51 protein-coding genes and 1 pseudogene (1 of these 52 only partly in view) are annotated in these 56073 nt (G+C 69.9%); 22 read left to right on the top strand and 30 right to left on the bottom strand.

Going from position 1 to position 56073, the window contains the following annotated elements:
- Positions 1-283, top strand: partial view of a serine/threonine-protein kinase gene (locus tag K8638_RS21875; RefSeq protein WP_223756521.1) — the final stretch only. Its footprint begins 1598 nt before the window's first position; the window shows 283 of its 1881 coding nt (coding positions 1599-1881); its start codon lies off the left edge, out of view; the stop codon is at positions 281-283.
- A 70-nt stretch (positions 284-353) separates the two neighbouring features.
- Here K8638_RS21875 and K8638_RS21870 read toward each other — a convergent pair whose 3' ends face one another.
- Positions 354-740 (bottom strand): helix-turn-helix domain-containing protein, encoded by a 387-nt coding sequence (locus K8638_RS21870; RefSeq protein ID WP_223756520.1) that lies wholly within the window; start codon positions 738-740, stop codon positions 354-356.
- A 172-nt stretch (positions 741-912) separates the two neighbouring features.
- Positions 913-1428, bottom strand: coding sequence for a hypothetical protein (locus tag K8638_RS21865; protein WP_223756519.1), 516 nt, complete (start codon positions 1426-1428; stop codon positions 913-915).
- 251 nt (positions 1429-1679) lie between these two features.
- On the opposite strand from K8638_RS21865, the gene K8638_RS21860 reads away from it, so the two are divergent.
- Both K8638_RS21860 and K8638_RS21855 read left to right on the top strand, forming a co-directional pair.
- On the top strand, positions 1680-2081 hold the full coding sequence (locus K8638_RS21860; protein WP_223756518.1) for a c-type cytochrome: 402 nt from the start codon (positions 1680-1682) through the stop codon (positions 2079-2081).
- 170 nt (positions 2082-2251) lie between these two features.
- Complete coding sequence (locus tag K8638_RS21855; protein WP_223756517.1) at positions 2252-2527, top strand: hypothetical protein; 276 nt, start codon at positions 2252-2254, stop codon at positions 2525-2527.
- 3 nt (positions 2528-2530) lie between these two features.
- Here K8638_RS21855 and K8638_RS21850 read toward each other — a convergent pair whose 3' ends face one another.
- On the bottom strand, positions 2531-2905 hold the full coding sequence (locus K8638_RS21850; protein ID WP_223756516.1) for a response regulator: 375 nt from the start codon (positions 2903-2905) through the stop codon (positions 2531-2533).
- Between the two features lie 296 nt (positions 2906-3201).
- On the opposite strand from K8638_RS21850, the gene egtB reads away from it, so the two are divergent.
- A complete protein-coding gene (gene egtB, locus K8638_RS21845) occupies positions 3202-4542 on the top strand; it encodes an ergothioneine biosynthesis protein EgtB (RefSeq protein WP_223756515.1) in 1341 nt (446 codons plus the stop codon).
- 25 nt (positions 4543-4567) lie between these two features.
- Complete coding sequence (gene egtD, locus K8638_RS21840) at positions 4568-5563, top strand: L-histidine N(alpha)-methyltransferase (protein WP_370644083.1); 996 nt, start codon at positions 4568-4570, stop codon at positions 5561-5563.
- A 321-nt stretch (positions 5564-5884) separates the two neighbouring features.
- Here the strand turns inward: egtD and K8638_RS21835 are convergent, their stop codons facing one another.
- The 6 genes from K8638_RS21835 to K8638_RS21810 all read right to left on the bottom strand — a co-directional run bounded on the left by K8638_RS21835 (position 5885) and on the right by K8638_RS21810 (position 15701).
- Complete coding sequence (locus tag K8638_RS21835) at positions 5885-6073, bottom strand: hypothetical protein (protein WP_223756513.1); 189 nt, start codon at positions 6071-6073, stop codon at positions 5885-5887.
- 291 nt (positions 6074-6364) lie between these two features.
- Positions 6365-6919: a hypothetical protein gene (locus tag K8638_RS21830; RefSeq protein WP_223756512.1), complete on the bottom strand. Its 555-nt coding sequence runs from the start codon at positions 6917-6919 to the stop codon at positions 6365-6367.
- A complete protein-coding gene (bacM, locus tag K8638_RS21825; protein WP_223756511.1) occupies positions 6919-7368 on the bottom strand; it encodes a bactofilin BacM in 450 nt (149 codons plus the stop codon). The genes K8638_RS21830 and bacM overlap by 1 nt, the downstream gene beginning before the upstream one ends.
- Before the next feature lie 3 nt (positions 7369-7371).
- Entirely contained in the window at positions 7372-8268 is an 897-nt protein-coding gene (locus K8638_RS21820) for a ParB/RepB/Spo0J family partition protein (protein ID WP_223756510.1), read from the bottom strand.
- A 101-nt stretch (positions 8269-8369) separates the two neighbouring features.
- Positions 8370-9161, bottom strand: coding sequence for an AAA family ATPase (locus K8638_RS21815; RefSeq protein WP_223756509.1), 792 nt, complete (start codon positions 9159-9161; stop codon positions 8370-8372).
- Between the two features lie 6144 nt (positions 9162-15305).
- Positions 15306-15701 (bottom strand): VOC family protein, encoded by a 396-nt coding sequence (locus tag K8638_RS21810; RefSeq protein WP_223756508.1) that lies wholly within the window; start codon positions 15699-15701, stop codon positions 15306-15308.
- A gap of 318 nt (positions 15702-16019) precedes the next feature.
- Here K8638_RS21810 and K8638_RS21805 point away from each other — a divergent pair, with 318 nt between their 5' ends.
- Both K8638_RS21805 and K8638_RS21800 read left to right on the top strand, forming a co-directional pair.
- A complete protein-coding gene (locus K8638_RS21805; protein ID WP_223756507.1) occupies positions 16020-16823 on the top strand; it encodes a hypothetical protein in 804 nt (267 codons plus the stop codon).
- Between the two features lie 9 nt (positions 16824-16832).
- Positions 16833-17438: a hypothetical protein gene (locus tag K8638_RS21800; RefSeq protein ID WP_223756506.1), complete on the top strand. Its 606-nt coding sequence runs from the start codon at positions 16833-16835 to the stop codon at positions 17436-17438.
- Here K8638_RS21800 and K8638_RS21795 read toward each other — a convergent pair.
- The 3 genes from K8638_RS21795 to mnmG all read right to left on the bottom strand — a co-directional run bounded on the left by K8638_RS21795 (position 17405) and on the right by mnmG (position 21049).
- The gene (locus K8638_RS21795; protein ID WP_223756505.1) at positions 17405-18028 is read right to left on the bottom strand and encodes a hypothetical protein; all 624 of its coding nucleotides are present in this window, start codon (positions 18026-18028) and stop codon (positions 17405-17407) included. The genes K8638_RS21800 and K8638_RS21795 overlap by 34 nt on opposite strands.
- A gap of 422 nt (positions 18029-18450) precedes the next feature.
- Positions 18451-19104 (bottom strand): 16S rRNA (guanine(527)-N(7))-methyltransferase RsmG, encoded by a 654-nt coding sequence (gene rsmG, locus K8638_RS21790; RefSeq protein ID WP_223756504.1) that lies wholly within the window; start codon positions 19102-19104, stop codon positions 18451-18453.
- Positions 19105-19201: 97 nt separating this feature from the next.
- Positions 19202-21049 carry a tRNA uridine-5-carboxymethylaminomethyl(34) synthesis enzyme MnmG gene (mnmG, locus tag K8638_RS21785; protein ID WP_223756503.1) on the bottom strand — a complete coding sequence of 616 codons (1848 nt, stop codon included), beginning with the start codon at positions 21047-21049 and terminating at the stop codon, positions 19202-19204.
- 816 nt (positions 21050-21865) lie between these two features.
- Between mnmG and K8638_RS21780 the strand changes: the two genes are divergently transcribed.
- Positions 21866-22027, top strand: a complete 162-nt coding sequence (locus K8638_RS21780) for a hypothetical protein (RefSeq protein ID WP_223756502.1) — start codon at positions 21866-21868, stop codon at positions 22025-22027.
- A 236-nt stretch (positions 22028-22263) separates the two neighbouring features.
- Entirely contained in the window at positions 22264-23043 is a 780-nt protein-coding gene (locus tag K8638_RS21775) for an alpha/beta fold hydrolase (RefSeq protein ID WP_223756501.1), read from the top strand.
- Between the two features lie 49 nt (positions 23044-23092).
- Here the strand turns inward: K8638_RS21775 and K8638_RS21770 are convergent, their stop codons facing one another.
- Together K8638_RS21770 and K8638_RS21765 are read right to left on the bottom strand one after the other, a co-directional pair.
- Positions 23093-24073 (bottom strand): mechanosensitive ion channel family protein, encoded by a 981-nt coding sequence (locus K8638_RS21770; RefSeq protein WP_223756500.1) that lies wholly within the window; start codon positions 24071-24073, stop codon positions 23093-23095.
- A gap of 1181 nt (positions 24074-25254) precedes the next feature.
- A complete protein-coding gene (locus K8638_RS21765; protein WP_223756499.1) occupies positions 25255-26382 on the bottom strand; it encodes a YhcG family protein in 1128 nt (375 codons plus the stop codon).
- Between the two features lie 120 nt (positions 26383-26502).
- On the opposite strand from K8638_RS21765, the gene K8638_RS21760 reads away from it, so the two are divergent.
- On the top strand, positions 26503-27042 hold the full coding sequence (locus tag K8638_RS21760) for a recombinase family protein (protein ID WP_223756498.1): 540 nt from the start codon (positions 26503-26505) through the stop codon (positions 27040-27042).
- Positions 27043-27067: 25 nt separating this feature from the next.
- A pseudogene (locus K8638_RS21755) lies at positions 27068-27733 on the top strand (immunity 52 family protein).
- A gap of 296 nt (positions 27734-28029) precedes the next feature.
- Here K8638_RS21755 and K8638_RS21745 read toward each other — a convergent pair.
- The 4 genes from K8638_RS21745 to K8638_RS21730 all read right to left on the bottom strand — a co-directional run bounded on the left by K8638_RS21745 (position 28030) and on the right by K8638_RS21730 (position 34901).
- Complete coding sequence (locus K8638_RS21745) at positions 28030-29043, bottom strand: hypothetical protein (protein WP_223756495.1); 1014 nt, start codon at positions 29041-29043, stop codon at positions 28030-28032.
- 175 nt (positions 29044-29218) lie between these two features.
- The gene (locus K8638_RS21740) at positions 29219-30601 is read right to left on the bottom strand and encodes a CotH kinase family protein (RefSeq protein WP_223756494.1); all 1383 of its coding nucleotides are present in this window, start codon (positions 30599-30601) and stop codon (positions 29219-29221) included.
- A 243-nt stretch (positions 30602-30844) separates the two neighbouring features.
- Positions 30845-33682 (bottom strand): pitrilysin family protein, encoded by a 2838-nt coding sequence (locus K8638_RS21735; RefSeq protein WP_223756493.1) that lies wholly within the window; start codon positions 33680-33682, stop codon positions 30845-30847.
- 235 nt (positions 33683-33917) lie between these two features.
- On the bottom strand, positions 33918-34901 hold the full coding sequence (locus tag K8638_RS21730; protein ID WP_223756492.1) for an aldo/keto reductase: 984 nt from the start codon (positions 34899-34901) through the stop codon (positions 33918-33920).
- A gap of 349 nt (positions 34902-35250) precedes the next feature.
- Here K8638_RS21730 and sppA point away from each other — a divergent pair, with 349 nt between their 5' ends.
- Complete coding sequence (gene sppA, locus K8638_RS21725; RefSeq protein WP_223756491.1) at positions 35251-37038, top strand: signal peptide peptidase SppA; 1788 nt, start codon at positions 35251-35253, stop codon at positions 37036-37038.
- Between the two features lie 57 nt (positions 37039-37095).
- Here sppA and K8638_RS21720 read toward each other — a convergent pair whose 3' ends face one another.
- Positions 37096-37659 carry a cysteine dioxygenase family protein gene (locus K8638_RS21720; RefSeq protein ID WP_223756490.1) on the bottom strand — a complete coding sequence of 188 codons (564 nt, stop codon included), beginning with the start codon at positions 37657-37659 and terminating at the stop codon, positions 37096-37098.
- A gap of 326 nt (positions 37660-37985) precedes the next feature.
- Here K8638_RS21720 and K8638_RS44915 point away from each other — a divergent pair, with 326 nt between their 5' ends.
- Positions 37986-39074: a hypothetical protein gene (locus K8638_RS44915; RefSeq protein ID WP_305071179.1), complete on the top strand. Its 1089-nt coding sequence runs from the start codon at positions 37986-37988 to the stop codon at positions 39072-39074.
- A gap of 12 nt (positions 39075-39086) precedes the next feature.
- Here the strand turns inward: K8638_RS44915 and K8638_RS21705 are convergent, their stop codons facing one another.
- On the bottom strand, positions 39087-39692 hold the full coding sequence (locus K8638_RS21705; protein WP_223756489.1) for a Uma2 family endonuclease: 606 nt from the start codon (positions 39690-39692) through the stop codon (positions 39087-39089).
- 80 nt (positions 39693-39772) lie between these two features.
- Positions 39773-40699 carry a transcriptional regulator GcvA gene (gcvA, locus tag K8638_RS21700; protein ID WP_223756488.1) on the bottom strand — a complete coding sequence of 309 codons (927 nt, stop codon included), beginning with the start codon at positions 40697-40699 and terminating at the stop codon, positions 39773-39775.
- Between the two features lie 184 nt (positions 40700-40883).
- Here gcvA and K8638_RS21695 point away from each other — a divergent pair, with 184 nt between their 5' ends.
- A complete protein-coding gene (locus tag K8638_RS21695; protein ID WP_223756487.1) occupies positions 40884-41606 on the top strand; it encodes an FMN-dependent NADH-azoreductase in 723 nt (240 codons plus the stop codon).
- A 17-nt stretch (positions 41607-41623) separates the two neighbouring features.
- Here the strand turns inward: K8638_RS21695 and K8638_RS21690 are convergent, their stop codons facing one another.
- Genes K8638_RS21690 through rpmH form a run of 7 tightly spaced genes read right to left on the bottom strand, consistent with a single transcriptional unit; the run spans position 41624 to position 46830 of the window.
- Positions 41624-43048: a tRNA modification GTPase gene (locus tag K8638_RS21690; protein WP_223756486.1), complete on the bottom strand. Its 1425-nt coding sequence runs from the start codon at positions 43046-43048 to the stop codon at positions 41624-41626.
- Between the two features lie 38 nt (positions 43049-43086).
- Positions 43087-43314, bottom strand: a complete 228-nt coding sequence (locus K8638_RS21685; protein ID WP_223756485.1) for a hypothetical protein — start codon at positions 43312-43314, stop codon at positions 43087-43089.
- Between the two features lie 46 nt (positions 43315-43360).
- On the bottom strand, positions 43361-44161 hold the full coding sequence (locus K8638_RS21680; RefSeq protein ID WP_223756484.1) for a hypothetical protein: 801 nt from the start codon (positions 44159-44161) through the stop codon (positions 43361-43363).
- Positions 44158-45978 carry a membrane protein insertase YidC gene (gene yidC, locus K8638_RS21675; RefSeq protein ID WP_223756483.1) on the bottom strand — a complete coding sequence of 607 codons (1821 nt, stop codon included), beginning with the start codon at positions 45976-45978 and terminating at the stop codon, positions 44158-44160. The genes K8638_RS21680 and yidC overlap by 4 nt, the downstream gene beginning before the upstream one ends.
- 49 nt (positions 45979-46027) lie before the next feature.
- The gene (gene yidD, locus K8638_RS21670) at positions 46028-46246 is read right to left on the bottom strand and encodes a membrane protein insertion efficiency factor YidD (RefSeq protein ID WP_223756482.1); all 219 of its coding nucleotides are present in this window, start codon (positions 46244-46246) and stop codon (positions 46028-46030) included.
- Positions 46243-46665 carry a ribonuclease P protein component gene (gene rnpA / locus K8638_RS21665; protein WP_223756481.1) on the bottom strand — a complete coding sequence of 141 codons (423 nt, stop codon included), beginning with the start codon at positions 46663-46665 and terminating at the stop codon, positions 46243-46245. Before rnpA ends, yidD begins: the two co-directional genes overlap by 4 nt.
- Before the next feature lie 12 nt (positions 46666-46677).
- A complete protein-coding gene (gene rpmH / locus K8638_RS21660; RefSeq protein WP_163993305.1) occupies positions 46678-46830 on the bottom strand; it encodes a 50S ribosomal protein L34 in 153 nt (50 codons plus the stop codon).
- A gap of 642 nt (positions 46831-47472) precedes the next feature.
- Between rpmH and K8638_RS21655 the strand changes: the two genes are divergently transcribed.
- The 8 genes from K8638_RS21655 to K8638_RS21620 all read left to right on the top strand — a co-directional run bounded on the left by K8638_RS21655 (position 47473) and on the right by K8638_RS21620 (position 53265).
- Positions 47473-47997 (top strand): hypothetical protein, encoded by a 525-nt coding sequence (locus tag K8638_RS21655; protein ID WP_223756480.1) that lies wholly within the window; start codon positions 47473-47475, stop codon positions 47995-47997.
- 93 nt (positions 47998-48090) lie between these two features.
- The gene (locus K8638_RS21650; RefSeq protein ID WP_223756671.1) at positions 48091-49401 is read left to right on the top strand and encodes a transposase; all 1311 of its coding nucleotides are present in this window, start codon (positions 48091-48093) and stop codon (positions 49399-49401) included.
- A gap of 73 nt (positions 49402-49474) precedes the next feature.
- Positions 49475-50185: a transposase gene (locus K8638_RS21645; protein WP_223756479.1), complete on the top strand. Its 711-nt coding sequence runs from the start codon at positions 49475-49477 to the stop codon at positions 50183-50185.
- A gap of 569 nt (positions 50186-50754) precedes the next feature.
- Positions 50755-51153 (top strand): helix-turn-helix domain-containing protein, encoded by a 399-nt coding sequence (locus tag K8638_RS21640; protein WP_223756478.1) that lies wholly within the window; start codon positions 50755-50757, stop codon positions 51151-51153.
- Complete coding sequence (locus K8638_RS21635) at positions 51153-51821, top strand: ImmA/IrrE family metallo-endopeptidase (protein ID WP_223756477.1); 669 nt, start codon at positions 51153-51155, stop codon at positions 51819-51821. Before K8638_RS21640 ends, K8638_RS21635 begins: the two co-directional genes overlap by 1 nt.
- Before the next feature lie 276 nt (positions 51822-52097).
- Positions 52098-52379, top strand: coding sequence for a hypothetical protein (locus K8638_RS21630; protein ID WP_223756476.1), 282 nt, complete (start codon positions 52098-52100; stop codon positions 52377-52379).
- Positions 52380-52534: 155 nt separating this feature from the next.
- Positions 52535-52786 carry a hypothetical protein gene (locus tag K8638_RS21625; RefSeq protein WP_223756475.1) on the top strand — a complete coding sequence of 84 codons (252 nt, stop codon included), beginning with the start codon at positions 52535-52537 and terminating at the stop codon, positions 52784-52786.
- A 71-nt stretch (positions 52787-52857) separates the two neighbouring features.
- The gene (locus K8638_RS21620) at positions 52858-53265 is read left to right on the top strand and encodes an HNH endonuclease signature motif containing protein (protein WP_223756474.1); all 408 of its coding nucleotides are present in this window, start codon (positions 52858-52860) and stop codon (positions 53263-53265) included.
- Between the two features lie 49 nt (positions 53266-53314).
- Here the strand turns inward: K8638_RS21620 and K8638_RS21615 are convergent, their stop codons facing one another.
- Both K8638_RS21615 and K8638_RS21610 read right to left on the bottom strand, forming a co-directional pair.
- Complete coding sequence (locus K8638_RS21615; RefSeq protein ID WP_223756473.1) at positions 53315-55090, bottom strand: serine/threonine-protein kinase; 1776 nt, start codon at positions 55088-55090, stop codon at positions 53315-53317.
- Positions 55091-55119: 29 nt separating this feature from the next.
- A complete protein-coding gene (locus K8638_RS21610; protein WP_223756472.1) occupies positions 55120-56010 on the bottom strand; it encodes a DUF2381 family protein in 891 nt (296 codons plus the stop codon).
- Positions 56011-56073: the final 63 nt, after the last annotated feature.

The following is a 56073-nucleotide window of genomic DNA, read 5'->3' as shown; positions in this document are numbered from 1 at the left end:
AGGCCTGAGAACGGGCGTCATCACGAGCATTACCCGCGATGACCGTGCCTTCCCGAACGGCACCATTCTGTATGGATGGGCGTGGGTGGACGGGGATGAAGCGGAAATCCAGTGGTTCGAGGCCGACATCCCACGCACCTGGAAGTCCTCGCCGAGCCGCATCCCCATCTGTGCCCGGGTGGGGAACGTGAAGCGGCGCAAGGTCCTCCATGCCCAGGGGTCCACCCCGAAGAAGCCCATCTGGTTGCGAGGTGACGAATATGTGCTGGTCGACCGGTGGTGACGCATGGGCCCGCGCGAGCCGCCACGGCGCGGGCCCCCACGCCATCACGGCGTCAGGGCCCGACCGGGCCTCACTTCTTCTTCTGCTGCATGGCCGAGGCGACCAGGTTCATCAGCTTGAGCTGCACGGGGGACAGCTTGCGCAGGTTGCGCATCAGCCGGCGCATCTCCGGCGTGTCGTCCTCGCGAACCTTCGCGGTGCCCACCGCCTTGTCCTTCGCGGGCGGCGGGGCCGACAGGTTCTCCCCGAGGCCGAGCAGCTCGTGCGGCGGCACGTTCAGCACCACGCACAGCCGGCGCAGGTTCTGCACGCTGGGCAGCATGTGCCCCCGCTCCAGCCGCCCGTACACCTCCGACGCCATGCCAATCCGCTCCGCGACATCCGCCTGCGTCAGTCCCATTCGCACCCGGGCGGCTCTCGATGCGGCTCCCAGCATGCTCGCCAGTTCTGTGTCCATGCGTGTTTCAGTCCACGAAAGGAGGGGCCCCGTTCCAGGCGCCTCGGAGGCCCATAGATAACCCTCAAGGTCGGGTACTTTCACCATACCTTCAGCGTTTTTTCAAACAGGCGCGCCGCACGCTCCACCCGGCCGCCGGCGCCTCCATTGCCGTGCGGCACACCCGCCGCACTCACGCCGCCGCTTCTCCCGCGTCCATCAGCGCGCGACGGCGCTCGGCGGCGGTGAAGAGCATCGCCAGCGGCAGGCCCAGGAAGACGGAGTGCAGGACAATCTGCGGAAACTGCGCCACCTCCAGGAACCACGGGTAGTAGCCGCGCCCGATGAACTGGAAGCTCACCAGCCAGACGGCGATGCCGTAGAGCATCCCCACCGCGGACTGGAACTCCCAGCGCCCCCGCCCGTCCGGCGGCAGCATGGCATCCAGGAACGAGTAGACGAGCCCGGCGACGGCGGACAACGCGAAGTGGACACCGAGCCCTGCCAGGAGCGCCGTGCCGTTGGACACCTGTGGAGTGAAGGCGGGCGGCCCCAGCGCCACCCCGGCGGACATGCGCACCGGGCGCAGCGGGCTGTCGCCCGTCGCCACGGCCAGCACCACCTCCGCCAGCGCCAGCACCACGCCCGCGGCCAGGCCGAAGAGCAGCCCGTTCGTGGCGGACCAGGGGGTGTACCTCCGCCGAGCCATCATTCCTCCTTGCCCGGGGCCGCCGCACTCGCGGGCCCCGGCGTCAACGTGGCCACGCGCGGCGCGGGCGGGCAGCCGGTGCATGGCGGGGGCCCGGGACTTCGCCTCCCCGGCGAGCACCCGTGCAGTCCTCTGCCCGACGTGGAAGCGACACCGCCGGTCAGTGACGCCGACAGGGCCCGCTCCGCTATCCGGGAGGCAGGCGAGCCACCGTGTTGCAAGAACCCCAGGCTCGCCGGAGGAGTCCCCACATGTCTCGCCTGCCTGGCTGGCTCGCCGTGCTCGCCTGCCTCACCCTCGTGTCCGGTTGTGATGACGATGACGATGACGAGACGCCGGATGACGGAGGCGCGGTGAGCTGCCCGCCCGGCGGCACACAACTCACGGAGCAGAACTTCGGCCGCGCCTTCCTGGACAGCTACTGCACGCGCTGCCACAGCTCCACGCGGACGGGAGCCGCCCGCAACGGCGCGCCCGAGGGACTCAACTGGGACCAGATAGACGTCGTGCGCGCCAACGCGGACGAGATGAACGAAGAGGCCGGAGCCAACGCGGACGGCAGCGTGAACAGCGACATGCCCCCCAGCGACCCGCGCCCCACGGACGATGAGCGCCGCCAGCTCGCCGAGTGGCTCGCGTGCGGCGCCCCCTGAAGCCGCGCGGCCCCGTTCCCTGTCGTTTCTTCCTCCTCCCGCCGCGGCGGCCTGTAACTCCTTCCCCCGGGTGGCGGCCTGCCAGTGCCGCTCCCCTGGAACCCGGAGTACGGGGGGGCAGGCACGCCGTTGGCATGGCTCGGAGGTGAAAGGGAACGACGAAGCCGGGTATGCCGAAGCTCCACCACCGCAGCCAGGGTCCCCACCGCGTGCACTATGCGCCCCAGGCCTGGCGCGAGGTGGGGCGGATGCCCGCGGAGGCCTTCGTGGCGCTGCAGGAGGTGCTGGAGCGGCTCGGCGATGCCGCCACGCGCGCCCCCGAGGCCTCCGGTGGACTCGCCCGGCACCCGGTGCCGCAGCATGGGCTGGAGCTGGAGTACACGTGGGACGAGCGCTCGCGCACCCTCACGCTGCTGGCGCTGGTCCGCGTGCCGCGCGGCCCGTGAGTCTCACGTGTCGGGGCCGCAGAACGTGTGCACCGCGTCCAGCAGCTCCTCGACGATGAAGGGCTTGCGCAGCAGCCCTCGCGCGCCCGGCGGCGCCTCCGTGGAGACGGCGGTGAGCACCAGCACGGGCACGCCCCGCATCCGCGGCATGTCCTGGATGCGCGCCAGGAACTCGTGGCCGTTCATCACCGGCATCATCAAGTCCAGCAGGATGAGGCAGGGACGGCGCAGGTGCTCCAGCTCGTCGAGCGCCTCGCCGCCGTTCGCGGCGATGGCGACCTCGTAGCCCTCCCCCTCCAGGATTTCCGCGATGGCGGCCCGGATGTCCTCGTCATCCTCCACGACGAGCACGGCCCTGCGCGGCGCAGCGGTGGACATGCGCGAAAGCATAGAAGCCCCGCGCCACTCACGGCGACCCGCACCCGTTCAATAGCCAGCATTAGTGGACAGAAAACCCCTCGCGCTCGCGAAGGCGCGCCCCAAATCTGGACAATTCCATTTGAGCTGCAACATAGTCACGAGATTTCCGGAGTCGGCGCGAAACGGAAGAATGGGTGGGCCGTACAGGAGGGCACGTCCGCGCGGGAGCAACGTGCAGTCCCACACGGGAGGCTCGGGCGGAGGTGGGCCCGGGCTTACCTCCGTGCGGGGAGCCTCCCTAGCTTGGAGGGGTGATGTCCCGTATCGCAGAGGGCCGGGGGGTCCAACGGCAGGGCGGTGAGATACGTCCGTGGAAGTCGCGGGCCTGGGCCGAGCTGGAGGCCTCCCGCGCCCGCGTGTTGAACATGCTCGCGGGGCTACCGGAAGCGGAGCTCCTGCGGCAGCACTCGCCACTCATGTCGCCGCTCATCTGGGACGTGGCGCACGTGGCCAACTACGAGGAGCAGTGGCTGCTGCGCGCGCTGGGCGCTCCGGCCTTCACCGACTCCGCGTTCGACGCCATCTACGACGCCTTCCGGCACCCCCGCGCCACGCGCGCGGAGCTGCCGTTGCTGCGCCCCGAGGCCGCCTTCACCTACGCCGCCCGCGTGCGCGAGGCGGTGCGCGAGCACCTGGACTCGCTGCCCGAGGACTCGCACGCGCCCCTGCTGGAGGGCGGCTTCGTCTTCGGCATGGTGGCGCAGCACGAGCAGCAGCACGCGGAGACGCTGGCCGCCACGCTGCAGTTGATGACGTCGGTGGAGTACCGCGTGCCCTCGCCCCGCGCGCGCCCCCGCCCCGGCGCGGTGCCGCTGGCGGAGGTGCTCATCCCGGGAGGCCCGGTGCGCCTGGGCAGTGACGGCGCCTGGGCCTACGACAACGAGCGGCCCGCGTTCATGACGGAAGTCCCCGCGTTCCTGCTGGACGCGCACCCGGTGACGAATGGCGACTACCTCGTCTTCGTCGAGTCGGGCGGCTACGAGGACGCGCGCTGGTGGCACCCGAAGGGCTGGGACTTCGTCCAGGCCGAGAGACTCGAGCACCCCCGGTTCTGGCTGCCCCAGGGCAACCATGTCTGGCTGAGGCGGCGCTTCGGCCGGGTGGAGCCGCTGCCCAGGGATGAGCCGGTGCAGCACGTGTGCTGGTACGAGGCGGACGCGTACGCGCGCTGGGCCGGCAAGCGGCTGCCCACCGAGGCCGAGTGGGAGAAGGCCGCGCGCGGCAGTGACGGCACGCCGCGCGAGCACCCGTGGGGAGACGCGGCGCCGACGGAGGCGCACGCCAACCTGGGCGGCGACACGTGGGGCCCGGCGCCGGTGGGCAGCTACGCGGCGGGCGTGAGTCACAACGGCGTCTGGGGCCTCCTGGGCGACGTGTGGGAATGGACGGCGAGCGACTTCCGCCCGTACGCCGGCTTCCGCGCGTTCCCCTACCGCGAGTACTCCGAGGTGTTCTTCGGCGAGGACTACAAGGTTCTTCGGGGAGGGGCGTGGGCCAGCGCGCCGGTGGCGGTGCGCAACGGCTTCCGCAACTGGGACTTCCCCATCCGGCGGCACATCTTCGCCGGCTTCCGCTGTGCACGGGACGTGAGGTGAGGCGATGCGGGTGAGGACTGCGCAGATGGTGGGGACGGGCACGCCGGGAGCCCCGGGCGTGCGAGTGGACGTATACGTGCGGCCGGGCGACGCGAAGCGCGCGCTGAGGGCCGAGGTGCTCGAGGGCCTCTGCGGCAGGCCCAAGGAGCTGTCTCCCAAGTGGCTCTATGACGAGCGGGGCAGCCAGCTCTTCGACGACATCACCCGGCTGCCGGAGTACTACCCCACGCGGCGCGAGCGCGAAATCCTGCTCGCCCACGCGGGGGACGTGGCGCGGCTGAGCGGCGCGGACACGATGATTGAGCTGGGCAGCGGCACCAGCGAGAAGACGCGCCTGCTGCTGGATGCCATGGAGGAGGCGGGCCAGCTGTCGCGCTTCGTGCCGTTCGACGTGAGCGAGGCCTTCCTCCGGCGCGCGGCGGCGGACCTGGCGCGCGAGTACCCCGGCATCACCGTGCACGCGGTGGTGGGCGACTTCGAGCGCCACCTGGGCCAGCTCCCCGGCGGAGGCCGGCGGCTGGTGGCGTTCCTCGGAGGCACCATCGGCAACTTCAAGCCGGCGCAGCGCGCGCTCTTCCTGCGCGAGCTGTCCGCGGGCCTGCGGCCGGGAGACGGACTGCTGCTGGGCACGGACCTCATCAAGGACCGCGAGCGGCTGCACGCCGCGTACAACGACCGCGCCGGCGTGACGGCCGAGTTCAACCGCAACGTGCTGCGCGTGCTCAACCGCGAGCTGGGCGGGGACTTCGACCCGGACGCCTTCGAGCACTTCGCGCCCTTCGACGAGGAGAACGCGTGGATTGAAATGCGCCTCGTGTCGCGGTGCGCGCAGACGGTGTGGCTGTCCACGCTGAGGCGGCGGGTGGACTTCGCCGAGGGCGAGGTGCTGCGCACCGAGGTGAGCTGCAAGTTCCGGCAGGCGCAGGTGGAGGCCGAGCTCGCGGAGGCCGGGCTGACGCTGACGGAGTGGTGGACGGACGCCGCGGGCGACTTCGCCCTGTCATTGGCGCTCAAACGTTGAAATTCGAGGGAAGTCGCCTGTCCGCCACGCAACTTCCGGGCGCGGCGCGCGAGAATGGTGCGACGCCGGTCGGGTGTGGCTGGCGGTCAGGTCCATCAGGGCCGGGGACCTTCCTGGCCCCTCCCTCAAGGTGGGTTCGCGCGACGGAGTGACTCGGGGTCTTCTCAGCCCCCTCTCGCGTCCACCCTGGGAGAGGTCGGCCAACACACCCCCGCCGGGGGGATTCATCGGGCGCGCGAAGGGGAAACACCCCTACCGCCGCGCCCGATGTCTTTGCGGGGGCCTCGAACTCACGCGCCCCGCCTGGAGGAACGGCCGCGCTCAGCGACGCGGCGGGTTGCGGCGCGCGGGCACGCGGACGGGAACGGGCTGTGCCTGCGGGCGGGTCCACGCGGCCCAGAGTCCCGCGACCACCGTGGCGATGACTCCGCCGGCGATAATCACCTGCTCCCCCAGAGGTCCAAGGTCCACGGTGGCGAAGTGGAGGGGGAGCATTCCGGAGAACGACATGCGGGAACTCCTGGCAAGGCACTGCGTGGGAGGTCCTGATGGGTCCGAGCGGGCGCCCACCGCGGGCCGGGGAGCTGCAAGGTTAAGAAACCGTGACGGATTACGGAAGCCCCGTTGCGACGATGGCGACGCGGCGTGCACGGAAGTGCACCCACGGTCCTGTCCTCCAGGGCATCCGCGGCCTCACGATGTTCATAACGGGTTGGACACACGACGCACGCCGGTTGTTCACGGGAGCGCCGCGGCTGCCTGGTTCCTCCCAGGGGTTGCGCGTGGAACGCCTCGCGCGGACTACTTCGGCGCGGACTGGACCTGGATGTTCCGGCAGGCCTCGGTGGCCAGCCGCACATCCTCCTGCGAGGCCCCGGGCAGACTGGCGCAGAGGAACAAGTCACTGCCCACGCGCCGCGCGCCGAAGAAGCCGGGCGCCTGGACACCCACGCCACCATCCGCCAGCTTCGGCGCGAAGGTGATGCGCAGCAGGGAGTAGCTGTTCGCCTCCTCCTCTTCCTGGTCCAGTGACAGCTCGTGGTTCTTCAGCTCCTCGCGGACGCGGCCGGCCAGGGCCTCCACGGAGGGCAGCTGCTCACCCTGCCCGCGCCGCAGGTCCACCCGGAGCACCGGGCGGCCGGGCGGGCCCGCCTGGAAGCTGTCATCGGGGGCCACCTGCGCGGACCAGCCGTCCGGCAGCGGCACCTTCACCCCCGAGCGCAGGGATGAAGGCCGGGCCCCGCTGTCCGAGGAGGAGGCGGACGGCATGGCCTCCTCCCGCTTGCAGCCCTCGCAGCCGGACAGCAGGGCGAGCGCCAGCAGGGTGGCCGGCGCGATGTGCTTCCGGAGGCGCACTACTTCTTTTCGCCACCGGGAGGCGGAGGCCGGGCACCGGTGCCCAGGTTCTCCATCTTCAGCGAGCCCTCGAAGATGACGCCGCGGTCCATGGACAGCGACGGCGTCTCGAGGTTGCCCTTCACGCGGCCGGGCGTCTTCAGCTCGATGATTTGGGTGGCCTTCACGTTGCCTTCGACCTGGCCGTTGATGATGACGGTGCCCGCCTGGATTTCGGCCTGGACCTTGGCGCCATCACCAATGACGAGCACGTCCTTGGTGATGATCTGGCCGTTGAACTTGCCGTCGATGCGGACCTGCCCTTCGAAGGTGAGCTTGCCTTCGAACTCGCTCCCCTTGCCCAGGAGCGTGTGGACTTCACCAGAGCGCTGCGACACGGATTCCTCCTCCCGCCTGAACAGGGGCTTGCTGCTGGGTGCTTCGTCTTTTTTCCCGCCAAGGAGCGCCACGTCCTACTCCTTCCTGAGAAGCTTCAAGAGCCGGTCGAGGTCATCGTACGAGAAGAAGTCCACCTCGATGGTGCCCTTTCCGGGGCTTCGTTCGGTGAGCCGAACCTTCGTCCCCAGCCGCCGCTGAAGCTCCTCCACCAGTGACTTCACCTGCGGGCTCTGCTTCGGCGCCGACTTGCCCGCATCCTTCTTGCCGTGGGAGCGACTCTGCTGGACGAGCCGCTCCGTGTCACGCACGGAGAGCTTCTTTTCCGTGACCTGCTTCGCCAGGTTCTGCAGCTCGGGCAGGCGGGGCACGCCCAGGAGGGCCCTCGCATGGCCCATGCTGAGCGAGCCGTCCGCCACCATGGCCTTCACGTCCGCGGGCAGCGCGAGCAGCCGCAGGGCGTTGGCCACCGTGGAGCGCTCCTTGCCCACCCGCAGGCTGACCTGCTCCTGCGTGAGCTTGAACTCCTCGACGAGGCGCTTGTAGCCCTCGGCCTCTTCGATGGGGTTGAGGTCCGCGCGCTGGAGGTTCTCCACGAGGGCCAGCTCGAAGGCCTGGACCTCCGTCACCTCCTTGACGATGGCCGGAACCTCCTTGAGGCCCGCGGCCTGGGAGGCGCGCCAGCGGCGCTCGCCCGCGATGATGCGGTAGCCGTCACCGTCCTTGCGGACGAGGATGGGCTGGAGCACGCCCTGCACCTTGATGGACTCGGTGAGCTCCTTGAGCTTCTCCTCGTCGAAGTGCTGGCGCGGCTGCTCCTTGTCGCGGTGGATGGACTCGATGGGGAGCTTGATGACGCCCGCCTTGTTGGCGGCCTGCTCGGCGGCCTTGCCGGCGGGGGCGGGGGCGGCCTGGGGGATGAGGGCGGAGAGCCCTCGGCCAAGCGCCCGCTTCTGCATGTCTGCTTTCACCACGTGGTGGACTCCAGCGCCGCGCGCACTGTCACGGCGGCCATGAACGGCAAGGGCCCCCCGGCAACCTCGGAGAGCCCACGCTGCTTCCAGATATCTTCAGCTCAGGCCACTCGCCGGCGGGGCGCCTTGGGGGTGTCCCGCTTCATGAGCTCCCGGCCGAGCGCCAGGTAGCTCTCACAGCCCTTCGACTTGATGTCATAGAGGATGATGGGCTTGCCGAAGGACGGGCACTCGGACAGGCGCACGTTGCGCGGCACGACGACCTCGAAGACCTGCTTCTTGAAGTAGCCGCGCACCTCCTCGACGACCTGGTGGGCGATGTTGGCCCGCGAGTCGAACATGGTGAGGAGGATGCCCTCCATCTGCAGGGCCGGGTTGAGGCCCTGCTTCACCAGGTCGATGGTGTGCGTGAGCTGCGAGAGACCCTCGAGCGCGTAGTACTCGCACTGCAGCGGGATGAGCACCGAGTCCGCGGCGGCCAGCGCGTTGAGCGTGAGCAGGCCGAGCGAGGGCGGGCAGTCGATGATGATGTAGTCGTACTCGGCGGCCAGCGGGCGGAGCGCATCGCGGAGACGGAACTCGCGGCGCTCCTGGCCGACCAGCTCCACCTCGGCGCCGGTGAGGTCCGGCGTGGCGGGGACGACCTGGAGGTAGCGCAGCTCCGTGGGGTGGAGCAGCTCCTTCATGGGGCGGCCGTTGAGGAGCGCGTCGTAGACGGTGCCGTGGAGGTCGTCGCGCTTGAGGCCGAGCCCGCTGCCCGCGTTGCCTTGCGGGTCCATGTCCACCAGGAGCGTGCGGCGCTCGGCGGAAGCCAGGCTCGCGGCAAGGTTGATGGCGGTGGTGGTCTTCCCCACGCCGCCCTTCTGGTTGGAGATGCAGATGATACGACCCACGTGGCCCATCCTCTCTCTCCCCGGCCGGTGCCAGGGCCCCGCGCGTGAAGCAGCGCACGGTTGCGCGCTGATCCACGCTGCTAGCACGCGGTTTGGGATCGGATCAAATTCACGGCGGCCCTTGCCTGGCCGCCTTCCGGGACCGGGATTCCCGGGGCCGGGAAGTGGATTTCCGGGCCGGTTGGAGGGGGGCCGGGGAGGCTTGGGGAGCCCCGCGTGTCAGCCCTCTATATAAGGATGCGGCCAGGAGCGGCTCCGCCCGCATTTCGGGCCTCGGTCCCCGGGGTTCCACGAGGAACCCAGGGGTGCGGCGGTCTCCGTCCGTTTGGGGCGGTCCTCGCGAGGTCTCCGGCGCCGCATGGCGCGCATGACCGGGGCGCCGTCGAGGTGGCGCACGCGTCACGTGAATGAATCCTCTCGGCCGGACTTCCTCACGGCGACTTCGGAGCGCACATGCGGCGCGCCGCGGAGAGGGAGCGCGGTGCCGCACGTGTCTGGTGGATGCACTCTCTCGGACGGGACTGCTCACCGCGGCGTCAGGCGCGCATCACAAGCCCGCATGAGAGAGGTCGCGGCTCCGTACGCGCAACGCGAGCGCGCCCTGACGGACCGGCGCCGCGCACAACCCCTCCCCGCGCGGCATGGGCCGCCTTGGATGTGGATGATGGTGGCCACGCTCACGCCATATCCGGGTTCGCGCCGCAGGTACCGCGCACGGCACGGACGCGATTTCGGGGCCGCCTCCGCCTGAGTGCACGAAGTGAGCAGCCCACCTGCCTGCTGACCGGGCGCACACGGCCAGGTGTCCGATGTGGAGCACCGCGCTTCCATCGACACCGGTGACTCATCCCCCGCGCGGGTGTCCCTCCGCTCATGAGCCAGGCTGCCATGCCTCCGAGTTCCACGGGGCTCGCGACCGGGACGGCATTCACGAGTGGGCCCCGCGTCCACCGGGCCATCGCGCGAGCGCCCGCGGTTCACGCGCGCTGGAACGGCTCGTGGGAGCCGCGCCCCTGATGGGCCGGTACACGAGAGCCCGTGATGAAGCCATGTGGCTCCAGCCTGCTGCGCATCCACTTCGACTCCGCCCACCAGGACTCCGACTCCGCGCCACGTGCATGAGGCGCTCTGGTCGCCGTGGCCACTGGCCCATGAGGGACTGTCTCTCCGCGCTCCACATCGAACGCCCCGGGCTCCCCTGCCCATCTGGTCGAGGCACGGGCCGGACCGCCCATGAGAACCACCGTGTTGGGAGTTCAGGGCGATGTGGCGCGCGCCTCTGGCTCACGAGTACCGCGACCGTGGCTGACCCGCGGTGTCCGGCGGGCCGCGCGTGAGCTCCCTGATGGAGCCTTGCTCCACGTGGAATGCGTGGCGGCGAGCCGAACGCGTCACCAGCCACCGCGCTCTCGCCGTTCCACGGCGCACGCCCGGCAGGTGAGCCCGCACGTCTTCGGAGGTCGCGCCACTTCGGGCATCACAGCCGGGTCTCTCAACCAGCATCCGCCCCCCGGTGGCTCGCGCCGCTTCGTGATGCCCACGCCACGACTCCGGAGTATCGGCCGCTCGCCCGGCTTCGCCCCCTCCCTGACCTCGCGTGCCTCACGGCCTGAAGTGCATGTGGCGTGGCGCATCCACGTCGTGCGGGTTCGGCTCCGTCGCGCTGGCGCTCACCTCATCCAGGAGCAGGTGCGGTGACGCGCATCACACCGGCGCTCATGCGCGACAACTCCTGAGCACCGCGCGTGGCGCATGAGGAACTCGACCTGACCCGCGCGGCGGGCTTCATCGGCCGCGCACCGGCACGGCCGCTCGTCATGGAGCACGCGGCTCATTCATCGCGCGGTTGGGAGTCGCACAAGGCGAGGCGCCGCCCGCGACTGACGCTGGCCTTGCACGCCCACTTGGAACGGAAGCTCCATTCCAGACCCGGGCGGCCCGGGGCAGACCTGACGGGAAGGCGGGACCTGGAGCGGGAGGGCCTGGCAGGTCTCCGGAATGGAAGCTCCATTCCATAGATGGGCGGCCCGAGGGCAGACCTGACGGGAAGGCGGGACCTGGAGCAGGAGGGCCTGTCAGGTCTCCGGAATGGAAGCTCCATTCCGGAGATGGGCGGCCCGAGGGCTGATGTGGCGAGAGGCCGTGGTCTGGGAGACAGAGGCCGGGGCCTGGACTGCCCTCATGCTCCGGGCAGTCCGAACACGCCGAGGTACCAGTCCCGCGACTGCGTGGCCGAGGGGGTTCCGCGGCAGGACTCATCCGCGTCCTGAATCAATCGCCGCCACGGGAGGCGGCGCGCGACCGTGCATCGAATTCGTGAAGCATCGAACGGCCCACCTCCAACACGTTCCACGTGGAACGCACGAGTGCCCGTCATCCTCCGCCGCGTCGGCCGCCATGCCGCCCCCGTGAGCACGCGGAGGCGCAACTCCATCGCGACTCCACATGGAACGGGCGGGGTGTCCGCGGCGTGCGCCGGCCGCCCCTGGTGCCATGTCGAGGCCGCGACGGCACCCACCGCTTCAGCTCCACCCGCGTTCCACGTGGAACGCAGAGCCCGAAGACTTAGCGCCAGCGGCCAGACCCGGGCACCGCGTGAGCACGCGGCCTCGCCACCTTCAGCCGTGTTCCACGTGGAACGGGGAGCCGGAGGCCCCCACCCCCGAGACCTGCTCCGGCCCATGCCAGGCACGTCGGCACGAGCCCTCTTCAGCGCCATCCGTGTTCCACGTGGAACGAGGGCGCATCCGCACCCGAGGCCAGCGTCCGCGCATGCCGGGCACATGGATGCGCAGACCCTCCGGTCTACACGCGAGGCGCGCAGCCGGCCTTCTTCAGCGGAGCGACCAGACCTCACGTGGCCGGCGCATGCGTGCGGGCCGTCCGCGTTCCACGTGGAACGTGCCGCCAGTCGTGCCCACCGGGTGAAGACACCCGGACTCGCGTCCCTTCCACGCGAGCCCCGCCCTCATCCGCGTTCCACGTGGAACGTGCCGACGACTCTCGCACCGGATGAAGGCACCCGGACTCGCGTCCCTTCCACGCGAGCCCCGCCCTCATCCGCGTTCCACGTGGAACGTGCCGACGACTCTCCGCACCGGATGAAGGCACCGCGAGCCTCGTCGGCTTCGCGAGCCACCTGACCTCATCCGCGTTCCACGTGGAACGTGCAGCCCGCCGCGTCGCCGGTGCAGGCACGAGGACTCCTGCCGCCTCGCGAGCGCGTGAGCCTCCCGCCGCATCCTCGTTTCACGTGGAACACGCCGTCAGCCGCGTGCACCAACCCGGGCACAGAGCCCATGTCGACCTCGCGAGCGCGCGAGCCTCCACCTGGAACGCGTGAACGCCCCCGAGCATTGGACGAACGCCGCGCACATCAACGAGCGCACGGGACGCGGAGCCATCAACGCCCGGAGCGCTCCGCGTGGCACGTGCGGACGAACGCCTTCTCCTCGCGGCATCAGTGCTCATTCCGGACCAGCGGACGCGGGACGCCATCACCGCCTCCACGTTCCACGTGGAACGCGCCGCCGGATGCCTTCACCTGCCGGTGCCGCGAAGCCTCATGCCGAACCGGTGCGCATGCGCCCCACGCCACCTCCACGTTCCACGTGGAACGCGCCGCCGGATGCCTTCACCTGCCGGTGTCGCGAAGCCCCATGCCGAACCGATGCGCATGCGCCCCACGCCACCTCCACGTTCCACGTGGAACGCGCCGGAGGTCCTCATCGAACTGGAGCACCGCGCCGCATGTTCAGCCGATGAACCTCGAGCCCGTCCGACACCAGCCACGTTCCACGTGGAACGCTCGCCAGCGGTCATCAGGGACTTGCCGCATCCATTGCGACTCCGGTCCCCGCGCATCTGAAGGACTCCCCACCGTTCGTGTTCCACGTGGAACGCGCGGCACGCGAACCGCTGATGGTGCAGCAAGAGGACACGCGCGAGGTCTGTCGCCGCATCCCGCCGCACGCTCCGCTTCGCGCACCCGGTGCCGGCGCGGACTTCACGTCAGCGGCGTGAGCACGGTGACGGTCGACCTCCATGCGCGTTCCACGTGGAACGCCCCCCGGTCCGAAGCCGCGCCGAACGGGGGCACTCGCATCCCTGCCCGCGACGCGAGAACCCATGGCTCCACTTCACGTGCACCACGTGGTGCTGAACCGGCTCCGCGAAGCTCCGAGCATCACGACCGCCATGAACGCGCGCTGCTCCTTCGCATCCACGTTTCACGTGGAACGCTGGCCGTGTCCGGCACCGCCATGCTCCGGCCGGCGTCCTTCACTTCCACCATGAACGTGACGCCTGCTCTCCATCCTCGTTCCACGTGGAACGCTGGCCGTGTCCGGCACCGCCATGCTCCGGCCAGCCCCCTTCGCCTTCCACCCTGGACCTGGCGCCGTCTCCCCATCCACGTTCCACGTGGAACGCGGCACCGGCCAACGCGCGGCAGTGCTCCGGCCAGCGCCCCTCGCCTTCCACCCTGAACGTGGCGCCGTCTCCCCATCCACGTTCCACGTGGAACGCGGCACCGGCCAACGCGCGGCAGTGCTCCAGCCAGCGCCCCTCGCCTTCCACCCTGAACGTGGCGCCGTCTCCCCATCCACGTTCCACGTGGAACGCGGCACCGGCCAACGCGCGGCAGTGCTCCAGCCAGCGCCCTTCGTCTTCCACCCTGAACGTGGCGCCGTCTCCCCATCCACGTTCCACGTGGAACGCGGCGCTGACCAGCGCCCTTCACTTCCACCACGAACACGGCGCCATCGCCCATCCGCGCTCCCCCCCGGAACGCGCGCACCCGTCAGTGCAGGTGGACCGCGGCACCGGCCAGCGCCCTTCACCTCCACCACGAGCACGGCGCCATCACCCATCCGAGCGTCACCTGGAACGCGCGCACCCGCCGCTGCGGCACTGCAGCGGTCGGCCCCCTCACCTCCACCAGGGGCGACCGCCTCTGCCTTGCGTCCACGTTCCACGTGGAACGCTCCGGCCTTCATCCCGCGGCTCCGCGTGAACACACCGCCATCCCGCCTCCTCGTTCCACGTGGAACGCCAGTTCCGCCCGACGCGGCCTGCGCCTCCGCGCCGCCGTGAACGCGCTGCCATCTCGCCGCCGCGTTCCACGTGGAACGGGCGCACCGCAGTGGCACCGCGAAGGAGCACACGTCCATTCGCATGCCCACGTCTTCGAGGTGTCCGCGCTCGCCGGGGCTCGGTCTCCACCGCGCTCGGGCACCGCCAAGGAGCACCCGTCCATTCGCATGCCCACGTCTTCGAGGTGTCCGCGCTCGCCGGGGCTCGGTCTCCACCGCGCTCGGGCACCGTGAAGCAGCGACCCGCGGCGCCATCAGGAGCGTGAAGCCGCAGGGCCATGCCTTCTCGTTCCACCTGGCACGCGCGTCAGCATCTCCAACGCTCAGCTCCATCCACGGCCCCGCCCCTTCCCGTGCCCCGACATCCCCGCCGTCGTGTTCCAGCTGGAGCCGAGGTCACACGTCGCCAGCTCGGAACCCGATGCGCATCACGCCGCTGCTCATGCTGACAGTCCCGACGCGTCCTCCCCTGCGCACCGACTGCCCTCCATCAGCGGCTCGCAGCAGCGCGAGCAGCACCCGCACCGCACCTGCGTGCTCGCGTCTCATCGAACAGCCCGGCACCGTGGAGCGGCGCGTCCCGCCTGCTCGCGCGCGACCGGCGCCATGCAGTCAGCTCCGGGTGGGGCAGACTCCGCGCGCGCTCCCGCACCACCACCACACCTCCACGCTCCCGCCGATACGCACCGCACTCCGTGGAGCGAGCTCCCGGAGCACCACACACCTCCACGGCCCCGCCGGTGCGCACCGCACTCCGTGGAGCCGGTGGACGAGCCCTGATGTGGAGGTCCCCCTGGTTGCGCACAGGCCCATGCCCGAACAGCCGTGCCACGCCTCCACGTTCCACGTGGAGCACGCTGGGGCATCACGCATCCGCGAGCGGAGAGACACCCATCCATCGACTCGGCCGTGCGTGCGCTCACGACTTGTGCGGACATGCGCCCCACCGCGATGCCAAGGAGCGCGCGGACCCCACCGACATCCGCGCGCGCTCCATCGTGTGCACGGACCGCTCGCCGCACAGGCTCGCCGCGGACTTGCCGCCGTCAGCTCACGCGCGCCACTCCGCTTGCTCGAGGACCACCCGATAGCCATCGGGGTCCTCGAAGGTCTTCCCACGCATGTCCCAGTACGGGTTGCGGGAAGGCACGGCCGAGAAGCCCGCGGCCACCATGCGCCGTACCCACGCCTCCCACTGCGCGCGGTCGGGCACATAGAAGACGAGGAGGTTGTCCTCCGAAGGCGAGCGCGGCGCTTCATGCCCATGCTCCACCGTGAACTCCAGGTGGTACGGCGCTCCGGGATGCCCAAGCATCACGCCATCGAATCCGTCGTGGTCCTCGAAGCCGCCCAGCACCGAGAAGCCCAGCCCATCCCGGTAGAAGCGGACCACCTGCTCGATGCTCCGCGTCGGCCGGGCCACCCGCAGCTTGAACGTGTCCATCATGAGCCTCCTCTATAAGGAGAGACCTGGCGCGCATTGCACTCGGGCACGCCAACGTCCTCTTCGTCCCGAGGACGTAACGCCTCGATGTGCTCCCGGCCATGTCGACACACCCGTCCCCGGCATGCGTCCCGCGATGCGTGAAGTGGACCGCGTCTTCCCGTGAGCGGCCGCGCCCCACCTGACGCTGACGCCAACAGCCCCCACCCCGCCCTCCCCTCTCCAGGTCTGTCGATTTGACGCAGCGGCAGAGCCGCGGGCACCCCGAGGGCCGAGTTCTTGCGCGCCGCTCCATGCGGGCCAAGGCTCGGAGCACCGCCCATGCTCAAGGCCGAGCTCCACAACAAGTTGCCTGACGACACGCGCATCGCACTCGACAGGCTCGAGGACCTGCTCACGTCCAATCTGCTCGGCTCACTGACGTATCTGCCCGCCGAGCACGTCCTGCTTCCGTGGCTCCGCCACGCTCGCGCTCATCCGTCTCACGTGACCGAGCCACTCGTGCCGGACGGAGTGCTCGGAGCGACGGTGCTGTTCTGGCCTCGCGCCGGAACCCGGGAGGCCGATGCGCTCGTGTTGCTCCAGCTGGAGTCACGGACCGAGGCCATCCTCGTCGAGTGCAAGTACGAGTCGGGCAAGAGCAACGCTGCCATCAGCGAGGACTCCGACGGCAAGGCCCACGGAGACCAACTCGTGGACTACTGGCGCGCACTGGCCGGGGATGGCATCAGACCCTCACGGTCCGACACCTCGGCCACCCGCGCTCCCATCCAGGGCGTGAAGCTCGTCTACGTCACCGCGCACGGCACGATGCCCGTCGAAGACATGGCCGAGAGCTGGAAGCAGCTCACGCCCGAAGAGCAATCACTCGCGAGGTTCTACTGGCTCTCGTGGCGCGACCTGCATGCACTCGTCACGCGGGAGCCACCACGGCAACCGGCCCCTGGAGACACGGCTCAGCGGAACCTGCGCCGCGACCTCGCCGCGTTGCTCGAGCGCAAGTCGCTGCTCCGGTTCCGGGGCTTCGACAGGCTCGCCTCCACGCTGCCGCCGGTGTCCAGCTCACCTGCATGGCGCGAACGATGGAGCCTGGGTCCCCCGCCCTTCCTTCAACACCTCAAATGAGGACGAACGATGAGCGCTGTTCCACGGACGGGTGTCGCCATCAAGCAGTGCACCGACTTCATGCGCGAGGTGTACCGCGAGGTCTCCGCGCTGTTCGGTGATGCCGACCTGGTGCTCGGAGATGCCGGGTGGAACACGGTCTGGTACGGGAACCTGTTCTTCGCTGGCATCTCGAACGCAATCGAGTCGCTCCCATCGCGCTTCCCGCGAAGCATGGGCAGGGTCTACGCGCACGCGAAGGCCGGCGAGCCGGCCCGGCATGCCGCCATCATCGAGGTGCACCTCAGTCCAGCATTCGATGCGGACGAGGCCGTGCTCGTGCTGGCGGTGGCCGGCCTGGAGAAGGAGCTGGTCCCCGATGCAATCCGCGCCCGCTATAGCGACAGCGATTTCGCGGGGAACCTGCTACTGCAACACGGATACACGCCGGGCGCGGCGAAGGACCTCACCCTCGCCGAGCACCCGCGTGTCTTCACGGGAGCGCCCCACTTCCGCATCGCCGCGTGGCCACTCACCCAGATGACCAGCCGCGAGGCGCTCAAGCAGACAGTGGTCGCCGAGCTCGCGCGAGCCGTGGCCGCTCAAACCCCTGGCGCCACCGGCACCACGAAATAGGTCTGCTTGTGCCGGGGCTCGGAGCCGTACGCGGCGGCGAGCTTGCGCGCGACTTCCTCGCTCGGGTGCACGAGCACTTCGGCGCGGTTGCCGTGCTCGTCCTGCCGGATGACGGCCCAGCCCTCGCGCGGCCGCGCGGACCATTGCGGCGGCGGTGTTCCACGCGCCTCGACGGCGTACCACTGCTTGTGCGCCCGCGCTTCAAGCAGACGCGCGAGGCACTCGGCGTGGCTCCGCACCGGCATCACGGTGACATCGTGACGGTTGCCCGTGTCGTCCTGGCGGTACACGGCCCAGCCGTTCTTCGCGAGAGGCCTCCCTTCATCCGCGCGCCACTCCACCTCTCGGCTCCACCACGCGAGGTGGGCGAGTGCGTGGTCGATCTCCTCCTCACCCGTGAAGACATGGAAGCGGCCGGTGCGCTCCCGATACAGCACGGCCACCGTCAGCCCGCAGTCCGCGCGCCAGGCCCACCAGTCCGTCGGCCCGAGTCCGTCCCCCTCCAGGTCCCTCCCGTGTGGCGGGCCCATGCGCCGCTCGAAGTCAGCGCGTGACACGTGTGCGAGCACGTCGTGGTCACGCTCGTACATCCAGACGAGCGGTCCCTCTACCGGAAGCGGCTTCATCCCTGGCACCCCCGCCAGGAAGACTAACGGGACACTCTGGCCGCGCCATGCAGCCGCGCCTCGGTCGTACGTTCCACTGAAGGGCGCCAGCAGTTCCATGCACGGGGCACAGGCCCTCACGTGCAAGGTGTCCGGAAGAACGCGCCCGGCATGTCCTCATGCGTGGTGGGGGCACCCCGCGGGCCAAGGCGTTCCCTGCATCACGCGCGCACCGGAGCTGCCCACGTCTCCGCTCATGAACAGCACAACCTGATGCGCTGTTCACCTCAAGGCGGCCTACCCACCGCGAGCAGCACGGCCTGCCGTTCCATGCCGGAGAGCCCGCTCTCGCCTACTCCTCCGCGAACGCCGCGACCTCACGTTCCACGCCGGGGCGCGGCCCTCCCCTACTCCTTCGCGAACACCGCGACCTGCCGCTCCGCTCCGGAGAACGGCAGCCGGTACGCACGCGCGGACACGACGCGCAGTTGCCGCTCCGCCGCGCGCGCCGCCAGCTCCGCGTCCGACTGCGCCTTGCCGAGCATCGCCACCACGCGCCCACCCGGCGCCACGTACCCCGGCGCCAGCGCGAGCCAGTCCGGCAGGTCCATGAACGCGCGCGCAATCAGCACCTCCGCGCGCGGAATCCCCTCCGCCTCCGGCTTGCCCTCCGCGCGCGCATGCAGCCCGCGCACGCCCTGCAACCCGAGGCTCGCCGCCGCCGCCTTGATGAACGCGACCTTCTTCCCCACCGCGTCCACCAACGTCACGCCCAACCCCGGCAGCGCCAGCTTCAACGGCAGTCCGGGGAACCCGGCGCCCGCGCCCAGGTCCAACAGCGTCGCCGCGCCCGTCACCTCCGGCAGCACCGCCAACGAGTCCAGGAAGTGCTTCTCCAGCACCTCCTCCGGCGCGGTAATCGCCGTGAGGTTCACCTTCGCGTTCCACTTCAACAACTCGCCCATCAGCCGGTGCAGCCGAGGCCCCACGTCCTCCGCCACCGACACCCCCAGCGCCCGGCAACCCTCCGCGAGCAGATCCAAGAACCGCGCGTTATCCACAACGCCTCCACATCCAACTGGCCCACAAACCCCTGGAATCACTCAGGCGACGGCTGTCCCCAAAGTTTCCCACACGTTATCCACAACCCGGTTCCGATCATTCCACGGGCTGTGCACAGCCTCCCGCCGCCCCACTCCCCCGCTTCAGCGCCACCAGCAACAGCGACACCGCGGCCGGCGTCAGCCCCGGAATCCGCCGCGCCTGACCCACTGTCCCAGGCCGGTGCGCCGTCAACTTTTCCACCGCCTCCGAGCTCAGCCCGCGCACCTCGTTGAAGCGGAAGCCCTCCGGAATCCGCCACCGGTCCGTCGACTCCGCCTCGCGCGCCGCCGCCCTCGCCGCCTGGGCGATGTAGCCCTCGTACTTCACCTCCACCTCCACCTCCTCCGCCACGTCCGGAGCCACCACCGGCCAGTCCTCGCGCCCCTCACCGAGCCGCGCGTACGTCTCCTCCGGCCGCTTCAGCCGCGTCGCCAGCCCGGAGCGCTTCAGCCGCGCCACCTCGTCCGCCACCGCGCGCGCCCGCGCCTCCGCCCGCTCGAGCGCCTCGCGTGGCAACAGCCCCACCCGGTGCCCGTGCCGCGCCAGCCGCAGGTCCGCGTTGCCCTCGCGCAGCTTCAGCCGGTGCTCCGAGCGGCTGGTGAACATGCGGAACGGCTCGTCCACGCCCTTCGTCACCAGGTCGTCCACCAGCACCGCGCCGTGCGCCTCGTCCCGGCCGGGCAGCAGCGGCGGCTCGCCCTTCACTTGCAGCGCCGCGTTGATGCCGGCCCAGAGTCCCTGGAACGCGGCCTCCTCGTAGCCCGAGGTGCCGTTGAGCTGCCCCGCGAAGTACAGGCCTGAAATCGCCTTCGTCTCCAGCGTGGGCTTGAGCTGCGTGGGCGGCGCGTAGTCGTACTCCACCGCGTAGCCGAAGCGGACGACCTCCACCTTCTCCAGGCCCGGAATGGTGCGCAGGAAGGTGAGCTGCACGTCCGCCGGGAGGCTCGTGGACAGGCCCGCCGGGTACACCAGCGGCGACGTGGGCCCCTCTGGCTCCAGGAAGACCTGGTGGCTCTCGCGCGCGGCGAAGCGCACCACCTTGTCCTCCAGCGACGGGCAGTAGCGAGGCCCCCGGCCGACAATCTCCCCCTGGTACAGCGGAGAGCGGTGCAGGTTCTCCCGCAGCACCCGGTGCGTCTCCACCGTCGTCGAGGTGATTCCACACGTCACCGCGGGCTGCCTCGGGAACGGCGCGCCCGAGCCCAGCTCCACCTTCGTGCGCCAGGAGAACGGACGCGGCGGGAAGTCTCCGGGCTGCGGCTCCACCGCGTCCCAGTCGATGCTCTCGCGCGCCAGCCGCGCCGGTGTGCCCGTCTTGAAGCGGCCCAGCGTGAAGCCCAGCGCGCGCAGCGAGTCGGACAGGCCGCGCGCGGCGTCGTCACCGAGGCGCCCGCCCACCTCCTTCTTCTCGCCCACGTGCATCAGCGCCTGGAGGAAGGTGCCCGTGGTGAGCAGCACCGCGGAGGCCTCGAGGTGCGTGCCGTCACCCAGCACCACGCCCGCCACCCGGCCGCCTTCGGCCACCACCTGGGACACCTCGCCCTCGCGCACCGTGAGGTTCGGCTGCGAGAAGAGGACGGCCCGCATCCCCGCCGAGTATTCCTCCCGGTCGCACAGCACGCGCGTGGCCTGCACCGCCGGGCCCTTCGACGCGTTCAGCGTCTTGAAGTGCGTGCCGGCCGCGTCCGCCGCGCGGCCCATCTCCCCGCCCAGTGCGTCCAGCTCGCGCACGAGGTGGCCCTTGGCGGTGCCACCCACGGCGGGGTTGCAGCTCATCACCGCCGCGCGGTCGCGCTTCAGCGTGAGGCCCAGCGTGGCCAGTCCCATCCGAGCGCAGGCGAGCGCCGCCTCGCAGCCCGCATGGCCCAGGCCCACCACGATGACGTCGTAACGGAGTCCCATTGCTCACGAGGGTCGCTGGTGGAGCCGGGAGCCTGACACGGCCCCGCTCCCCTCATGGCACCCGGGCACCCTGGCTCCGCGCGCCGCGACCTGTCCGTGCCTCGTATGGCTCCGGCGGGCGCCCTTGGCAAGCAAAGGGCCCAGGCCGGGAAGCACCCGGCGGGCCAGGCGCCCTGCCCTCCCCTCTCCTTCCAAGGTTTACGGGAGCGCGCGAGGCGGGCAGTGGGAGGGGTTGAGGATCTGCCTGCCTCGCGCGCACCGGCCAGCCCTCCGGAAGGTCGAGCCAGACGTGCTGGCTTCGCCCCCCGGCCTGGGTGGCGTCTTGAAGCCGCCGCGGCACGGAAGGTTCCGTCCCGCGTCCGGCGCTCCGGCCCCGGATTCCCCCCAGGGCCGGGACGTGCGCCGTCTTTCCACGCGAGGCAGCCCTGCCCGCGTGGTGAAGCTGGTGTCGCGCGACACGGAAGGCGGACCCATCCGTGCGGTGAGGGCGCATCGGTGGAATCAGGTTCGGGCCTCAGAGGGTCCGACGCCTCCGTGTGCGCGACGGGGATAGGAATAACCGAGGGGTCTGACATGCGGGCCGCCGCGGGGCCGGTGCCCGGCCTGGGTGTCGGACAGCCGCGGTGTTCCATTTCCGCAACAGGTGTATTCACGTTCCGCAATCGCCTCCGGCGCGCCCGGCCGCTATCCAGGAGGCGCAGGAACTCCACTCCACGGTCCGGGAGGTGCCCGGCACCGGGGACGGCCACCGAGGCCGGGAGCCCGGGCCGCCGGGCAGGCGTGGGAGCTGCTTCCTCGAGCGCCGGACGCGAGTGCATGAACACCGTTTCGAAAGAGTCCACCGCGCGGGGCGCGCTCGCGCTCGAGCTGCTGCTGGGGACGCTGACGGCGTTCGCGCCGCTGTCCATCAACATGTACCTGCCGGCGCGGTCGCGCGAAGCGGGGGCAGGGGAGGGGAGCGAGGTGACTCCGGCGTAGGAGGCGGAACGCGGTGCCGTATGAGCTTCGTGGGTGAGCGTTCCGTCGCGCGAGGTGGCACGAGAAGACCCGGCGTCGCTCGGGGAGCACCTCCGCCACTCCGCCGCTGGTGACTTCGACACCGCGCCCTCCGCTCACGCTTCGCGCGAGTCCGGATGCGCTGGAAGTGTCGAGGCGGGGGGCACTTCGCTCCAGAGGGTGACGCCACCCCCGGAAGCATCTGGCATGGTGCTCCCATGCCATCCACCTCCCGCAGCGTCCAGGGTCCCGCGGGCCGGCTCGCCGTCACCGACTCCGGTGCGGGCGGCCTGCCTGTCCTCTTCGTCAACAGCAACGCCGGCAACCGCGAGCAGTGGGCCGCGCAGCAGGCACACCTGAAGCAGCGCTCCGTGTCGTTCGATTGGCGCGGCATGGGCGAGTCCGACCTGGACCCTCAGGGCCGCTACGGCGCGAAGGACCTGGCCGAGGACATGAACGCGGTGGCGGACGCGCTGGGACTGGAGCGCTTCGTTCTCGTGGGGCACAGCTTCGGCGGCACCGTCGCGGGTGAGTATGCCATCCGCTGGCCCGAGCGGCTCGCCGGGCTCGTCTTCGTGGACACGGCGGGCACCCTGCCGCCGCTGCCTCCCGAGCAGGTCGCCTGGTTCCAGGACGGCCTGCGCCCGGAGAAGTACCGCGACTTCATGGACGCATGGTTCGCGCCCATCCTCCAGAACGCGAAGCCGCACACGCACGAGGCGGTGATGCGCTGGCTGCACGCCACCCCCCGCGAGGTGGTCCTCGGCGCGCTGCGGAGCATGCTCTCGTACAACTCGGACCCCGTCTTCGAGCGCTACAAGGGCCCCGTCCACACGCTCGTCGTGGACGCGTTCATCCAGCCCAATGCCTACCACCTGCTCTACCCGGGCATCCCGCACACGGTGTTCTCGGGCGTGAGCCACTGGCTGATGATGGACGCGCCGCAGGAGTTCAACGCCGCGCTCGACGCGTTCCTCGCCACGCTGCCCCGGCAGTGAGGAGCAGGGGAGGGCGGGACATGCGCGGAGAATCCATGCCCCGGGCGGGTCAGTGTGGCTGCGTGGGCGGCGCGTCCGCGTCCTGGCGCGCGCGGTCGTCCGTGGGGACCTCGCGCACCTCCACGCGGGGCACGCGCACCAGCTCCACGGTGGTGGAGGCCAGCTCGATGCCCTCGGCATGGAAGCGCTCGAGCACCCGCCGCGAGACGAAGTCCTTCACGTCGCGCACGCCGAAGTTCTTCACCAGGAAGCGCACACGCATCTCCACCCAGTTGTCCGTCAGCCGCAGGTACGCGCGCGGCTCCAGGTCGCTCGCGTGGATGAGGTAGCGCTCGCGCATGTCGGCGAGCTGGCGGTGCCCCGCGTCGATGATGTCGGCGGTGGCCTCGCACACGGCGGCCAGGACGATGGACTCCGCGAGCCGGAAGTCCGCGTCATAGCGTAGCGGCAGGCTCATCTCCTCCCAGAGGAAGTTGAAGTTGCGCGTGTAGTTGAAGGTTGGCTGCTTGAAGACCTCGGCGTTGGTGAGGGTCACCACCCGCCCGGTGTACTGCCGGGAGGCGACCCAGTGCGGGGAGGCGGATTGCAGCGGCCCGGGCACGCCCATCTCCATCACCGTCGTCTTCAGCAGGCCGATGTCCAGCACGTCCCCGCGGACCTCGCCAATCTGGATGCGGTCGCCAATGTCGAACGTCTTGCCGAAGACGATGACGAAGTAGCCCGCCACGGACAGCACCGCGTTCTGCGACGCGAAGGCGAGCCCCGCGGCCACCAGTCCCAGGAAGGTGGAGAGCCGGGCCGGGTTGTCGAACCAGATGGAGAGCAGCAGCAGCGTCGCGATGCAACCGAAGACGAGGCGGATGCTCTTGCGCACCCAGATGGTGTGCCGCGACACCCCGGTGCCGAAACCCACCACCACCGCCAGCAGCGCCCGGACGCCGAAGGCCACGGCCAGCACGGCGGCCGAGAGCACCACCTTGCGCAGCGTCTCGTCGTTGAAGCCGAGGATGCGGACGCCGAAGAACTCCATGCCCACAAGGTGGGCCGCCGCACGGGAGGCCACAAGGCGGCGTGCGCAGGAGCTGACGTGCCCTCTACACGACACCCCGAGCAGGCAGGCTGGCTGTACTGCCTTCCAGGCGTGCCTTCATGTCCCTGCCAGGCGCACTCCTCCACAGACCGCGACCGAGCACACGGCCCTCAGACGTGTGCTGCCCGAGTCCGGCTGGCTCGAACAGGAAGAGTCGATGTCCCCGCGCGCCCGCCGTTACCAGGAGCAGATTTCAGGGCGCTCCGCCGACGAGTCCTCCTGGGTCGGCGGGATGGACCCCCGAAACGGGGGCGTGAAGTTCGACGGCTTCGACAGCGCCCTGGCCCACGGGTTCCAGCAGGGCAGGTCCCGGAAGGACGCCCTCCGGCGCCCCCTCGACCTCACGCGCCCGTCCCTGGAAGAGCTCATCCGGCGAGGCAAGGACCGCCAGTTCGATGACCTGGGGTTCAGCATCGCGGGGTGGAATGGCGCGGATGACGACCACGAGGCCTGCGGCTTCAACTTCAGGACTGGCCCAAGGTGTTTCCCGACGCGCTCAACGCGCAGGTCATCACCGAGCGGGCCGAAGTCTTCGTCATGGACGGGAAGGGGTACCACACGGTCCGACCCTGACGCCCAGGGGGTGTCCTCGCGGCCCTCCACCGGGGAGACCCCTCCACCCGGCCCCGCCGTGCGCGCGCATGAGCGGACTGGCCCTGCGCGCCCCCTGCGCTGTCGGCTCGGACGGAGAACTGCCCTGAAATCACCAACCGGATCCCCGGGTACCGGTGATTTCGGTGGAACGGGGTCCCCAGCTCATCGGCGGCGACATCGGTGGGACAGGTTCTCTCCGCTCGCACCGTCCCAAAATTGCGAATCGTTGCGAATCCAGCAGGTTGCGCGCGGCGAGCCGGGACAGTCCTCAGAATTCGCACCGTCCCGCGACGAATGCGGGGGCCGTTCGTCGCCAGCGGTCGGTGCCGAGGGGGGACGAAGCCAACGTACGTCGGCGTGAGGGGCGGCAGGATGGACAGCTTCAGGTCTTCAACTTGTCGTTGAGGAAGTAGAGCGTGCGCCCGTCGGAGGTGAACACCTCGTCGCCGACCCCGCTCTCAAGTGTTTGAACATGGTCCCTCCTTACCGGGAAGCGCACTACGACGCGCGGGAGCGCGGGTGAGCAGTCACGGACGTTTCCGTGAGCGAGTCAGAGTTGGCTTCGATACGGGAGTCGTCTCGTCCGGCGAGAGCTGCGCGTACAACTCGTGGAGCTTCGCCCTCAGCAGCTCTTTCGGTGGTAGGAACGTCTGGTACTCCGCGACGAGCGTGGGCGATGTCGTGCGAGCGAGCGCGTACTCCACGACTTCGTCGTCCTTCGTCGCGCAGAGCAGCACGCCGATGGAGAGTCGCTCGTGGGGCTTCTTCACGTCACGGTCGAGCGCCTCGACGTAGAACGAAAGCTGCCCGAGGTCGGCGGGCTTGAACTTCTCGGTCTTCAGCTCGAAGGCCACGAGACACCGCAGGCCACGGTGGAAGAACACGAGGTCGATCGCGAAATCCTGGTTCCCTACCTGCACTGGGTACTGCGAGCCGACGAAGCAGAAGTCGCGGCCCAACTCGGTGAGGAAGCGGCCAAGGTGACGAAGCAGGGCGCCGTGGAGGTCGGCTTCAGAGTGGCCGTCGGGGAGCGCGAGGAACTCGAGGTTGTATGCGTTCTTCAGCTCGCCGAGCGCGTCGGGATGAGTTTGTCTCAGCGCTGGTGAGACTGCCTTCGTGGCCCGCGCATCACGCAACACGGCGCCGGAGCGGATCTGCCGTTCCAACTCGCGGGAGGACCAGCGTTCCTTGGTGGCGGCGAGGATGTAGAACTCGCGAGCCTCTGCCGACTTGGCCTGCCCGAGGATGAGGAGGTGGTGGGTCCACGGCAATTGTCTCAGCAGTGCTGAGACTTTTCGGTTCGACCGGTACGTCTCGTAGAACTGGCGCATCCGGAACAGGTTCGGGCGTGTGAAGCCCCGGAGGCCGGGAAAGCGCCTCGCGAGGGACGCCGCGAGCTCCTCGACCACGCCGTCGCCCCACTCGGCGCTCGCGATCTTCCGACTGATGTACTCGCCGAGCTGCCAGTAGAGCGAGACCAGCTCCGCGTTCACCGCTTGGTACGCGCGGCTGCGGGCGGCCGCGATGAGTTCGACGACCTCTGTGAAGCGGGCGTCGCTCTCGACCACGACTGCCCGCGTAGGTCGTGGCGCGAGCGCCTTCGCCGTGCGCGAGGCCTTTGTGGCCGCAGTCTTCGTGGAGGGCTTCTTCGGCATGTGGATGAGATGGACAGGCTCCGGCAAGGTCCGCGATCTCGCAAGAGATTCTCTGCGGTTGATTTCGTGTCCCCCGGTTCAAGGGTGGAGCGGCTTTGCCCCTCCCGAAAGGACTCGAACATGCCGAAACACCGCCAGATCGGCTTCCGCACGCGGAAGGGGAACCTATGGGACAAGGGCGCGGTGATTCAGACGCTCCGCCAATCGGCGGCGGGTGGCGTCGTGCGGTGGGGCGTACGCCATCACGGCAATCTGCGGCCACCGCGCGAGTGGATGACGCTGCCCATGGAGCCGACCGTCGACGCCAAGACGTACGCCCTCGTGAAGGAACTCCGCGCGCAGCGACGACCGACCGAGTTGCCTGGGCGCGCATCGGCCAAGCCGCGCGTGCTGACGGGCCTCGCGCGCTGCGGGCTGTGCGGGTCGCGCTACCAGCTCGAGGCGTTGGGCAAGTCGCTCGATGGCGCGACCTACGCGTACTGCTGCTACAACTGCCGCAAGACGCTGCGCGCGGGTAAAAAGGCCTGCCCCGGCTTTCGCGTGAGAGTGAGGACTTCGACGGTGCCGTGCTCGAGAAGATCGCCGATGTCGTGTGCACGCCCGAGCGTGCGGAGCATCTCGCACGTCGGCACAACTGGCCGCCGACCGCCGAGGTCGTGACTACCGTGGATTTGTGCTCGGCGGGATGGACCCCCGAAACGGGGGCGTGAAGCTCGACGGCTTCGACAGCGCCCTGGCCCACGGGTTCCAGCAGGGCAGGTCCCGGAAGGACGCCCTCCGGCGCCCCATCGACCTCACGCGCCCGTCCCTGGAGGAGCTCATCCGGCGAGGCAAGGACCGCCAGTTCGATGACCTGGGGTTCAGCATCGCGGGGTGGAATGGCGCGGATGACGACCACGAGGCCTGCGGCTTCAACTTCATGTGCGGCGGCTACTCCCAGTGGGTCCAGAACGCCTGCGTCTTCACGCTGCCGCGCCGGGGGCCGAGCTCGGAGCGGGTGCTGACCGCGCCCGTGCTCGGCGGCCTGCTGCGGAGCATGGCGAGCGCCTGGGAGCCGGACTGGGGCGTGGCGATGTCTGACCCGCTCCGGGACCTGCTGAAGCCTCGCTGCGCGAAGGGCGGTCCCTAATTCGGATGGGTCACCTACCTCGCCCGGCATCGCGGAACGGTGCCGCCGCTCCCCGCGCCCGTTCGGGTCGAACCCGTCGAGGACAAGGGCACCCTCATCGTGCTGACCTCCGAGCGCTTCACGGTCTCCAACCCGGCCCATGTCGCCCTGGCCGAGCAGGTCCGTGAGTTGCTGGACCGCGCGGGTCTGCTGGGCCCCCTCAAGGCGGTGCCCGCGACGTGAGCCACGGAGAGCCCCTCCTCGGAGGTGGGCGGCTGTCAAGGCGGGCTGCTATCGGCGCCATGGCAGGCCGGACGAGCTCGGGCAGTACTTCGTCGTTTCCGGCCTCCACAAGTACGGGTATCCGCCCCACAAGCAGGATGCCGCGACGAACACGGTGCTCATGCAGGCGGAGCTGCTGTCGAGCTACTGGACGGAAGCCAGGGCGTGATGCCCCCCGCCCGTGCTGGGCGCACAAGACGAAGGCCCGGAGCCGCGGTTCGCGGCCACCGGGCCTTCCTCATCACTTCAGGACGACGTCACTTGTTGGGGTCGTCCACGCCGTTGGCGGTCCACACGTACTCCTGGACCCAGTCGCCGCCGACGCCCAGGCCGGTCTCGCGCTTCTGGTCCGGGACGAGGTACTCGGGCAGGCCCTTCTGCTGGAAGCTCGCCGGCACGCGGGTACCGGACTCGAAGTGCGAGTTGTTGACCACCGTGTACTCGAGGTTCGGCTTGCCGGTCTTCTCGTCGATGCCGGTGCACTTCACCTGCGTGCGGTACGAGCCGATGAACCACTCGAGCGCCGTGTGCGGATCCTCCTTGTTGTACTCGGAGGTGTCCTCGCCCGCGAAGACATACAGGTCCTTGTTGTCCACCGCCTTGCTGTCGCCGTTGGGCGGGAACACGTCGCCCGGCTTCGGGTTCGGGTACATCTTGAAGAACTCTTCCGTCACCTTCTTCTGGTGCGGACGGCCGGCGAGGTCCTCCGTGTACGCGTTGTCCTTGATGGTGACGACCTCGGTGCCGTCGGGCTCCGTCCTCCACGTGCCCAGGTCCTTCGGCTTCTCCTCCAGGAGCCACGTCCCCCAGAGCTCCGTCCAGTCACCCTTCAGCTTCTGGCCGGTCACGGGGTCGGTGGTGCGGGTGATGCCATTGAGGTCCACCTCGCCCAGCTTCTTCAGGCTCTCCGTGAGCGACGACTTCTCGCCGGTGACCAGCTCGGAGGTCTTCGCCAGGGCGTCCACGCCGCCCTCGGCGACCTTCAGCAGCTGATTCGTCGCGCCGTCCGGCAGGAGCTTGTCCGCACCGTGGTACGCGAGCCGCAGGCCCCCCTGGAACGTGTCGCGGGCCAGGTCCGTCGGGTCGGTGACCGCCTTCTTGAGCGCGTCCGTCACCGGGTTGTGCTTCACGACCTCGAAGGTGTCCCTGGTCGTGTCGACGACCGTGTTCTTCACGTTCTTCGCCGTGTCGACGGCCGTGCTCTTCACGTCCTTCACGGTGTTGGTCACCGTCTTCTTCACATCGTTGAAGCTGGGAATCCTGAAACCCATGGGGGACCTCGGGGGGCGAATGGGGGCATGAGACCTACAAAGCAGTTATCGGACCCACATGTCGGTTGTTGCTGAAAAATGAGACTCGAGGAGCCGGTAGGGTCATCCAGACCCGTGCCTCCCGCGCCCCGCCGGACGCATTCCCCCCTGATATCGGGGGGTTGGACAGGGAGCCTCAGCGAAGCACCTGCTCCAGCGCCGTCCAGCGCAGCTCCACCCAGGCGCGCAGGTACGCCACCTCTCCGGCGAAGTCGTTCAGGTCCGTGCGCCAGCTCCAGCGTGGGAAGGCGCGGTACTCCGCTCCCCAGCGCGCCTCGTCCTTGAGCGCCGCTGCTTCCAGCTCGCGCGCGTACCCGTCGATGAGCCCGAGCACCACGTCCCGATGCAACGGCCCCTTCAGCAGCTCGCGAAAGCGTGCGTGCAGCGGGCCGGAGATGGCCGGGTCCTCCATCAACCGCGCGAAGAGGTGGTTCTCGTTCGTGAAGGAGTAGAGCTCGTTCGCGTCCAGCCGCTGCGTGTTCCAGTGCTGCCCGAAGCTGGCGTCCAAATCCCAGGGAATGAAGCGCCACCGCGCGCCATGTCCCCGCGCTCGGAAGTGGTACGCGTTCTTCGCCACCGAGTCCTTCGTGTACGCGAGGAGGGCGAAAATCCACCAGTCGTCGTAGTCCCGCGTGTCCATCCACGCGCCCCGCTCCGCGCGGAACTGCTCCGGGCTGGAGTCCGCCACGAAGGCGGTGAGCGCCTCGATGGCGCCGTAGGCCTCGTCACCGACCTCCGGCTCGCCCTCCTTCTTCTCGTAGCCCTGGCGCAGCCTCACCTTGGGCACACCCTCGGCGCTGATGCGCGAGAAGTTGGCGTCCAGTCCCACCGCCTTGAACAGCTCCCCGCCCGGGTCCATCCCCTGCCCGGCGAGGAAGTGCCGGTCGATGTGGTCCGCCACCGTGAAGAGGCCGTGGTACCGCCCGTTCAGATACACCACCACGCTGAACGCCTTCACCCGCACGTGGTCCGGCGACATGCGGTTCCACACCTCGAAGGCGAGCCGCGAGCGCATATAGGCGTTGTCGTTGAACGGGCTGATGAGCACCACCTTGCGCCGCCCCATGAAGCCGCCGGCGAGCACGGGCTCGTCGAAGGTCTGCCCCTCGTCGAAGTCGAGCGTCATGCTGCGCTTGGGGAACTTGAGCGACGTGTGCCCGCGGTAGCGCACCTCCGCCACGTAGCAGCGCCCGCGGTACACGAGCCGCGCCGGACGGTAGTCGTCATCGTCCGGCAGCGAGCCCGACATGTAGAGATGGAACACGGGCAGCCCGTCTTCCTCGGCCTGCGTCCGTGGGTCGTAATCCGGGCCGGCGCCCTCGCCCCACGCGTCGCGCCCGTCCTCCCCACCGGCACGGCTCCACGCCGCGAGCCCCTGGACGAAGGAGGCGCTGTTCACGTCCTCACAGTCCGGCGGGGGCACGCTCCAGCCGCTCTGCGGCGCACAGGCGGGAAGCACCACGTACAGGACGAGCAGCCACGGCAGCAGGCGCGCGAGGTGTCGGCTCCATCTCCGCATTCCCCCTCCTGTCCATGCAGGAAGGTAGCCACACCGTCACCCTCGGGCAGGACTCCCCGGACGTGTCAGCCCCTCACGCGGGAACGAGCCGGAGCCCTCCGGCGCTGTCGCCTCGCGGACACCGTGCCGGACTGCCTCCCGAGAGACACGGGGGCCAGGCACCCCCTGAGCACGAAAAGAGAGAGCCCCGCGGCGCCGGAGCGCATCGCGGGGCTCTCGAATCCTTCAGCGCGCGCTACCGCGTCACGGCGCGGCCGGAGCCTTCACCGGGGCCTTCGCCTTCTTCTCCGCGTTGGCGAAGTCGCCCGCCTTCACCTGCGTCACCTTCTCCCAGTCCAGGTGCCGCTCCATCGCCTTGCGCACGTCATCGGGCTTGAGCTTCGCCAGCCTCTCCTCCAGCGCCGCGTCGAAGGCCAGCGTGCGCCCCAGGTACAGGTACCCGGCGAGCTGCCGCGCCAGGCCGCCGTCCTGCGAGCGAGCCGCCTGCCGGTACTCCAGCAGGCCCGCGCGCGCCTTCTCCAGCTCCTCGGCCTTGTAGCCCTCCCGCACCGCGCGCGACACCTCCTCGCGCATCGCCGCCTCCAGCCGCGCCGCGTTCTCCGGCGCGTAGATGGCGTAGGTGATGAAGTTGCCCACCGGGTCGATATCACTCGCGTCCAGGCTGCTGCCCACGCCGTAGGACAGCCCGTCCTGCTGACGGATGCGCGTGGCCAGCCGCGAGTTCAGGAAGCCGCCCCCCAGCACGAAGTTGCCGAGCAGCAGCGCCGGATAGTCCGCGTCGTCCCTGCGCAGCTTCAGCGAGTGGCCCGCCAGGTAGTACGCGTTCGCCTTGTCCGGCGTCTCCAGCGCCACCACCTGCGCCCCGCCGGCCGCGAACATCTGCGACACCCGCTTGAACGGCGCCGGGCTCTTCCAGCCGCCGAGCAACTCTCCCGCGAGCGGCACCAGCTCCTTCGGCTCGAAGTCACCCACCACCGCCAGCTCGCCGTGGGACGCGCCGTAGAAGGCCTTGTGGAAGGCGCGTGCGTCCTCCAGCGACGTGTCGCGGATGCCGGCGAGCCGCTCGTCGTACGTGGGCACGTAGTAGGGGTGCCCCTTCGGGTAGTGGCCCGACAGCGCCCGCCAGAAGGCGATGCTGCCCTGCGTCTCCGGCTCGCTGCGCTGTGACTCCAGCGCCGCCAGGCGCTCCTGCTTCAGCAGCGCGAACTCCTTCGCGTCGAAGGCCGGCTCGCGCAGCACCTCGGCCACCAGCTTCAGGGCCTCGGGCAGGCTGGCGCGGGGGCACTCGATGGAAATCGTCGCGCCCGTGAGGCCGCCGTCCACTCCGACGCGGGCCTTCAGCTTGTCGAACGCATCCTGGAGCTGCTGCCGGCCGCGCTTCGTGGTGCCGCGCATCAGCATGCGGCCCGCGTACTGCGCCACGTCCGACTTCCCGCGCAGCGACTCCTCCGTGCCCCAGCGCAGGTTGAGGGCCACGTTCACCATCTCCCCGCGCGTCTTCTTGGGCAGCAGCGCGTACTTCACGCCGCCCGGCAGCTCGCCGCGCCGCACGCGCGCCTCCACGTTGGCGGGCGACGGGTCGAACACCTCGCCCTGCGCCACCGCCTCGCGGCCCTTGTAGCCGTCCACCATCTTCGCCACGTCCACCGGCGGCGGCAGCTCCGCGCGGTCCGGCTTCGGCGTGGGGATGAAGGTGCCCAGCGTGCGGTTGGAGGACTTGAGGTACGTGGCCGCCACGCGCGTCACGTCCGCGGGCTTCACCGCCTCGATGCGGTCGCGGTGCATGAAGAGCAGACGCCAGTCACCGGAGGCGGCCCACTCGGACAGCTCGATGGCGGCGCGCTCGGAGTTGTTGAGCATCAGGTCGATGGACTTGAGGAGCTGTGTCTTCGCCCGCGTCACCTCTTCCTCGGTGAAGGGCGTGCGGTGGGAGTCCTCCACCGTCTTCAGGAACACCTCGCGCGCGTCCGCCAGCGACTGGTCCTGGCGCAGCTCCACGGAGAAGACGAGCACGCCCGGGTCGCGGAGTTGCAGGTTGGAGGCGCCCGCGCGCGACGCCTTCTTCGTCTCCACCAAGGCCTTGTAGAGCCGGCCGGACGGGTTGTTGCCCATGATGAGCGTCAGCACGTCCACGGCGGCGAAGTCCGGGTGCGCGCCCTCGGGCACGTGGTAGAGGCTGGTGAGCAGCGAGGTGTCACCCACGCGGCGCAGCGTCACCTCGCGCTCGCCGTCCTGCACGGGCTCCGCGGTGTACGTGGCGGGCACCGGCGTGGCGGGCTTCTTCAGCTTGCCGAAGGTGTCCTGAATCATGGACAGCGCCCTGGCCTCGTCGAAGCGGCCGGCGACGACGAGCAGGGCGTTATCCGGCCGGTAGTACTTCCGGTAGAACGCCTGCAGCCGGTCGATGGGCACGTTCTCCAGGTCCGAGCGCGCGCCGATGGTGGCCTTGCCGTAGCTGTGCCAGATGTACGCGGCGGACATGACGCGCTCGAAGAGGATGCCGCGCGGGTCGTTCTCGCCGGACTCGAACTCGTTGCGGACCACGGTCATCTCGCTGTCGAGGTCCTTCTTCGCGATGAAGCTGTTGACCATGCGGTCCGCTTCGAAGGCGAGGGCCCAGCGCAGGTTGTCGTCCGAGGCGGGGAGCGTCTCGTAGTAGTTGGTGCGGTCCAGCCAGGTGGTGCCGTTGGGACGGGCGCCGCGCTCGGTGAGGGCCTGGGGGATGTTCTTCGTGGTGGGCGTGCCCTTGAACATCAGGTGCTCGAGCAGGTGGGCCATGCCCGTCTCGCCGTAGCCCTCGTGCTTGCTGCCCACGAAGTACGTCACGTTGACCGTCACGTTGGGCTTGGTGGGGTCGGGGAAGAGGAGCACGCGCAGCCCGTTGGGCAGGCGGTACTCGGTGATGCCCTCCACGCTCGCCACGGGGGCGAGCGCCTGCCCCTTCGCCTTGCCCTTCGCGGGGATGGCCTTGCTGACGGCGGCCGGCGCGGCCTTCGGAGAGGGGGCGGGGGCCTGGGCCCATACCGGGCTGGCGGCCACCAGCAGGGCGGCCAGGAGGGAGAGCGGGGTACGACGCTTCATGCGGTCCTCGCGGGTCTTCTGGGAGTGCACGGGCCTTCTAACCCGGCAGGGGCCTCCCGCCATCCCGAACGGCGCCAGGACGGCCGGCCGGGCGTTCCGGGCGTGACGGCCGGGGACCGGGCACCGCGGCCCCGGCTCCACGTCTTCGGCCACATCCACGAGGCCCACGGCGAGCGCTCACTGCCCGGCCCCGCCACCCGCATCCTCAAGGTCTCCAACTCTTTCGGCGTCCGCCCTACGCGTACATCTCCCCGTGCGGAGACTGCGCGCCCCGAACGAAGTCCTCTATCTCCTTCACCTCGTCCGCCGTGAGGCGGAAGTCCCCGGCGGCGATGAAGCCCTCCACCTGCGCGGCGCTGCGGGCGCCGACAATCGCGCCGGTGACCACGGGCGTGCGCAGCGTCCACGCAATGGCCACCTCCGCGGGCGAGCGCCCATGCCGCCCTCCAATCACTCTCATCCGATCCACCAGCTCCAGGTTGCGCGACAACTGAGGCTCCTGGAAGTCCTGGCTGTGGCGCCGCCAGTCGTCTTGAGGGAAGGCCGCCACGCGCTCGCGGGTCATCGCCCCCGACAGCAGCCCCGAGGCCATGGGCGAGTAGGTGATGACGCCAATGCCGTTGCGCGAGCAGTAGGGGAGGATGTTCGTCTCGATGTCGCGATGGATGAGCGAGTAGGGCGGCTGCAGGCTCGTCACGGGCGCGATGCGCTGGATGCGCTCCAGCTGGTCCGTGTTGAAGTTGGACACGCCAATCCACCGCACCTTGCCCTGGCGCCGCAGCTCCGCCATGGCCGTCCAGCCCTCTTCAATCTCCGTCAGCGACTCCACGGGCCAGTGGATTTGATACAGGTCGATGGCGTCCACCTTCAGCCGGCGCAAGGAGGCCTCGCACTCGCGGCGGATGGAGTCGCCATCGAGCACGCGGTGGATGTCCCCCTTCGTGTCCCAGACCATGCCGCACTTGGTGAAGATGTACGGCCTTCGCGAGCGGCCCTCCAGCGCGCGGGCGACCACCTCCTCGGAGTGGCCCAGCCCGTACGCCGCCGCCGTGTCTATCCAGTTGATGCCCGAATCCAACGCCCGATGGATGGCCTCGATGGACTTCGGGTCCTCCTGCGGGCCCCACGCGAACCGCCAGCCTCCACCGCCAATGGCCCAGGCTCCGAAGCCCAGCGCTGTGATGTGAAGGTCGGAATCTCCCAGCCGCCGCTTCTCCATGATTCCCTCCTGTCGTGCGAGCGCCTGCCTGCCATGGCACCACCCGCACCGGCAACGCACCCGGCGCCAGGGCCCACCGCCCGTGGACATCACCCCTCCACCCGGCAGCGGGCACCGTCGCCTCGTGAACCCTGAGAGGATGGGGACGCTCGCGCCTGGAGCAGCCCGCACGGCACGCACGCCCCTCCACCCGGCGAGGAGCCGGGGCCTCCGAGTCCGGGGGATGTCCTCCATCGCGAGCTTCCCGTCCCTCACGGACGCGCAAGCATCCTCACCGGAGCTCGTTAAGTAGTAAGGACCCGCCTGCCAGGGCCGTTCCCTGCCTCGCGGCCCTCAGGAGTCCCTTCGGATGAAACGATTCATCGTCGGCATGCTGGCCTTCATCGGCGCCATGTCCGTCCTCTTCGTGGTGGGCCTCATCGGCCTGATGGTGCTCGCGTCGGCGAGCGGCCCCACCGTGCCGTCCAACATCGTGCTGGAGCTGGACCTGGACCGGCCCCTGCCGGAGCACGTGTCGGGGGACTCGCTGGCGAGCGCCTTCGGCGAGGACCCGCCCACGGTGCGCGACGTGGTGGACGCGCTGGAGAAGGCGGGACAGGACCCGCGCGTGAAGTCGCTGGTGGCGCGCATCGAAAACCCCGGCAGCCCCGCCGCGGCGCAGGAGCTGCGTGACGCGGTGAAGGCCTTCCGCGCCACCGGAAAGAAGGCGGTGGCCTACACGGACACCTTCGGAGCGGACAACACCACCATCGCCTACTACGTCGCGTCCGCCTTCGACGAAATCTACATCCAGCCGTCCGGAGACCTGAGCATCACCGGCCTGGCCTTCGAGACGCCCTTCGCCCGCGACGCCTTCGAGAAGCTGGGCGTGAAGCCGCGCTTCCACAAGCGCGCCGAGTACAAGAACGCCATCAACACCTATACGGAGCAGGGCTACAACGCGCCGCACCGCGAGGCCACCGAGCGCTTCACGCAGAGCCTCTTCGGCCAGGTGGTGCGGGGCATCGCCGAGGACCGCGGGCTGACCGAGGACGCGGTGCGCGCCCTCATCGACAAGGCGCCGCTCTTCGGGCCCGAGGCGGTGGAGGCGAAGCTGCTGGACGGACTGCGCTACCGCGACGAGGTCCTGGGCGAGCTGAAGAAGGAGGCCGGCGACGGCGCCGAGCTGCTCTACGTGCACAAGTACCTGGAGCGCGCCGGCAGGCCGCACGTCTCCGGCGACACCATCGCGCTCGTCTACGGCGTGGGCGGCGTGACGCGGGGCAAGAGCCAGTCCAATCCGCTCTCCAGCGAGGAGGCCATGGGCGCTGACAGCGTGGCGGCGGCCCTGCGCAAGGCCGCCGAGGACTCGCGGGTGAAGGCCATCCTCTTCCGCGTGGACAGCCCCGGCGGCAGCTACGTGGCCAGCGACACCGTGCGCCGCGAGGTGCAGCGCGCGAGGGAGGCGGGCAAGCCCGTCATCGTCACCATGGGCACCTACGCCGCGAGCGGCGGCTACTTCGTCGCCATGGACGCGGACCGCATCGTCGCACAGCCGGGCACCATCACCGGCAGCATCGGCGTGTACGACGGCAAGTTCGTGACCGAGGGCTTCTGGGAGAAGCTCGGTGTGAATTTCGACACGGTGGCGGCGGGGAAGAACGCCACCATGAACGGCTCGGACGCGGACTACACGCCGGAGCAGGAGGCGCGCGCGGAGGCGGCGGTGGAGCGCATCTACGCGGACTTCACGAAGCGCGCGGCGGCCGGACGGAAGATGCCGCTGGAGAAGCTCCAGGAAGTGGCGAAGGGCCGCGCGTGGACGGGCGAGGACGCGCTGGCGCACGGGCTGGTGGACGCGCTGGGCGGCTACCCGAAGGCGCTCGCGCTGGCGAAGGAGCTGGCGAAGCTGCCCGCCGACGCGCGGGTGCGCGTGGAGGAGTACCCGCGCAGGAAGCGCGGCTCGGAGGTGCTGTCCGAGCTGCTGGGCCAGACAGGTGACAACAGCGAGGACGACGCCGCCTCCGTGAGCGCCCTGGCCCCGTGGGCTCCGCTGATGGAGGCCACGCGCGGGGTGTACATGCTCGGAGCGCGGCTCGGCGTGTTCGAGCGCCAGCGCGGCGCCCTCTACGCCCCCATGCCGGAGCCGAGCTGGTAACAACGGTCCGGGCGCGTGCCGCCGGAACGCACGGGCGTGCCGCCCGGACGCCGGGACTCAGCCGCGCGTCACCGGCGGGAGCGCGTCCATGCGGGACAGGGGGCGGCCGAAGATGGAGTGGTAGCGGAGCTGCCGCGCGGTACAGCGCTGCCGCCTCACGTCGTACACGAGACAGCGCTCCACCGGCCCCGCGTAGACGTGCAGGGAGATGGCCGGCCCCTGCCGGACCATGACGCGGTGGATGGGCGCCTCGGGACAGCGGAAGTCCACGTGGCCCGCGCCCACCGGGCCCACCACCACCGGAGGCCCCAGCCGCGCCGGCCCGGGGCCCAGCCCTCCGGAGAGCAGCGCGTAGTTCTCCAGGACGAAGGTGCCGGACTGGATGCTGAACCAGCACTCCTGCCCGTCATGGTCATGCACGGGCGAGACGGCGCCCGAGTCCCAGCAGTTGATCAACACCTCCAGCCGCGCGTCCCGGTACACGAGGTTGCGCGTGTAGCCGCCGCGGCTGAAATGCAGATACGGCCGGAGGCTGCCCGGCTCCACCACCCGCCCCGCGAGCCGCTCCCCCACGCCCACCAGGCCCGGCTCCCGGCCGGCCTCCTCCCGAAGGAGTCCCACCCACGCATCGAGGCACATACCGCCCATGAGGGGGAAGCTAGGTAAGGCACCGACACGGTGCCTATCAGCGTGTTGAATGGGGGACGACCGGCCGCCCGGAGCGCACTTGAGGACGGGCGGTGTATCCACTAGAGGACGCCCTCCACCGGCGGTGTGGCCCATCTGGCGCCCGGCACCGGGCTTGCAGACTGGCGCCGAAGCGGAACCATCTGGCGTCCGCGAGGAAGCCATACGCCGGGTGAAAGCGTACACAGCACATGACTTTCCTGGACCAAGGCCACGCCCCTGAGGGCGGGGGGCCGCGGTGGGGGGCGAGGGAACCGACCATGAAGAAGCGACTGGGTGACATCCTCCTGGAGCAGGGCGCGATTGACGCGCTGCAGCTCCACTCCGCGCTGGCGTACCAGCGCAAGTGGGGTGTGCCGCTGGGACAGGTGGTGGTGGATCAGCGCTTCTGCACCGCGGAGCAGGTCCTGGAGGCGCTGGCGACGCAGGTGGGGATGCAGACGGTGGACCTGGATGCCCAGGCGCCGGACGCGAACCTGACGTACCTGATTCCGGAGAAGGTGGCGGAGGCGCACCGGGTGGTGCCGCTGCGGCTGGAGAGCAAGAGCCCGCGGGACTCGGTGCTGGTGGTGGCCATCGCCGCGCCGGCCAGCCTGGCGTCCCTGGACGCGGTGATGAGCGTGTCCGGCAAGTCGCGCGTGGTGGCGAAGCTGGCCACGGACGCGGCCATCCGCCGCGCCATCGGCCGCATGTACCGGGGCGAGACGGGTGAGGCGGCGCCGCGGCGTCCCGGCATGGAGAGCTTCTCCCTGCCCGAGGCGGACGAGAGCATGCCCATGCTGCTGGGCGGCAGCATGGCCGAGCTGACCAACATGGAGGCCCCCGCCGAGGACGGCGTCACGGCGGACGGACTGCCGCTGATGACCTCGCTGGAGGAGGCCACCCGGCCGGCGCCCGTGCAGTCGGCGGTGCCCGTGAAGCCCACGCCTCCGCCGGTGCCGAGGCCCACGCCCGCTCCGGTGAAGCTGCCGGCGCTGACGGCGGCGCGGCCCGAGCAGGTGGCGCAGGTGCTGGTGTACGGCTGGGGCGCGGAGGCCGCGGCGGGACTGGTGCGCGTGCTCCAGGCCCACGGCGGACTGACGGCGCGGGTGGCCAGCACGGAGGAGCTGCTGGCGGCGAGCGAGACGCAGGTGGTGGTGGCGCCGCTGCCCTCCATGGAGGCGCTGGGCCGCAAGGTGCTCGCACAGGTGGTGGTGGCCGGCAAGGTGCCGGAGCTGGACCTGCCCCGGGCCCAGGCGGTGGGCGCGCGGGGTTTCCTGGCCGCGCCGGTGGACCCGGACCTGCTGCTGCGGGCGGTGCGCCGGCTGGCGAAGCCCGCCGACGGCACGTTTCTCAAGCGCGCCGGCTGACCGGCGCGACCCTCAGGGTACCGCTGCCAGCAACGAGGGCTTCTCCGAGCCCTCCGGCAGCCAGAGCGACGCGAGCTCCAGCGACGAGGACGGGAAGGGCTCGGCGCGCACCACGCAGTCCGACTCGTAGCAACCGGTGAGGAGCCAGCCGCGCTTGACGCGCTGGTATGCCTCCAGCGTGCGCGCGACGGGGTCCACCAGCCAGACGTGGGAGACACCCGCGCGCGCGTAGAGGGGCAGCTTGCGCGTGCGGTCCAACGCGGCGGTGGAGGGCGCGAGCACCTCGCACACCCAGTCCGGCGACAGCGTGAGGAAGGGCACGTCCGGGTCGAGCGGAGCGGCCACGCGCTCGCGGCGCCAGCCGGCCAGGTCCGGCACGAGCATGTCGTCGCCGAGGTGCAGCTCGGGCGCGCGCAGGAAGCACCAGCGGCCGCTGCCACCCCGGCGCCGGTCGAGCTGCTCGCCGAGCTCCACGCCCAGCATGAAGGCCGCGCGCGTCTGCGCGGGAGTGGGGCGCGGCGAGGCCACCAGTTCATCGTCCAGAATCTCCCCCACCCAACCCGAGGGCAGGGCCGAGAGCATGGAGTACCGCGCCAGGGAGATGGTGCCTTCCGTCACAACGCCTCCGAAAATTACCGGGTGAGGGCGGGCATTCTAGGGAGCGGTCTGACATGCCCCTGGCGGGTGGCCGGAGGAGCTCAGGACGTGGCGGGGCGCCTCCGAGACGGGGGGACGCGGGACGTGTAGGCCTTCGCCTCGCGCAACAGCCAGCGGCGGACCGCGGTGATGCGCTCCGCGTCGCGCGCCGGCTCCCGGTGGACGACGTGGTACGCGAAGCCGTCCAGCTCCGGCCCGAAGGGTTGCACCAGGGCTCCGCTCGCCAGCTCCTCCGCGACGAGCACGAGGCTCGCGAGCGCGACACCCTGTCCGGCGATGGCGGCCTGGATGGCGTGGGACTCGTCGGAGAAGACCAGCGTCCCGCCCGGGGCCCGGTAGGGCCGGCCCGCCGCGGCGAACCAGCGGGGCCACGTGGGCGTGTCGTCCTCGACGCGGCGCCACTCGAAGCGGAGCAGGGGGTGTTTCCCCAGGTCGGCGGGAGCGCGCACGCCGAGCCGGGGACTGCACACGGGCGCGAAGCGGTCCTGGAGCAGCAGCTCGGAGCGCAGCCCCGGGTAGACGCCCCGGCCATAGCGGATGGCGAGGTCCACGCCGCCGTCCCGCAGGTCCACGGTGTCGTCCGAGGCATGGAGGCTCAGGTCGAGCCCCGGACACGCCGCGCGGAACGCGGCGACGCGCGGCACCAGCCACTTCGAGGTGAAGGCGACGGTGGCGGAGAGCGTGACGGTGGCGCGCTCGGGGGGCTTCCTCAGTGCGTCGACACCGCGGGCCAGGGCGTCGAAGCCCTCCCGTAGCGCGGGGTAGAGGGACTGTCCGGCGGGGGTCAGCACCACGCGGCGGACGCGGCGCTCGAAGAGGGGCGTGCCGAGCCATTCCTCGAGCTGGCGGATTTGATGGCTGATGGCCGTGGGCGTCACGGCCAGCTCGTCCGCGGCCCGCTTGAAGCTGAGGTGCCGCGCGGCGGCCTCGAAGGCGCGCAGGGACGTGAGCGGGGGCAGGTCTCTCATGGGTGGCGGATGGGTGAATGCGGCTCAGCCATCGGCTGAGGATTACGCGTTTGTCGCCGGGGTGGCCAGTCCCTATCTCTCCTGTTGCCAGCCGCGAGGGCTCACTCCTTCGCGGCATGGCGTGGGCCCTGGGTGCGGGATGAACAGGGCTCATCTTGAAGCCTGGAACCTGGAGGAATGCGAGATGGCCAAGGTCCTGCACATCGATTCGAGCGCCCGTGCTGGCGGCTCGGAGCAACACCGTCATGGCTCACACACGCGCCGCCTGTCGGCTCGCTTCGTCGCACGGTGGAGGGCGGCTCGCCCCGGAGATGAGGTCCTCTACCGGGACGTCGGGCAGCGTCCGCCCGCTCCCGTGACGGGCCGGTGGATTCATGCGGCGTGCACCCCGCCGGGCGCACGCGAGCCGTGGATGAAGGAGACGCTCGCGGAGAGCGATGCGCTCGTGGACGAGTTGCTCGCCGCGGACCTCATCGTGGCCGGCGTGCCCATGTACAACTTCAACGTGCCGGCGCAGTTCAAGGCGTACATCGACAACATCGTCCGCGTGGGCCGCACCTTCGGGTTCGACCGCTTGCGAGTGGGGGAGCCCTACTGGCCACTGCTGGCCGAATCGGGGAAGAAGCTCGTCATCCTGAGCTCGCGTGGCGACCATGGGTACGCCAGGGGCGAGCGCTTGGAGCACATGAACCACGTCGAGCCGAGCATCCGGACCGCGTTCGGCTACATCGGCATCACCGACGTGGAGTCGGTCGCCATCGAGTACGACGAGTTCGCCGACGAGCGGCTGAAGACCTCGATTGCCATGGCGGAGCGCCAGGTCGATGTCTTCGTGGACCGGCTGCTGCGGGAGTGGAGCACGCGCGAGCCCGGAGCGCCCGAGCCCTCGCTGGCCATGGCACGGTGAGCGCGGGCGCTACCGTGTCACTTGCCGATGCAGAAGCGCTGGAAGATGGCGTCGAGAAGGGCCTCGGAGACGGAGGTGCCGGACACCTCGCCGAGGGCCTCGAGCGCGAGGCCGACCTCGCCGGAGACGACCTCCAGCGTGGAGGCGCGCGAGGCGGCCTCGGCACGGGAGAGCGCCTCGGAGGCGCGACGCAGGGCATCGGCATGGCGCTCGGAGACGAGGGCCACCGCGGAGGGCGTGCCACCGCCCCACAGGTGTCCGAGCATCGAGGCACGCAGGGCCTCCACGCCCTCACCGGTGAGCCCACTCACGCGCGGGCGCGGTGAAGGCACGCCCTCCGCTGGAGCCCGAGCAGGTGATTCCGAGGAGCGCGCCGTGACATCCACGGCTCGAGCCGTGCCTCCGGGCACGACCGCCTCGCGCCCGCGCGCGCCCGCCACATCGCACTTCCCATCCACCACCAGCACGGGAGTGGCGCCGGCCTCGCGACTCCACGCCTCGGCCTCCGCCGTCCCGGCCTCCGGCGGCAGCACGAGCACCGCCAGGTCCACTCCCGCGAGCAATTCGCGCGTCCGCGCGATGCCGAGCGCCTCCACGCGCCCCGGCGTCTCTCGCAGGCCGGCGGTGTCGAACAGGGTGACGCCCAGCCCGTCCCACTCGACGCGGGCCTCCAGCGCATCACGCGTCGTCCCGGGCTCATCGTCCACGAGCGCGCGCGCCTCGCCCACCAGCCGGTTGAACAGCGTGGACTTGCCCGCGTTCACCGGGCCGTACAGCGCCACGCGCGCACCCCGGCGGACCAACCGTCCACGCCCTGCTTCCGAGAGCAGCGCCTCCGCCTGGGCCCGCATCGCGGCGACACGCTCGCCCGCCTCCGCGTCGGCGCCCTCGGCTTCATCCGGGAAGTTGAGCACGCCCTCCAGGTCCGCGTGGAGCTCGCGCAGCGGCTCCTCCAGCCCCCGCACCCGCGAGGCCAGCACCCCGGACAGGCCCGCCGCCGCCGCGCGCACCGCGGCCTCCGAGTCCGCGGCCACCAGGTCCGCCACCGCCTCCGCCCGGGTGAGGTCCATGCGCCCATTCAGGAAGGCGCGGCGTGTGAACTCCCCGGGCGCCGCGGGGCGCACGCGCTCATCCTCCAGCGCACGCGCCAGCAAGAGGCGCAGCAGCCGGGGACTACCATGCGCCTGCAGTTCCACCACGTCCTCTCCCGTGAAGGAGTACGGCGCGCGGAAGTAGAGGAACAGGCCCTCGTCCAGTGCACGGCCCCGCGCGTCCACGAACGTCGCGAGGTACGCGTGGCGCGGCGACGGCTCCGCGGGCACGCCGGGCGCCAGCAGGCGGCCCACGTCCAGCGCGGCGGGGCCGGACAACCGGAGGATGCCCACGGCCCCGGCGGTGGGCGCGGTGGCCAGGGCGGCGATGGTGGGGGATGCGGACGTCATGTCTGAGGCTCGACGGAGGAGCAGGAATGCTGCCCGCCTCAGCGGGTCCCCAGCGGAGGCGTGGAGCCGCGGGCGGCCTTCTCCACGGCCTCGCGGTTCTCCTCGATGTACCGCTCCACCGCGTCGTCCTCGAGCTCCAAATCCCGAAGCACGCCCGGGTAGACGAAACGGAAGGCGGGAGACTCCTCGTCTCCGCGCAGGCGGAAGCTCATCTTCAGCACCGCCGCGCCGTACAGCTTGTCCTTGAGAGCTTTCGCCTTGCCCATCCCTCTTCTCTCTTCCGGTGACCCGGCGCGTGCGGCGCGAGCGCGCTCACGCGTCGAAGTCGTCCTCGTCATCGTCCGGCAGCAGGCTCCGCTTGGGCAGCGGGGCCGGCTTCTCCGGAGTGAATACCACCCGGCGGTTGCGGCCTTCGCCTTCCGCCGTCACCTTCACCCCCGCCACGCCCTCCACCGCCTTGAGGACGCGAGCGCGGTCCTCCAACTTCATAGCGGCCAGCGCGTAGAACCGCCCAAGTCCGCCTGACTTCTCCGCGAGCCGGCGGGCCGCCTCTCGCAGGGCCGCATCCTCTTCCACCGTCACCGAGCGTTCGTCGGCATCCACCCGGGCCACGGGAGCAGGCTTCGCGGCGGGCGCCTGCGCGGCCCGGGGATTCGCCTTCGCGGGGGCCTGCGCGGCCGCCTGCGGAGCAGGGCGGGGAGCCGCAGCAGCCTGGGCCACCGCCCCGGCGGGCGCGGGAGCAGCCGCCTGGGCCTGCGCGGCCTGGGGCTCGCGACGCTGGCGGGGCTCCGGGTGGACACCCGCGCCGAGCACCACCCAGCGCCGCTCCACGCCGGGCCGGTGCATCATCTTGTTGAGCAGGAACTGGAGCGAGTCCACCACCTGGCTGCGCCGCCCGTTCTCCACGCCGGGAGGAGGGCCCGCCTCGAAGTGGAGCGCCACGGAGAGGCTGCCGTCGGCGGCATCCTGCATGTCCAGCCGGGCCGGGAAGCCCATCAGCCCGAGGATGTCGCCGAGGAGCTTCTCCACGCGCGCGCGGAATTCCGCGGACGCCGCGCCGCCGGCGGCAGGGGCCGCCGGCGTCTGCTGGGGTACCTGCTGCTGCTCGCTCACTTGCGTCTGCCTCCCGCCGCCGCCACCGCCGGCGTCCCACCGCCCGTCTGGGGCTTGTTCCGGTCCAGCCACTTCCGCAGCCCGTACTGCTGCGCGATGGAGAGGATGTTGTTGGTGAAGATGTAGAGCGACAGACCGGCCGGGTACTGCAGCAGCGTCGCCGTGAAGACGATGGGCAGGAACCAGGTCATGATTCTGGCCTGGGCCGCATCCATCATCTGCGGCTGCATCTTCTGGGTGATGACCATGGACACGCCCAGCGCCAGCGGCAGCAGGTACGTGGGGTCCTTGTAGGTCAGGTCGCGCCAGATGGGGCCGATGAAGGGCTCGCCGTAGATGTCGAAGCTGTTGCGCAGCGCCGTGAAGAGCGCAATCCACACGGGCATCTGGATGAGCAGCGGGAGGCACCCGCCCAGCGGGTTCACCTTGGCCTCCTGGTACAGCTTCATGATTTCGAGGTTCTGCTGCTCGCGGTTGTCCGCGTGCTTCTTGCGAATCTCCTCCATGCGCGGCTGGAGCTTCTTCACCTCTTCCATGCTGACCATGGAGCGGTAGGTGAGCGGCAGCAGCACCAGCTTCACCACCACGGTGAGCAGGATGATGGCCACGCCCCAGTTGCCGGTGAGGCCGTAGAAGAACTTCATGACGGCCAGCAGCACCTTGCAGATGACGGCCCAGATGCCGAAGTCCACCGAGTTCTCGAGCTTCGGGTGGAACGCGGCGTCGCCCAGGCCCGCGGCCTGACGCACGGCCGGGCCGGGCACCACGGCGAGCAGGTCCGGGTCCTTGGGGCCCAGGTAGCCGCCGAAGCGCAGCGTCACCGTCTCACCGGCGGCCACGCTGAGCGGGAAGGCCGCCGTAATCTGGCGCGCGGTCGGCGTGGCGGTGAAGGTGCAGGAGCCGGCGCGGGGGCCCTCCAGCGGGTAGAGCGCGGACACGAAGTACTGCTGGTCGATGCCGAAGTAGTGAATCTGGCCGCGCGAGTCCTCGGCCTCGGGCGCGTCGCCGCCCGGGCTCATGGTGTGCAGTTCGTCATCCACCCAGCACGCGGAGCGGCTCAGGTTGCCCACGCCGCCGAAGAAGGACGGCGCGTGCTCGAAGTTGGGGTCGATGGCGCGGCTGTAGTGCACCTGCAGCTCGCCGTTCTGCGGCTGGCCGGAGGTGTTGCGCACCTGGAGCGTGTACGTCAGCTCGAAGCCCTCGCGGGGCCACTGCAGCGTCTTCACCACCTCCCACGGCCCGCTGCGGCCGGTGAAGGTGACGCCGTCGGCGGACCCGGCGGCGCCCTCGGTGACGGCGTAGCGCAGGTTCGCGGGCAGGGGGCTGGCGCCCTCGATGGAGACGGCCAGCGGCAGCGGCTGGCCCGCCACCGGCTGCGCCACGTTCATCTGCGGCGCGGGCGGGATGTCCTCGCCGAACAGCTTCTTGTAGCCCTGCGCGAGGCTGAGCTCCTGCTGCTCGCGCATCTTCGAGCCCTGGAGCACGGCGGCGGCGAGGCCGGCGCCCTCGGACGAGAAGGCGTAGTGGACCTCCTGGCGCTGCAGCTCCACCTTGCGCTCGGGGAGCGCCTGGGCGGCCTCGGCGGTGACGGCAGGGGTGCCCGCGCCCGCGGTCCCCTCGGGGGAGACGGCGGGGGCGGTGCCAGCGTCGGCGGGGGCGGCGGCCACGACGCCCGCGTCGGCGCCCTCCGCTCCGGGAGGAGTCGGCTGGGGCGCGAAGAAGAAGGTGTAGACGGCGGTGGCCGCGAACGAGAGGGCCAGAGCGAAGAGCAGTCGCTTCTGCGAATCGTTCGACTGGGGCGAGAGCGGATCGTTCATAGACTCCCCCCTCCGCGAGGGAAGGGGCGGCAGTGGGTGGAAAACCCCGTCACGGCACCGGGTCGATGCCGCCGGGGTGGAAGGGCTGGCAGCGGAGCAGCCGCCAGAGGGTGAGCCAGGAGCCCTTGAGGCCGCCGTGCTTCTCCAGCGCCTCCATGGCGTAGGTGGAGCACGAGGGGTGGAAGCGGCACACCTTCGGGAGGAAGGGCCCGAGGAACTTCCGGTAGAAGCGGATGGGCAGGGAGATGACGAAGGCGAGCGGGCTCATCTGGGTGGCTCCTTCGGCTTCGTCTCCGCGACCGGCTGGAGCCGCTGCAGCTTACGGGTGACACCGTCGAAGGCACGCGAGAGCTCCGAGAAGGACGCTTCCTTCGCAGAGGAGCGCACCACCAGCACCACGTCCAGGCCGGGGGGCCATTGCGTGCGGCGCTTGCGGAACAGCTCGCGCAGCACACGCCTCAAGCGCGCCCGAACCACCGCGTTGCCCACCTTGCTCGACACGGTGAGTCCAACACGGGAGTACGTCCGGCCATTGCGCTTGAAAAGCGCCAGGAGGCAGTCCGAGGGCACCTTCTGCCCACCTTCCTGGACCTCCAGGAATTCGCGCCGTTGAAGCAGGCGCAGGGCCTTGGGGAAGCGCTGATCTGCCGGGCCCTGCTGGCCCGGCGTCGCACCCTCGGCCCTCACACGCAGGCTCGCTTACTTCTTCGCGGCCGACACGACGAGCCGCTTACGGCCCTTGGCGCGGCGGCGCTTGAGGACGTCACGGCCGCCCTTGGTGGCGTTCCGCTTGCGGAACCCGTGGGCGCGATTGCGGCGGACCTTCGACGGCTGGTACGTGCGCTTGGACACGGCTCTACTCCTTCGGTGATGACGGCGGCGCCTCCTTACCGCTCCGGCGCGACCTGAACTGGGGAAAGGGGCGGGTCCGTAACCCCATTTCCAGGGTAAGTCAACGCTGGATCACCTTTCCCCCTACCCGGAGGCCCTTCCGGAGCCGTGGGAGGCCCGGGGGATGTGGGTGGATGGAGGTGCTGGCGACCCGGCGGGTTCAGCGGGCCCCCGTACCCGGAGTGGCCGCCGCCGGAGCAACGCGCGATGCGGGAAGTTTAATCGCTCGCGTTGCAAGTGTCTGTTTGCTGGGCACTTTTTCCGTCCGGGGAGGTGTCCACCAGCGAGCGACTGATCACCACCCGGCATTGACGCTCCCGGACGCGTCCCCAGGTTCGCAGCCAGACCGCGCGCCATGTGCGCTGACGGTCCACGCCAGGCGTGGGCGGCACGCCGAGCAACCAAGGAGGCGACGAGAAGCGAAGCGAGGGTGAGGGGAGTCGGCCCGCCAAGGCCGGCAGGGAAAGAAGAATGGGGGTGCCGGCTGCGCCAACAGCCTGCACCCCCGAGACAACTGGAACGAGGCCGTGGGGCCGCGCTCATCCTGGGTGGACGAGCGCAGGGTAGGCACCACAAACCGGCCCGTCCAGTGCCGGAAGAGGTGTGCCTCGGGAGAAGTCCATTGCCGAGCGCTTCGAGGCGTACGTAGAGGCGGTGGGTGGGCGGCTGCACAAGCCCAACCGCCGCTTCCTGCGCGACGCCCTCTTCGGCCTGCTGGAGGGCCGGAGCACCCTCCTGTCCCAAATCGCCCGGGCGCTGGAGGAGCCCCGCCGCCTCATCCACACCGAGAAGCGCCTCTCCCGGGGCCTGGCCTCCCGGCGCTACAACGACGCGGCGGTGGAGGCTGACTACCTGAAGCTGGTGGCGCCGGCCCTCCATGACGGGCGCTTCCCCCAGCCCGTCATCGCCGTGGACGTGACGGACATCACCAAGCCGCGGGCGAAGAAGATGCCGTACCTGGCCACCGTGCGCGACGGCAGCACCGGCGAGCTGGGCCGCGGCTACGACGTCGTCTCGGTGGAGGCCGTCGGTGCGCGGGGCCGGCGCCTTCCATTGCTGGCCCGTCTCTTCTCCGGGGAGTCCCCTGAGTTCAAGTTTCGCAGATTTCAGAGGGGGGGGGCGAGGTGACGAGCCCTTGAGGAGGGAAGCGGGACCTTCGCGTGGCTGCTAGCGGCTGGTGTGGCGCATCAGCTCTCGCGGTCAAAACGGAGGCCCGCCCCCATGCCTTTGGTAAGCAGCTTCGTGGTGCTGGTCCAGCAGATGGGGGCGAGCATGACAGCCCCCACGCTCGCCTCGTTGGTCACGGTGGTGACGGGCTGGCTGTACGCCGGCCGGCGCACCATCACCGGAATCATCGTCGCGGCGGGTGCTGTCGGGCTGAAGCATCACTCGGCCTACCACCGGGTGTTTGCGTCGGCGGCGTGGAGCCTGGACGGCGTGGGCCTGGCACTCTTCGGGCTCCTGCGGCCGCTGCTGGCCCCCGGCGGGGTGGCCCTCTCGCTGGATGACACGTTGGCCAGGAAGCGAGGCCGCAAGGTGTACGGCGCGGGCATGCACCATGACCCGCTCATCAGCAGCCGGCGCATGAAGGTGACCAATTGGGGCCACGCTTGGGTGGTGCTGGCCGTCCGCCTCCGCGTGCCCCTGTGCCCGAACCGAGTCTTCAGCCTGCCCGTCCTCTTCCGCCTCTACCTCAACCGGAAGGCCGCCGCGCGCTGGCGCGTCGCCTACCGCACGCGAACCGAGTTGGCCGCCCAACTGCTGGCGACCCTCTGCCAGGCTCACCCCGGAGTGCACTTCCACGTGCACGCCGACTCCACCTATGGCTGCCAGCAAGTCCTCAAGGCCCTGCCCGCCAACTGCGACATGACGGCGCGCCTGCACCTGAAAGCCACCCTGTGTGAACCCCTGCCGCCGCGAGCGATGGGCAAAAACGGCAGGCCGCGCATCCACGGTCCGCGCCGGCCCTCGCCCGAGCAGATGCTCCAGCAGCGAGGACGGCGCTTGACGCTCCACCTTTACGGCCGCAGAGACCGGGTGCGCCTCATCGAGGCGACGGCCTGCTGGTACAACGTGCCCGGACGCCTGTTGAAAATCGTCGTCGTCGAGCCACTGACCGGAGGCCGCCGGCCTCAGGCCTTCTTCTGCACGGTCGCGACCACCTCGGCAGAGCAGGTGCTCACCGGATACTCCGGCCGCTGGTCCATCGAAGAGGCCTTCTTGGGAGCCAAGCAGCACCTGGGCTTCGAAGAGCCCCAGGGCTGGAGTCGCAAGGCCGTCCTGCGCACCGCCCCCATGGCCATGCTTCTCTACAGCCTGGTGGTGGTGTGGTTTGCCCGCGAAGGCCACGCCCTCTTTCTGCCCGCCTGGCGCCCCTGGAACCGCCACAAGGTGAGCCCTTCCTTCGCGGACATGCTCGCCACTCTGAAGCAGGCCAGCCTCCAGGAGGGGTTTTCGCAAGCCGCACTCCCTTCTCAGGCTCGCGAAAACCTCCTCTCCGCCCTCTTCATCACAGCGCAGGCAGCGGCCTGATGGCCGCAGAACCTGCGAAACTTGAGCTGAGTACACGAGCCACAACACCTTCAGCCTGGCGGCCATCGCCTCCATGGCGCCGCACGTCCCCAAGGACGCCTTCTGGGTTTTCGACTCGGGCTTCGACTCCCACAACTTCTTCGACCGCTTCGAAGAGATGGGCCTGCGATTCGTCGTCCGCCTCCGTCTCGGCGGCAAGCGGACGCTCTTCACGCCCTTGGGCAACATGAACCCGGCTTCGCTGATGCAGAACTGCCCGCGCCCCCACCGCCACCGCACGCGAGTACAGGGCCGCTCGTCCTCCATCCTCGTGAACGTGGGCTGGGTGTCCGACGTCCACCTGCAGCACTACAAGGCCAGCGGCAACGCCACCTCTCGGCCGGGGACGACGCGCTACTCCGTGGTGTTCGCCAGCAGCGACAAGCTGGGCCAGGAGCCCATGGCCCTGCTCACCAGCGAGGACATCCGCACCGCGGAGGACGCCGCCCGCATCGTGGACGTCTACCTCGAGCGGTGGGGCGTGGAGGAGGCGCACCGCTTCACGAAGCAGGGCTTCGACTTGGAGGACGTCCGGGCGCTGACGTGGACGGGGCTGAAGCGAATGGTGCAGCTCGTCTACCTGGCCTACGGATTCCTCGCGCAGTTGGTGCACGGGCCCCGCGAGCAGACGGAGCGCATCGCCGCCACCTTCAAGGCATTCGGCCCGGTTCCCACGTACCTCTACTACCGGTTACTGGAGGGCATCGGCCGACTTCTCCGGCGCACGATGGACGGGGGCCCCTGAGGGCTACCAGCGCCGCCGGTTTCCCGAGAAGTCGCGTGGGGCGTCCGGGTCCAGCATAGGCAACTCCCGAGGCTCATCCAGCGGCGCGTCCGGAAGGGGGGCGTTTTTCATCTGGTCGCTCCCCCACGCGACGCATTTGATGCACGGGCCGCTGTAGCCAACGCGCTGCCAGCCCCGCATGGGCTTGCCGCAGTGGGGGGGCACGGCACCGACAGCAACTTGTCCAAGGACGACATGGTGACCTCCAGGCGCGAAGAGCGCCTGAAGAAGGAGGGTACAGGGCTGGAGGGGTGGCGGAAAAAAGGGACAGGTTCCAGGTGGAAGAGGCTAGTGATTACGGCACTTTGAGTTTTATTCCCGCAGCCGGCTTGCGCACCGCGAACGGGTGGTTAGGGTGGGTACGGCTGGCTGCCACCTGGGGGCATCGCACCTAGGGCCAGGGCGTCGCAGTTGATTTTGATATACGCCCGTGGTACTCAATCAACCGGGATAAATTCCCACCGAGGCGTTTTTGTCGTTGACACATCAGCTAGCCAGCTGATAGGATGAATAACCGAAAGGAGCCGACCATGGGTGCAGGGTTCGGCGATTTGCTCAAGGAGTGGAGAGGGCGAGCGGGCAAGTCCATGGGGGACATCGCCCGCTACCTGAGCGTGTCCATCACCTACGTTTCCGACGTGGAGCGTGGGGTGCGCCCTCCGTACGTGACCGAGAAGATCATGAAGGTGGCCCACTTCCTCAACATCCCGTCGCACGGCATTGAGCAGCTGCTGCACGCTGCCGCCCAGTGGCGGGGGTCCTACGAACTCAACGTGGGCGTCACCCAGCAGCACAACGATGTGGCCGCAGCACTCATGCGGGGCTGGTCCTCCCTCTCGGAAAACCAGCTGCAGCAGATCCAGGCCATCGTCAGCCGTCGTCGAACGGGAGAGTACATGGCCGTGAACAGCGTGGAGGAAGCGGACTGATGGATTTCGGGGCGAAGGCGCTGAGCGGCAAGGCGCCAGGCGGTATCTGTGCCGACCGTGGTCAGAGCTACCAGTCGATCGAGAGCTCGGCCGCGAGCATTCGGCGCCTCATCGCCCCGGATGTGCCCGTGCATGAGGCCCTGCCCGGGCTGAAGCTCTTCGAGTGGCTGGACCGCTACATCGTGAACACGGCGAGCGGTCCGGTCCAGCTTGAGCCGGCGGTGGAGTCGCTGCCGCCCGGCGTCGAAGGCTGGACGCGGTACGACAGGCCGCGCAACCGCATCGTCGTCGCCCTCTCTCCGGACACCTACGAGGAACTGGAGCGCGACAATCGCCGCGCCCGGTTCTCATTCGGGCACGAAGTGGGGCATGGCGTGCTGCACCCGAACGAACTGATGCGCACGGGCACCCTCACCCACCAGATGGCGGCCCTGCGCCGCGGCGAGGCCCTACCGCACAAGAAGTTCATGGACACGGAGTGGCAGGCGAACGCTTTCGCTGCGGCCCTCCTCGTCCCGGCGGCGGGTTTGGACAGCCTCGAGAAGCTGATCTACCCCATGCCGCTGGACGCCTTCTTCATCTCCAACCACTTCAAGGTGTCCGGCGAGACGGCCGCTTACCGCCTTGAGAGCTTCCAAACTCGGAGGACGCAGCTGCTCAACCCATGAGCGGCAATCTTCCCTTGAACCAGGAGGTGCAACACGACGAACCACAAACCGCAGTCCAGCAGCACAGCAGTCAGTAGAACGAAGTCGCAGCATGAAAAATTTCGAGGCCAATCCGGTGTGCGTGCACCGAAAAGGCCCCGAAGTGAAGTACGGCGAACCCGGTCTTCCGTGGCGGAAGAGACGAGCACTAGGCCCCTTACGGATATTACTCCGGAAGGCGTTCGTCAATGCCATGGCGGGTTGGGTGTCGCCTCCTACTCGAAGGAGGTGGCCCACATGGCCACAAACAACGACAAGAAGAAGCAGCCGGGCGACCCGGCTAAGAAGAAGTCCGCCCGCCGTCGCGACAGCCGCTCCGAGCAGCTGTCCTTCCCCGAAATCGGCAAGCTGGAAGCTCCGCGTGAACTCAGCGAGCACCGGGCCCAGCAGACGCCTAAGAAGTACCCTCCCGGCCCGCCGGGCAAGGTGCTCATCTTCCGCTGGTCGAAGGTCGACGAGCGGACGGGGAAGGTCATCCGCGCGCGCCGCCGGCCGTTCCCGATGTGGGTGGATCCCTAGCGACATCGAGTAGCGCGCCAGCGCATTGATGTCCGCCCGCCCTCCGTGCGCTGACACGGAGGGCGGGCCCTGCCGTACCGCCTCCGCCGCAATTCGCGGCTGGAAGCATCCCGACAACAACTTCAGCTTTGCTGCATTTGCAGCGGAGAAACATCATGGCAAAGGCCATCTGCACCACGTGCAATCACACGCAGACCACGGACCATCTCGGCGCTCGACTGGGCGGTAAGCTCGGCCTCGCCGCAGCGGGCATCATGCTCGGCGCGACGGTGGCGAAAAAGAATCCACTCCTTCCGATTCTGTTCGGCGTCGGCGGAGCGCTGCTGGGGCACGCGGTGGACACCAACGTGCTGCCCACCTGCCCGAGCTGCCGCGTGGCGCTCCAGCTCGTCGACAAGTTCGTATAGGCCAACCCCTAGTCCATCAACTTGGCGTTCGTCTGCCCGCAGGGGACGCCCCATGCCCATTGAGTTCCACGATGTCTTACAAGACGTACACCGACGAAGAACTGCGCCGTGTCTTCGACAGCACCAATGGCCGGTGCCACATCACCCACAAGAACCTGAGCTTCCGGAACTACGGCAAGCTCGACGTGCCTGGAGGCTGGGAGGTGGACCACTCGCGTCCATTGGCGCGGGGTGGCACCAACCACTTCAACAACCTCCGCCCCATCTGCGTCAGGGTGAACCGCCAGAAGCAGGACCGCTCCGCGCGCGCGATGCGGGCTGAGTACGGAAAGTCGGGCCCGCCGCGTTCGCGTGCCCAGGAAGAGAAGAGCGAGGATGGCTGGAACACCTTCTTCGCAGTCCTGGGCGGGGTGGCGCTGACCGCCGTGGCCGCGCCGCTGGGGATCGCCGTCATCGCCAGCCTGACGAGGCGTGGATAATAGGCTCCACAAGCGCTGGGGGCCGCAAGTGGCCCTCAGCGCCCCGCTTCTACGGCCACCGCTCCACGGCACTCACCGGGAGTTCCCGTGGTAGCACGGAGGCATCCGCGTTGGAGCCTGGCTGCGTCCGCACGCGGCCGTCGGGGTTGCCGAGCACGATGCATACCGGGAAGGTGCGTCCATCCGGCAGCTTCGCCTCGGAGTACCGGGCCATCGCGGCCGGACGGCCGTATTCGTCGACGAGCCCCGTCCAGAGCTGACCGTACAGCAGGGTTCCGTCGGGTAATGCCGGGTCCGCCCAGGAGTAGCCGGCAATGCGGCCCACCACCTTCCCGTTGCCGTACGTGCCGAGCTGGCTCTGGTCCCCGGGCTGGTTGATGTCGACGACGGCCTTGAGGCCCTTCGTGGTGTCTACGCCCAGGACGCGGAACATGGCCTCCCGGGCCTCTTCTGGGCACTCCGCAGGCTCGGGCCGCACCTGGGCCGCGGAGCAGGCCACGCCGGCAACAGCACAGAGCGCAGCAGCCAGGAACGTGGCAGGCCCCGAGCGCGGGGCATCAGCAAGAGGGGCTTTGGGCGTAGCGGTGGGCACGTGCGGGCTTCCTTTCTCCGGTGTAGGCGCAAGTGTGCTCAGCCCCAGCCACAGGGCCAGAAAAAGCACGAGGAGGGCACGCAACGCCCACAGCCATCGGAGCCTCCGTCGGCGAACAGGGACATGGCCACTATCTGCCCTTTCAGGAACTGGCGCGCGCGGATCCACCCCCGCCGGCTCCGGGGCAGCCTCCGACGCGACGGCCGCTGGCGCTTCCTCACCGGAAGCGCGCGGGGGTGGATCTGCGTCGTCACGGTGTCCGCCCCCTCCAGCCGGCGCGGACTGGTCCTCAGGGGGCGGCAAGGCCAAGGACACCTGCCAATCCGGCTGCTTCCGCTCCTTGGCCGCCTCCCAGAGTGCCTGCAGCAACGCGCTGACGTCCGGGTAGCGCTCCTCGGGCCGCTTCGCCAGAAGCCGCATGGCGATGTCGCTCAACGCGCGGGGCACCTTCGGATTGAGGACGTGCGGCGCGGCCGGAACCCGCGTCACGATGGCCGCCATCAGCAGGTCGTACGGCAGCTTCGGGTGGAAGGCGTAGCCGTCCGTGAGCGCCTCGTAGAGCAGCATGCCCAACGCGTAGAGATCTCCGGGCACACCCGGGTCGAAGCGAGCTCCCTGCCGCCACGTCTCCTGGCCCAGGAAGGTGACGCACTCGGGCGGCAGCAGGTACGGCGAGGTTGGCGGCACCCCCACCGTCACTGTCGCCGTACCTGGCAGTCGCGCCACGCCGTAGTCGAGCACAAGCGGCCTCTCGTCCGCCTTCCGGATGAGGATGTTGTCGGCCTTCAGATCCCGGTGGCACACGCCGCGCTGGTGCAGCGCCCCCACCTGGCGGACCACTTCTGTGTAGACGGTGAGGAGGCGGGCCGCGGAGGGCTGCGTGCGCCAGCACCATTCGTGGAACGTCTCTCCCTCGACATAGTCCGTGACGAAGTAGAGAAAGCCGCTGAGGATGGGCCAGTGGTCGACGGCGTGGATTTTCAGCCCCGTGTCGTAGGCCATGTGGATGGCCACCTCGCGCGCCATGCGTCCCTCCACGTCCTCCTCTTCCGGGGTGTGTGGGCTCGCGGGCCGCAAGGCCACCTTCAGGGTGTAGGTCCGTCCAGGTTGCTCATCCCGCTCCACCTGGAAGGCGCGCCCGAATCCGCCGGCGCCCAAGGACGCCAGCACACGCCATGGACCGATGCGGCTGCCTGGGACGAGTTGGTCGGGGTGAATGGGAGTTGTCGCCATGGCCAGAGTCCTCGCGCCGCGACCGGCGCTCAGAAAACCACTCCGCTCAAGGGCAGCGGACGGCTGCCCTCCTTGTCCTTCAGCTCCAGCCGCAGTTCCTCACCCAGCGTCCACCAGGGGGCCTCGGTGCGCACCAGCAGCAGGCCCTCCTCACCGGGAGCGAGCTGCGGCCTGTCCATGCGCACCGAGAGCACCTTCACGGGAGCGCCGCGCGCAGACGTCAGCCGCGCCTCACCCAGTGCCCACCGGCGTGCGGCTGGCAGGCAACGCAGCCGCACCACCACCAGCGCCCACTTGCCCGTGCGGTAGCCCACGCCGTCCTCCACCTTGAGGCCGCTGGCGTTGTCCGCTGGCACCCGCGCATCGAAGCGTCGAGCACTGATGTCCTTGGTGAGCCACCCGGAGAGCACCATGCCCTCGGGGCCGCCCTCGCCACTTCGGTCCTGGAGTGCCTCGTACTTCGCCTTCAGCTCCCGCAGTTCCACCTCGAGGGCCTCCGTGCGGCGCGTGCGGCGCACCACCTCCACCGACGCGTCCACCTCCTCATCCGCGGCGACGAGCGCGAACGTGGCCTCCAGCGGAGCGGCGCCATCCGCGAAACGTACGGCGAGAAGCAGCCGCTCGCCCGGCGCCAGGTCCACCTTGGGTTTGAAAGAGACGAGCCGCTCGTCCTCGTCCACTCGCTCGAAGTGCGTTTCCCGCCCTGCGATCTGGACACCCTTGGGCACCAACGCCGCATCGAAGGTGAGGGTGGTGAGCTTCCCACGCGCCACACGCACGGTTGCGTCCTCTTCCGCGGCAGGCAGGGTGACGGTGCGCTGCCGGAGCTTGCGCTCGCCTCCAGGTTGCGACTGGGCGGCTGCAGCGCTCGCCAGGAGCACCGCGAGTAGAGGAAACCGGTACAAGGTGTTGACGCGCACGTCTGCTGATGGGCGAATAAACCGGCTGGTTGATGGGCATCCGTCAGGAGCAAGCGAGCCGTC

This window comes from Myxococcus sp. RHSTA-1-4, from assembly GCF_020037125.1.
Lineage (GTDB): Bacteria > Myxococcota > Myxococcia > Myxococcales > Myxococcaceae > Myxococcus.
This window is presented reverse-complemented; position numbering and strand designations above follow the sequence as displayed.

What these genes read in the sequence shown, in the direction of transcription:
- K8638_RS21870 (WP_223756520.1), bottom strand. Translation starts at nt 740, where the DNA reads ATGGACACAGAACTGGCGAGCATGCTGGGAGCCGCATCGAGAGCCGCC.
- K8638_RS21865 (WP_223756519.1), bottom strand. Translation starts at nt 1,428, where the DNA reads ATGGCTCGGCGGAGGTACACCCCCTGGTCCGCCACGAACGGGCTGCTC.
- K8638_RS21860 (WP_223756518.1), top strand. Translation starts at nt 1,680, where the DNA reads ATGTCTCGCCTGCCTGGCTGGCTCGCCGTGCTCGCCTGCCTCACCCTC.
- K8638_RS21855 (WP_223756517.1), top strand. Translation starts at nt 2,252, where the DNA reads ATGCCGAAGCTCCACCACCGCAGCCAGGGTCCCCACCGCGTGCACTAT.
- K8638_RS21850 (WP_223756516.1), bottom strand. Translation starts at nt 2,905, where the DNA reads ATGTCCACCGCTGCGCCGCGCAGGGCCGTGCTCGTCGTGGAGGATGAC.
- egtB (WP_223756515.1), top strand. Translation starts at nt 3,202, where the DNA reads ATGTCCCGTATCGCAGAGGGCCGGGGGGTCCAACGGCAGGGCGGTGAG.
- egtD (WP_370644083.1), top strand. Translation starts at nt 4,568, where the DNA reads ATGGTGGGGACGGGCACGCCGGGAGCCCCGGGCGTGCGAGTGGACGTA.
- K8638_RS21835 (WP_223756513.1), bottom strand. Translation starts at nt 6,073, where the DNA reads ATGTCGTTCTCCGGAATGCTCCCCCTCCACTTCGCCACCGTGGACCTT.
- K8638_RS21810 (WP_223756508.1), bottom strand. Translation starts at nt 15,701, where the DNA reads ATGATGGACACGTTCAAGCTGCGGGTGGCCCGGCCGACGCGGAGCATC.
- K8638_RS21805 (WP_223756507.1), top strand. Translation starts at nt 16,020, where the DNA reads ATGCTCAAGGCCGAGCTCCACAACAAGTTGCCTGACGACACGCGCATC.
- K8638_RS21800 (WP_223756506.1), top strand. Translation starts at nt 16,833, where the DNA reads ATGAGCGCTGTTCCACGGACGGGTGTCGCCATCAAGCAGTGCACCGAC.
- K8638_RS21795 (WP_223756505.1), bottom strand. Translation starts at nt 18,028, where the DNA reads ATGTACGAGCGTGACCACGACGTGCTCGCACACGTGTCACGCGCTGAC.
- mnmG (WP_223756503.1), bottom strand. Translation starts at nt 21,049, where the DNA reads ATGGGACTCCGTTACGACGTCATCGTGGTGGGCCTGGGCCATGCGGGC.
- K8638_RS21780 (WP_223756502.1), top strand. Translation starts at nt 21,866, where the DNA reads ATGAACACCGTTTCGAAAGAGTCCACCGCGCGGGGCGCGCTCGCGCTC.
- K8638_RS21775 (WP_223756501.1), top strand. Translation starts at nt 22,264, where the DNA reads ATGCCATCCACCTCCCGCAGCGTCCAGGGTCCCGCGGGCCGGCTCGCC.
- K8638_RS21770 (WP_223756500.1), bottom strand. Translation starts at nt 24,073, where the DNA reads ATGGAGTTCTTCGGCGTCCGCATCCTCGGCTTCAACGACGAGACGCTG.
- K8638_RS21765 (WP_223756499.1), bottom strand. Translation starts at nt 26,382, where the DNA reads ATGCCGAAGAAGCCCTCCACGAAGACTGCGGCCACAAAGGCCTCGCGC.
- K8638_RS21760 (WP_223756498.1), top strand. Translation starts at nt 26,503, where the DNA reads ATGCCGAAACACCGCCAGATCGGCTTCCGCACGCGGAAGGGGAACCTA.
- K8638_RS21745 (WP_223756495.1), bottom strand. Translation starts at nt 29,043, where the DNA reads ATGGGTTTCAGGATTCCCAGCTTCAACGATGTGAAGAAGACGGTGACC.
- K8638_RS21740 (WP_223756494.1), bottom strand. Translation starts at nt 30,601, where the DNA reads ATGCGGAGATGGAGCCGACACCTCGCGCGCCTGCTGCCGTGGCTGCTC.
- K8638_RS21735 (WP_223756493.1), bottom strand. Translation starts at nt 33,682, where the DNA reads ATGAAGCGTCGTACCCCGCTCTCCCTCCTGGCCGCCCTGCTGGTGGCC.
- K8638_RS21730 (WP_223756492.1), bottom strand. Translation starts at nt 34,901, where the DNA reads ATGGAGAAGCGGCGGCTGGGAGATTCCGACCTTCACATCACAGCGCTG.
- sppA (WP_223756491.1), top strand. Translation starts at nt 35,251, where the DNA reads ATGAAACGATTCATCGTCGGCATGCTGGCCTTCATCGGCGCCATGTCC.
- K8638_RS44915 (WP_305071179.1), top strand. Translation starts at nt 37,986, where the DNA reads ATGAAGAAGCGACTGGGTGACATCCTCCTGGAGCAGGGCGCGATTGAC.
- gcvA (WP_223756488.1), bottom strand. Translation starts at nt 40,699, where the DNA reads ATGAGAGACCTGCCCCCGCTCACGTCCCTGCGCGCCTTCGAGGCCGCC.
- K8638_RS21695 (WP_223756487.1), top strand. Translation starts at nt 40,884, where the DNA reads ATGGCCAAGGTCCTGCACATCGATTCGAGCGCCCGTGCTGGCGGCTCG.
- K8638_RS21690 (WP_223756486.1), bottom strand. Translation starts at nt 43,048, where the DNA reads ATGACGTCCGCATCCCCCACCATCGCCGCCCTGGCCACCGCGCCCACC.
- K8638_RS21685 (WP_223756485.1), bottom strand. Translation starts at nt 43,314, where the DNA reads ATGGGCAAGGCGAAAGCTCTCAAGGACAAGCTGTACGGCGCGGCGGTG.
- yidC (WP_223756483.1), bottom strand. Translation starts at nt 45,978, where the DNA reads ATGAACGATCCGCTCTCGCCCCAGTCGAACGATTCGCAGAAGCGACTG.
- yidD (WP_223756482.1), bottom strand. Translation starts at nt 46,246, where the DNA reads ATGAGCCCGCTCGCCTTCGTCATCTCCCTGCCCATCCGCTTCTACCGG.
- K8638_RS21650 (WP_223756671.1), top strand. Translation starts at nt 48,091, where the DNA reads ATGCCTTTGGTAAGCAGCTTCGTGGTGCTGGTCCAGCAGATGGGGGCG.
- K8638_RS21645 (WP_223756479.1), top strand. Translation starts at nt 49,475, where the DNA reads ATGGCGCCGCACGTCCCCAAGGACGCCTTCTGGGTTTTCGACTCGGGC.
- K8638_RS21640 (WP_223756478.1), top strand. Translation starts at nt 50,755, where the DNA reads ATGGGTGCAGGGTTCGGCGATTTGCTCAAGGAGTGGAGAGGGCGAGCG.
- K8638_RS21635 (WP_223756477.1), top strand. Translation starts at nt 51,153, where the DNA reads ATGGATTTCGGGGCGAAGGCGCTGAGCGGCAAGGCGCCAGGCGGTATC.
- K8638_RS21630 (WP_223756476.1), top strand. Translation starts at nt 52,098, where the DNA reads ATGGCCACAAACAACGACAAGAAGAAGCAGCCGGGCGACCCGGCTAAG.
- K8638_RS21625 (WP_223756475.1), top strand. Translation starts at nt 52,535, where the DNA reads ATGGCAAAGGCCATCTGCACCACGTGCAATCACACGCAGACCACGGAC.
- K8638_RS21620 (WP_223756474.1), top strand. Translation starts at nt 52,858, where the DNA reads ATGTCTTACAAGACGTACACCGACGAAGAACTGCGCCGTGTCTTCGAC.
- K8638_RS21615 (WP_223756473.1), bottom strand. Translation starts at nt 55,090, where the DNA reads ATGGCGACAACTCCCATTCACCCCGACCAACTCGTCCCAGGCAGCCGC.